The organism is Pseudomonas piscis, assembly GCF_009380155.1.
In the GTDB taxonomy this organism is placed as follows: Bacteria; Pseudomonadota; Gammaproteobacteria; order Pseudomonadales; family Pseudomonadaceae; genus Aquipseudomonas; species Aquipseudomonas piscis.
In genome coordinates, this window is the sequence record NZ_WHUV01000005.1 from 397281 (window position 1) to 454363 (window position 57083).

Genomic DNA, 57083 nt, shown 5'->3' on the forward strand with positions numbered 1-57083 from the left:
TCCCGCAGGTTGACGTTGACCACCGTCGACAGGCCGACCCGCAGCGGATGCTTGGCCAGTTCCTCGGCATTGATGTGGATCCGCACCGGCACCCTCTGGACGATCTTGATCCAGTTACCGGTGGCGTTCTGCGCCGGCAGCAGGGCGAAGGCGCTGCCGGTACCGGCGCCGAGGCTGTCCACGGTGCCGCTGTACTTCACATCGCTGCCATAGATGTCGGCCTCGATGTCCACCGGCTGGCCGATGCGCATGTCGCGCAGTTGGGTTTCCTTGAAGTTGGCATCGATCCACAGCTGGTCCAGGGGAATCACCGCCATCAGCGCCGTGCCCGGCTGCACACGCTGGCCCAGTTGCACGGTGCGCTTGGCCACATAGCCGGTGACCGGGGCGATCAAGGTGCTGCGCGCGTTGTTCAGGTAGGCCTGGCGCAGTTGCGCGGCCGCCGACTGCACGTCCGGATGGTTGGAAACCACGGTGTCGTCCACCAGGGCGTTGGTGGTGTTGAGCTGCTGCTGGGCGTTGGCCAGGGCATTCTGCGCGCTGGTCAGGTCATCCCGGGCGTGGGACAGCTCTTCCTGGGAAATCGCCCCGCTGGCCGCGAGGTTCTTGCGGCGGTTGTAGTTGTCCTGGGCTTTCTGCACCTCGGCCTTCTGCGCGGCCACCTGGGCCCGCATGCCGTCCACATTGCTGTACAGGCCGCGCACCTGGCGCACGGTCCGCGCCAGGTTGGCCTCGGCGCTCTGCAGGCCGACCTGGGCATCGTTGGGGTCGAAGTTGATCAGCACCTGGCCTTCATGCACCAGGTCGCCATCGTCGGCGCCGATACTGACCACCGTGCCGGTGACCAGCGGGGTGATCTCCACCACGTTGCCGTTGACGTAGGCGTCGTCGGTATTTTCATTCCAGCGGCCATAGAGCTCATGCCAGGCGTAGACGCCCAGGCCGCCCAGTACGACGATGGCCGCCAGCCCCAGCAGCATGACCTTGCGCTTGCGTGGGTTGGCGTTGTCCGGAGTGCTTGGAGTGTTTTGAGTGTCGGCGGTAGCCATGACAAATACCTCGAATTATTTGGTCTGCGGGGCGGGGCTGGGATTGGCCGAAGCCAGGTTCTGGGTGTCGAAACCGCCCCCCAGGGCCTGCATCAGTTGGATCGACAGGTCGATCTGTTGCGCGTTGAGCGTGGCCAGTTGGCGCTGGGTCTGCAGCAATTGCTGCTCGATGCTCAGCACGTCCAGGTAGTTGCCGATACCCGAGCCGTAGCGCTGGACCACCGTGTCATAGGACTCCTGGGCGATGTCGGTGGCATGTTGCTGGGCAGCGATCTGCCGGCCGATATCGCGCAACTGGGTGACGCTGTCACTGACGTCGCCGAGGGCCGTCACCAGGGTCTTGTTGTACTGGGCCACCGCCAGGTCGTAGTCGGCGTCCCGGGCGTCGAGGCTAGCCCGCAGCCGCCCACCATCGAAGATCGGCAGCGAGACGGTCGGGGCTATGTTGAAGAAACGGCTGGCGGAGCCGAACATCGCGTCCCCCAGCACCGACTCGGCACCGGCGCTGGCGCTCAGGTTGAGGTTGGGATAGAAGCGGGTCTTGCTGGCGTCGATGTTCTTGCTCGCCGCCTCCACCCGCCAGCGGGCCGCCACCAGATCAGGGCGACGCCCCAGCAGTTCCGCCGGCAACACCGACGGCAGCGCCACGGCACTGGCCTGCAGGACCTTGGGCCGACGGATTTCGTCGGAGCGCTCCGGTCCCTTGCCCAGCAACACCGCAAGGGCGATCTTGGCGCTCTGCAATTGCTTCTCGGCATCGATCTGGCTGGCCTGGGAGCTGGCCTCCAGGCTCTCGGTCTGCTGGTACTGGTACTGGCTGTCGATCCCGGCGCTCAAGCGCCGCTGGCTCAGATCGAGCATCTGCCGGGTCCGCTTGAGGTCCTCGGTGGCCAGGTCATGGACGATATAGGCACGCCCCAGGTCGCTATAGGCCCGGGCGACGTCGGCGGCCAGGCTCAAGCTGGCGGCCTGGCGATCGACCTCGGCGGCCCGGGCCTGGCCCAGGGCCGCTTCCCAGGCTGCGCGCTGACCGCCCCAGAGATCGAAGTTGTAGTTGAAGCTGGCGCCCAGGTTGCGCACCGTGGAATAGGCTCCGCCCTGCCCTCGGGGATCCTGGTCGCGGGCCAGGCGCGAACGGCTGACACCGGCGCTGGCGTCCAAGGTCGGCATCCGCTCGGCATCGGCGGCATAGGCCGCGGCACTGGCCTGATGCGCGCGAGCGCTGGCGATCTGCATGTCCGGGCTGTCGCGCAGGGCCTCCTGGATCAGGCCGTCGAGCTGGCTGTCGCCCAGGCTCTTCCACCAGTCGGCACGGGGCCAGGCTGCCGGCGACAGGCTGACGCCATTGAGCGCCTGGCCGGTGGCCAGGCTCTGGGCCGAGAGGCTCACGCCCTCGGTGTCCAGGCCACTGTAATTGGCGCAACCGGCCAGGCTCATGGCCATCAGCACCAGGCTGGCGCGGGTACGCAAGGTTCTACTGCTCATTTGGCACCTACTCGCTGGATGGTGATCGGGTCACCGGCTGCCAGCAGCATTTTCTTGAGGATCTGTTCCAGGGTGGCCAACTCCTCGGGAGTGATGGCGCCGGTCAATTCGTTCATCGCCTCGGCACCGATGAAGGGCAAGCGGTCGGTGAGCTTGCGGCCTTCCTCGGTGAGCACCAGCTGCACCTGGCGGCGATCGCCTTCGGAACGCCTGCGCACCAGGAAATCCTTCTGTTCCAGACGATCGAGCATGCGGGTCATGGAACCGCTATCCAGGGACAAGTGGCGGCACAGTTCGGCCGGGGTATCGACACCGAACTGGGCCATGATGATCAGCACCTTGAACTGCGCGGCGGTGATGCCGTGGGGCTCCATGTGGGTGTCGATGATCCGGTCCTTGAGCAAGGCGGCGCGCCCCAGCAGCAGGCCAAGATGGCAATTGTGAAAATCGTCCGGTTGGAAATGCTTCATCTGCTCACCAATTAGCTGCCTAGGCAGGGAGTGTGTGACGAGATGTTACTGCCTAGGCAGCGAATGTCAATGTAATAATTAGCATGCTCTTTACCTGGCTTATAAGCAGGACAGGTGATGACGCGCCAAGGCCGCGGGAGGCAATGAACGAAGGAAAGACCTGCCCCGGCCACCGGCGCGCCAAGCGCCAGTGGCCGAGGCCGGCAAGCGCTAGAAGTCGCGCTTGTAGAAGATGTCCAGGGAGCTGGCGAAGCCGCTGGCGGCCTCCAGGTAGACCTTCTTGCTCAGCTTGTAGCGCAAGGCGATGGTGCTGGCCGGCTCGAAGACCCCTACCCCGTAGCGCAGGCTGAGTCGTTCGGAGATGTTGCCGCTGGCCACTACGCTGGTGGCATTGCCGCTGCCTTGGGTATCGAGCTGGAAATCCTGGATCCCCAGGTTCTTGGCGATACCTCCGGTGAGCTCCGAACTACCCATCAAGCCCAGGCCGAGGGCGGCCTGGGCAAGCATGTTGTTGTCTTCGCCGCCGGAGCTCAGCGGCCGTCCCAGCACCAGGTAGGACAGGGCCTGCTCCTGGCTCATGGCCGGCTCGGAAAAGATCTTGGTCGTCGGCTGCTCGGCGCTGCCGCTCAAACGAATGCCGGCGATCACGTTGTCGGTCTGGCGCACCGCTTCGATATCCAGGTAGGGCTGGTCGATGGGGCCGGCGAACAGCAGCCGCGCCCGGCGTACCGTCAGGCGCTGGCCATAGGCACGGTAGCGACCATCGTTGAGCCACAGCTCGCCACGGGTGTCCATGTTGTCGCCGATGTGCACATGGCCCTGCAGGTTGGCCGTCAGGCCGAAGCCGCTGAAGGCCAGCTTGTCCTGGCCCACTTCCACGTCGATGTTCATCGCCATGGCCATGGGCGCCTTGCCCTCGACGGTCTGCTGGCCAACGATCACCGTGTCGTCGGAAACCTTGACCGTCGATGGCGGCAGCTCGCGCACGGTGATCTGGCCCTTGGGAATCGCCACCTTGCCGCTGATCGCCAGCCGGTTGTCCTGCAGGGCGATCTTCAGGTCGGGCGCCACCTCAAGCGCCGCATAGGGCTCGACCGTCACCGGCAGTTGCGAACCCTTGAGGTTGAGGTCCACCAGCAGTTCCCGGCCCCAGGCGAGGTTGCCGTCGAGGCTGCCCTGGCCGCTCTTGCCGCCCTTCCAGGTGCCGTCGAGGCGCACGTTCTCACCCATGATCTGCGCGCTCAGCTGCAGGTCCTCGATGCTAGTGGGCAGTTCGGAACCGGATACCTGGCCACCGCTGAGCTGCAAGCTGCCGTTGACCTGGGGCGCCAGCAGGCCACCGGACAGCCGGCCGCTGCCGTTCAAGTTGCCATTGAGCTTTTCCACCATGGGCACGAACGGCCGCGCCACGGAGAGGTCCAGGCCACTGAGACGGAACTCCCCGGACAGCGGCTTGTTCTTGGGCAGCGGGTTGATCTGCGCCTGGACCATCAACTGCCCGAGCTTGCCGCCATCGAACTGCAATTGGCTGTCGATGCGCCGTGGCCCCAGGCGCGAGTCGAGCTTCAGGGCCTGGTAGGGAAAGTCCAGCCACTGCTCCTTGTCCTTGACCCGCAGGGTGCCGCCACTGGCATCCACGACGATCTGGCCTTTGGGGCCGCTGGCCGGCAGGTCCAACTGGACATCGGCATTGAGCATGCCCTTCCAGGCGAAATCCTTGGGCAGCCACTGGGCCAGGCTGTCGATGGGGAAGCGCTTGAGGTGGTAGCGCAGCTTCGGTTCGGGCATCAGCCGCTGGTCTTCGCCGCACAGGCTGGCGTCGCCGCTGACCCAGCAATGGGCGGCGAAGTTGACCGTGCCATTGGCCAGGCGCTCGAGCCGCGCCGGGTTCTGCAGCTTCCAGTCCTGGCCACCGCTCTGGACCTCACCGCTGGCCAGCCGTCCGCGCCAGGCGCCCTGGTCCAGGGTGCCATCCAGGCCCAGGGCCAGCTTCAACAGCGGGCCTTGCAGGTCCAGTTGCAGCTGCTGCTTGCGGATGTCGCCCTGGCCAGCCAGGGTCAGGCTACCGAGCTGGGTATCGCCGGCCTGGATGCCGCTGCCCTTGAGTTCGATGCGAGCCTTCTGCGCCCCATCGAGGCTGGCATCGAGCTTGAGGCTTTGCAGGCGGTTGTCGGCAAAGGCCAACTGCTGCCCGTTCAGCTCCGCCTTGCCCTGGGGCGCCGCGAGCGTCCCGGCCAGGTCCACCCGGCCACTGAGCTGGCCGCGCAACTGCGGCCAGAGCTGGCCCAGGCGCGGCAGGCGGATGTCCAACTGACCGCTGACCTTCTGTTGCAGGCTGCCTGCACCATTGATCCGGTTATCCCCCAGGCGAATGTCCAGGGTATTGAGGCGCCACTGCTCGCCGGCGCCGTCGGCCTTGGCCTGCAGCAGCGCGGGCTGGCCGCGCAGGCGGCCCTTGAGATCCAGGTCGGCGGCGAGCTTGAGCTGCTGGTTCTTCAGCTCCCCCTGGCTACGCAAGGGTCCGGCCAGGGTTCCGGGCAATTCAGCCAGCCAGTAGGCCGGGTTGATGGCCGACAGGTCCAGGGCGGTATCCCAGGCCAGGCCATCGGCGAACTGCAGGTTCAAGTGCCCCTGGGCCTTGCCCTGGCCGGCGGTCAGTTGCAATTGCGGCAGGTGCACCTGGCCCAGGTCGCCACTGAACGGACTGCCGAGGCTGAAGGCCCCTGCCGGACCATCCAGGTCCCCCTGGAAGTTGCCCAGGTAGTTGCCATCGCGGTACGCCACTTCGGCGTTGAACTTGCGCAGGGCCACGGCCGGCTCGTCGATTTGTGGGTAGAGGCGATGCCAGGGAAAATCCAGCCAGGCGAGCCGGGCCTCGGCGACAAAGCCCTGGCTCCAGTCCAGCTGGCCCTCGAGCTTGAGGCTCTGGTGGTCGCTGGCCTGCAGTTCCAGGGTGGTGATCTGGGCGCCCTTGGCATCGACCTTACCCTGCAACGACAAGGCAACCGGCCCTTGCTCGGCCGGCAGGCTGGCCTGGCCGACGAGCTGGTAGCCGCGTTTCAGGTCGCCCTTGCCGGTGAGCTGCAGCTGGTCCAATTGCAGGGTATCCGGCAGGTCGGCGCTGGCCTTGAAGCCATCCGCGGTGATCCGTACCTGGGCCGGCAGGTCCTGGGCCAGCGGTTGCAGTTCACCGCTCAGGCGCCCTTGCAGGTAACCACTGCTGTCGGCCTGCAACTTGAGGGTCTTGAGCAGGTCGCCCTCGACCTGCAGCGCCAGTTTCCAGGGGCCGTCGCCGGGAGCCGGCAGGCCAAGGCTGCCCTGGGCAGTCAGGGGCCAGTCGCCCGTGGGTTGCAGCAAGCCGGTCAACTCCAGGGCCAGGTCGTCGCGTTGCAGTTGCAACGCATCGATGCGCAGCCCTTGGGTAGTCCAGTGGGCCGCCAGTTGCAGGCTCTTGAGTTGCTCGCTGCCGTCGAGCAGCAGGCTGCCGAGCCGTACCCGACCCAGCTCGATGGCCAGCGGCAGGTGCAACTCCGGCAGGCTGATGGGCCCCGGGCTCTCCTGGCCACCGGCCGGAAACTGCAGGCTGACCTGATCGGCCTCCAGTTGCTCGATGCATAGCGTCATGCGCAGCAGGCAAGCAGGCGACCAGGAAAACTGCACGCCGCGCAGTTCGATCCGCGTGCCGTCCTGCTGCCAAAGCAGGTGCCCGGCGCTCCACTGCCCCCCGAGGCGACCGTCGAATTGCTCCAGACTCAAGCCCGGTACCTGGCGCAAGGCCCAGCGGCTGCCGGCCTGGGTCCCGAGGACCGCGGCCAGCGCGAGGATGACCAGGACCACCAGCGCCAGGATCGCCAGCAGCGTTATCTTCAAACCACGCATCACAGCTCTGGCCCCATGGAAAAGTGCAAACGTACACCGCCGTCATCATTCATGGCGTGGGCCAGGTCGACCCGGATCGGGCCCACCGGCGAGACCCAGCGAACCCCAAGCCCGACCCCGGTCTTGAGATTCGGCAGTTCCAGCTTATTGAAGGAGTTGCCCTGGTCGATAAAAGTCGCGATCCGCCATTTTTCGGCGATCGAGTATTGATATTCGACGCTGCCGGCGACCATGTAGCGCCCACCGATGCGATCGCCCTTGGAGTTCTTCGGCGACAGGCTCTGGTAGTCGTAGCCACGCACGCTCTGGTCGCCACCGGCGAAGAAACGCAGGGACGGCGGCACCGACTTGTAGCCGTTGGTGGCGCTCCCGCCGAACTGCACCCGGCCCAGCAGGCGATGGTTATCCCAGACCGTGGTCAGGCCCTTGAGCAACACCGTGCCGTACAACAGGTTGTTGTCCGAACCCAGGCCTTCCTTGGCCACCTTGGTATCGAACTGGATGCGATAACCGTTGTGCGGATCGATACGGTTGTCACTGCGCAGATAGGAATACGTCAGGCCAGGCAGCAGCAGGTTGCTCAGGCCCGAATCGTCACCGAGCCGATACTCTTCGCGCTGGTACTTGAGCGAGACCACCCGCTGCCAGCCACTGGGCAGCTTGCTGTGCCACTCGGGGCCCAGGGTCAACAGCTTGCTCAGGGTATCGGTGCCGGAGATTTCTTCGTTCTGGTAGCCGCCGGCGAACCGCAGCTTGTCGGTCAGGGGCGGGTCCAGGGGAATGTCGTACCACAGCCCGACGTTCTGCCGTGGCGCCGAGACTTCAGCCTCCCAGCCATAGCTGTGGCCCTGGGGGTTGACCCAATGCCGGGTCCAGTTGGCCTTGACCCGTGGACCGACGTCGGTGGAGTAGCCCAGGCCCAGGCCCATGGTGCGGGGCTTGCGGGTGTCGAGCTGGACCGCCACCGGAATCACTTCATGCTCGGCAGCGGTAGGCGTGGCATCCACCCGCACGGATTCGAAGTAGCCACTGGACTGCAGGGCCTGGTTGAGTTCGGCGATCAATTCGGAGTCGTAGGCGGTACCGGCCTTGAACGGCACCATGCGTCGCAGCAGGTCCTCATCGAACAGCGAGTCGCCGCTGAAGCCGACCTTGCCCAGGGCATAGCGCGGACCGCTGTCGTAGACCAGCTCGATATCCGCCACACCGGCCAGCGGGTCCACCCGCAGTTGCTGCCGGGTAAAGCGCCCGCTGAAGAAGCCATAGCGCGAGGCCTGGTTCTGGATCAGGCGCTTGGCGTCTTCGTAACGCCCGTGGTTGAGCACCGCGCCAGGCTTGAGCTGGTCGCTGTCAGGGGTACGAAAGGACTTGAGGGAGGCGGCCGGGCCTTCAACCCGGATGGTCACCTCGCGCAAGTGCACCGGCTCGCCGGGATCGATGCGCAACAGCAGGCGCGGCTTGTCGCCGCCCCGTACTTCGCTGGAGATCAATGGCTGGTAGTAGCCCAGGGCCTGGGCAGCTTTCTTGGCCTGCTCCTCGGCGCCCCTGCTGAACCTCAGCAGGGCTTCTTCATCTCGATCGCCAAGATCGCCGATATAACCTTCGATGTTGGCTTTCAACTCGTCGTTGGCAGGTTTGATCCTGACAGCCAATTCGCTTTGCGCCAGCGCCGCACAGCTGGTGAACAGCAGCAATAAACCGCTGGTGAATCTTCCGGAAAACTTCATAGGCGCGGATGCTATCACGAGCTTGGGAGGGCGATAGAGCGCTCGAGGGCGGGGAAAGTTCGATTCAGCCTGTTGCGCTTTGTAAGCGCTGCGGATTGGGATGGAAGAACACATGCTCGCGGACCGGCCCTACCGCCACCTCACCGATCTCTGCATAACCCTGGCGCTGGTAGAACGCGAGATAGCGCGGGTTGCCGGTGTCGAGCACCACGCCCTGGGAGTTGGCGTCCACCGCGCACCAGTTGTGCACCGCCTCCAGCAACTGTTCGCCAAAATGCTGACCCTGGAACTGCGGATGCACGCCCAGCAGCGGCAATACATGCAGCGCATCGTTGGGCAAGCAGGCTTGCACCGCGTCATGGTATTCCAGGTAGCGCCGGGTACAGCGAAAGCCCGTGCTCAACACCATGCGCAGCCGCCAGGCCCAACTCTCGGTGATGCCCAGCCGGCGCCGGGGCGGTGCGATCAGGGCGATACCGATCAGCCGGTCATTGACCAGCAAGCCGATGGCTGGCAGTTCCTGCAAGAAGTGTTGCTTGACCAGCTCGCGCACCGTGGCCCGCACCCGTTGCTCGTAGCCGGGGCGCTCGGACTCGAAGATGAAACCGAAGGTCGGTTCGTGGCGATAGGCCTGGTACAACAGCGACCGCGCTTCGCGGGAATACCCGCTGTCGAGCATGTGGATATCGGCGATGGCATTGCTGGCCTCGGGCATGACGGTCACTCCTCCCTGGCGCGGCTCGAAAGGTCGCGCTCTTGTATTACGAGCCTTGCGCGCCGCTGAACGTTCCCGCGCCCAAGGACATTAGCAGCGCATCGGCGGCGCCGCCACGCTGGTCGACCCGGGCGTTGTCAGCTAGCATCGCTGTTTTGCCAGGACCGCCGACCATGAAGATCGTCTCGTTCAACATCAACGGGCTGCGCGCCCGCCCCCATCAGCTGGCGGCGCTGATCGACAAGCACCAGCCGGACGTGATCGGCCTGCAGGAAACCAAGGTCGCCGACGAGCAGTTTCCCCTCGCCGAGGTCCAGGCCCTGGGGTATCACGTGCATTACCACGGCCAGAAGGGCCACTACGGCGTCGCCCTGCTCTCGCGCCAGGCGCCACTGGCCCTGCACAAGGGCTTCGACAGCGATGACGAAGACGCCCAGCGCCGCTTCATCTGGGGCACTTTCGCCGACGCCGATGGCACGCCGGTGACCATCATGAACGGCTATTTCCCCCAGGGCGAAAGCCGCGACCACCCCACCAAGTTCCCGGCCAAGGAGCGCTTCTACAGCGACCTGCAACAGTTGCTGGAAAGCCGCTTCAGCAACGACCAGCCCCTGGTGGTCATGGGTGATGTGAACATTTCCCCGGAAGACTGCGACATCGGCATCGGCGCCGACAACGCCAAGCGCTGGCTCAAGACCGGCAAGTGCAGCTTCCTCCCGGAAGAGCGCGAGTGGATGGCACGCCTGAAGAACTGGGGCCTGGTGGACAGCTTCCGCCACCTCAACCCCGAGGTGAACGACCGCTTCAGCTGGTTCGACTACCGCAGCCGTGGCTTCGAAGACGAACCCAAGCGTGGCTTGCGCATCGACCTGATCATGGCGTCCCGTGGCCTGCTGCCGCGGGTCAAGGCTGCCGGGGTCGACTATGAACTGCGGGGCATGGAGAAACCTTCGGACCATGCGCCGATCTGGCTCGAATTGAGCTGATCGCCAGGCACAAAAAAGCCCATCTGTTGATGGGCTTTTTTCTGCCGGTTAGAGCTGGACCCGCTGGACGCGGTCCGTGGTGCCGGCGCTGGCAATCTCGCCGATGGCTCTCTCCAGGGCCTCTTGCGAATCATACAAGTGGCTGACGAGGATCACCTCATTGCCAGACTTGAGCTTGAAATAGGGCTTGCCACCCGACGAAATTTTCTTGACGTAGCGCTCGGGAGAGGCGCAGTGTGCGCGGAACAGGCCGAGGGCTGCCTCGGCACTGTCCCGGCAAGGGTAGCGGTCGCTTTGAAGCATGGTCTGCGCCTCCTCTGTCTTGAGCAAGAATCTGCACGCACCACTGCCATACTGCTTCAGTTCAAACCAGGCACTCATTTGCAACTCCTTTGAAAGTCACGAGAACTGGCAGCTCCACGCTGCCGGGGCATCTGCGGGGATGACGCGTTGGCAGTCGCCCCAATCCCCTACAGACAAAGTTGTCCAATCTACGTAGTCTCCAAAGGCTGGTCTTTAGGAGAAATCTCAAAAAATCTAGAGAAAACAGCTATTTATGGCGTAGGACTTTCGCCATTTATCGATGACACCCGTCCTTCGTCACATGTCTGTCACCTCCCTGACTTAATCTCGCCGGCACTTACCTATTCCTCTATATAGAAGGCCAGTGCCCCATGCCCCGCGTTTTCTCCGCCAGTGAACGAGACATCTGGTGCCGGACCATCAGCCTGTTCCTGATCGGTTTCATTTGTTATTCCCTGCCCTGGTCGGCGTTCGCCGCCCTGCCCCTGGCGGCGGACGACACGGCGGTGCTGCGTATCCAGGGTTCCAACACCATCGGCGCCCGGTTGGGCCCGGCGCTGGTCAAGGGGCTCATGGAACAACAGGGCCTGCATGGCATCAGGATCGAGGCCAGCGGCAAGGACAACGAGCAACGGGTCGTCGGCCAGACCGCCCAGGGCGGCCAGGTCCGGGCGGAGGTGGCGGCCCATGGCTCGAGCACCGGCTTTGCCGCGCTGAACAGTGCCCGAGCCGACCTGGCCGCCGCCTCACGGCCGATCAAGGACGGTGAACTGGTGGAGCTGGAGAACCTCGGTGACCTGAAAAGCCCCGACGCCGAGCAAGTCATCGCCATCGACGGCCTAGCGATCATCCTCCATCCACGCAACCCGCTGACCCGCTTGAGCACCGAGCAACTGGCGCGACTGTTCAGCGGCGAGACCAAGACCTGGGAAGACCTGGGCGGGATCGGCGGCCCGGTGCACCTGTATGCCCGGGATGACCAATCGGGTACCTACGACACCTTCAGGGAGTTGGTCCTTGGCCGGCGCGGCAAGGCCCTGAGTCCCGGCGCCAAGCGTTTCGAATCCAGCGAGCAACTGTCCGACGCGGTCAGCCAGGATCCCCAGGGCATAGGCTTCATCGGCCTGCCCTATGTGCGCCAGGCCAAGGCGGTGGCCATCGTCGACGGCGATTCGCAACCGATGCTGCCACTCAACAGCCTGATCGCCACCGAGGACTATCCGCTGTCGCGCCGCCTGTACCTGTACCTGCCGCCCGACAGCCAGAACCCCTGGGCCAAGGCCTTGGTGAGCTTCGCCCAGAGCGCCAAAGGCCAGGCCATCGTCGCCGCCAACGGCTTCGTCGCCCAGACCGTGCAAGCCATGAGCGTGACGCCCAACCCGCAGATGCCCGAGGCCTACCAGGCCCTGGCCCGGGAAGCCCAGCGCCTGAGCGTGAACTTTCGCTTCGAGGAAGGCAGCGCCAACCTGGACAACAAGGCCCGCCAGGACCTGAGCCGGGTCCTGGACTACCTGCGCCAGCACGGCAAGATGACTCGCCAGGTAACCCTGGCCGGCTTCGGCGATGCCAAGAACGACCCTGGCCGCGCCGCCCTGCTGTCCAAACTGCGGGCCATGGCGGTACGTAGGGAACTGGTGAAGAGTGGCGTGGTGTTGCGCGAGATCCGCGGTTTCGGCGCGCAGTTGCCGGTGGCCACCAACGATCTCGACGAGGGCCGGATCAAGAACCGGCGCGTGGAGGTCTGGGTCTACTGAACCCATGCGCAGCCTGCCGATGCCGCCACCGGCAGGCTCAGGGAGCAGCTATCAGTGCCCGCCGCTGCGCATCAGTTCCCGGGGCACGTACTTGCCGATCTCGTACTTGCCGATTGCCGCCCGGTGCACTTCATCCGGGCCGTCGGCCAGGCGCAGGGTGCGCTGCATCGCATACATGTAGGCCAGCGGGAAGTCATTGGAAACACCGGCCCCACCATGGATCTGGATCGCCCGGTCGATCACGCGCAAGGCGACATTCGGCGCCACCACCTTGATCTGGGCGATCTCGCTCTTGGCCACCTTGTTACCGGCGGTATCCATCATGTAGGCGGCCTTGAGGGTCAGCAGGCGCGCCATGTCGATCTCCATCCGCGAGTCGGCGATCTTGTCGATGTTGCCCCCCAGCCGCGCCAGTGGCTTGCCGAACGCGGTACGGTTCACTGAACGCTTGCACATCAATTCCAGGGCGCGCTCGGCCATGCCGATCGAGCGCATGCAGTGGTGGATGCGGCCCGGGCCCAGGCGCCCCTGGGCGATCTCGAAGCCCCGGCCCTCGCCCAGCAGCACGTTTTCATAGGGCACGCGGACGTTGTCGAACACCACCTCGGCGTGACCGTGGGGAGCGTCGTCGTAACCGAACACCGGCAGCGGGCGGATGATCTTCACCCCGGGGGTGTCCACCGGCACCAGGATCATCGAGTGCTGCTGGTGGCGCGGCGCATCCGGGTTGCTCAGGCCCATGAAGATCAGGATCTTGCAGCGCGGATCGCATGCGCCCGAGGTCCACCATTTCTTGCCGTTGATCACCCACTCGTCGCCATCGCGCACCGCCCGGGCCGCCATGTTGGTGGCGTCGGACGATGCCACGTCCGGCTCGGTCATGGCGAAGGCCGAACGGATCTCGCCACGCAACAACGGCTGCAACCAGCGCTGCTTCTGCTCCTGGTTGGCATACCGCACCAGCACTTCCATGTTGCCGGTGTCGGGGGCCGAGCAGTTGAACGGCTCTGGCCCGAGCATCGAGCGCCCCATGATTTCCGCCAGTGGCGCGTATTCCAGGTTGGTCAGCCCGGCCCCCAGCTCGGACTCGGGCAGGAACAGGTTCCACAACCCTTCGGCCTGGGCCTTGAGCTTGAGCTCTTCCATGATGGCGGTCGGCTGCCAGCGGTCGCCTTCGGCAACCTGGCGCTCGAAGACCGCTTCAGCCGGATAAACATAGGCATCCATGAACGCGGTGACGCGCTCACGCAGTTCCTGGACCTTGGGGGAATAGGCGAATTCCATGGGCAGCTCTACCTCTATGAAAACGGGTGTGGAGGGACTGAAATCGATGCTAGTTCAGCTACGAAAATTTACCTAGCCTATTCTCGGCGTGTATTAACATTCATCACCGATATATGATCGGCTGATTCTGCAGGCTCCCAAGCCGCCCCCTCACGTGCCCCAACGGCCCCTCGCCGAGGCCAACAATAAGAGTGCAGCGCCATGAATCTGAACAAGGTCGACCTCAACCTCTTCATCGTTTTCGACGCGATCTACACCGAAGCCAACCTGACCCGCGCCGGCCAGATCGTCGGCATCACCCAGCCGGCGGTGTCCAACGCCCTGGCCCGCCTGCGCGAAACCTTCAATGACCCGCTGTTCGTCCGGACCGCCCAGGGCATGGTGCCGACCCCCATGGCGCAGAACATCATCGGGCCGGTGCGCAACGCCCTGTCGCTGCTGCGGGTCTCGGTCCAGGAGAGCCGGATCTTCAACCCCCTGCAGGCGGTGAAGACCTACCGCATCAGCATGACCGACCTGACCGAGGCGGTGATCCTGCCGCCGCTGTTCCAGCGCTTGCGGCGCCTGGCACCGACGGTGGCGATCGAGAGCTTCCTCTCCAAGCGCCGGGAAACCACCAAGGAACTGGCGGCCGGACGCCTGGATTTCGCCGTGGATGCGCCGCTCAACACCGACCCTCAGGTGCGTCACGTCAAGCTCATGGAAGACCGTTATGTCTGCGCCATGCGCAAGGGCCATCCGCTGGCGGGCAAGGAAAAGTTCACCCTGGACGACTACCTGTCCCTGACCCATATCCATATTTCCAGCCGTCGCAGCGGCCTCGGCCATGTGGACCTGGCCCTGGGCAAGATGGGCATCCAGCGCAAGATCGCCCTGCGCTCCCAGCATTACTTGATGGCCTCCCTGGTCTTGCAACAGACCGACATGGTCATGACCGTGCCGGCGCGTTTTGCAAGACGCCACGACTTGCAGGCCTTCAACCTGCCGGTCAACGACGTGCCGCCAGTGGAAACCCATCTCTACTGGCACGAAAGCACCGACCAGGACCCGGCGAACCGCTGGATGCGCGAGCAGATGATCGAGCTGTGCCAGCAGGTCGCCGCCCACGAGAAAAAACTCGACCAGCAAGCGGTCTGAACGCGAACCGCCGGCGGATCCGCTTCCGGGCCGGGCCGCCAGGAGCGGACCGGCGATGCAAGGGCATTGCTTGACGTATACGTCAACCTGCCTTTAGCTTAGCGCCAAGTCCTACCTTGAGCGCCTCCATGAGCAGCCAGACCTACAGCATCTCCGATCTCGCGCGCGAGCTCGACATCACCACCCGGGCCATTCGCTTCTATGAGGAGCAAGGCCTGCTGGCCCCCGAGCGCCGGGGCCAGGAGCGCATCTATTCGCCACGGGACAAGGTCAGCCTGAAACTGATCCTGCGGGGCAAGCGCATCGGTTTCTCCCTGGCCGAATGTCGCGAACTGATCGAGCTCTACGACCCTTCCAGCGGCAACCTAAAGCAACTGCACAGCATGCTGGCCAAGATCGCCGAGCGCCGCGAACAGCTCGAACAGCAACTACTGGACATCGAACAGATGAAACTGGAACTGGATACCGCCGAGGAGCGCTGCACCCAGGCGCTGCAACAGACCCTCCAGAGTCAGAACCACACCGCCCAATGACGCCCGCGACCACTCGGTGCGCAGTGCTCCCCGTCATCACTTGAGAGAAGGTGAACCCCATGTCCCTCCCCAGCCACGTACGCCTGGTCGAAGTCGGCCCCCGCGACGGCCTGCAGAACGAAGCCCAGCCCATCAGCGTCGACGACAAGGTGCGCCTGGTGGACGCCCTGACCGAGGCCGGCCTGGGCTATATAGAAGTCGGCAGTTTCGTCTCGCCCAAGTGGGTGCCGCAGATGGCCGGCTCGGCCGAAGTGTTCGCCCGCATCCAGCGCAAGCCGGGGGTGGTCTACGGCGCCCTGGCACCGAACCTGCGGGGTTTTGAGGATGCCCTGGCGGCCGGGGTCAAGGAAGTCGCGGTGTTCGCCGCCGCCTCGGAAGCCTTCTCCCAGCGCAACATCAATTGCTCCATCAGCGAGAGCCTGGAACGCTTCGCGCCGATCATGGAGGCCGCCCGGCAGCACGGCATCAGCGTGCGCGGCTATGTGTCCTGCGTGCTGGGCTGTCCGTATGAAGGATCGATCGCCCCCGAACAAGTGGCCCTGGTGGCCCGCGAGCTGTACGCCATGGGCTGCTACGAAGTGTCCCTGGGCGACACCATAGGTACCGGCACCGCCGGCGCTACCCGGCGGATGTTCGAGGCAGTGGCCGCGAATGTCCCACGGGACAAGCTGGCCGGGCACTTCCACGACACCTATGGCCAGGCCCTGGCCAATATCTACGCCAGCCTGCAAGAAGGCATCGCGGTGTTCGACAGCTCCGTGGCCGGGCTGGGCGGCTGTCCCTATGCCAAGGGCGCCAGCGGTAACGTCGCCACCGAGGACGTGCTTTACCTGCTCGACGGCCTGGGGATCCACACCGGTATCGACATGGACCGTCTGATCGCCGCCGGTAACCGCATCAGCGAAGTGCTCGGCCGGGCCACCGGCTCGCGGGTGGCCAAGGCGCGCAGTGCCACCTGAGCAGAGTGTGCGGCCGGTGTGTTACCGGCCGCTCTGGAATGGGGCGGGAACGAGTAACACGGAAACAGTTTGTTGATTTTTTTGCGGAACAGATTGTCCTACAAAATTATCAAGCCATTGATTTTAAAGAGATTTAAAAAGTTGGCACGGCTTCTGCTATCTCTATGGCATAACAAGAATAAAAAGCTGCAAACCTAATAAAAATAAGACGAAACGACTCTGACATAACAAAAACAACACGGCAGAGACGCAGCTAACAGATTTTTTTGGAGAAGGTGCACTGTGCGGGACGGCTTGCAAAAGCTATTCGCAATCGGTCAGAGAACAATAAAACTACCCTCGAGGTAGCTCCCGAACCGGTTGGATCGCCTTGGCGACACATTGGATCAGCGCTCAAAAAAATACGTTTGCTCTTGATCCCGGATGGGGATCGCCCAAAACAGCGGTAAAGGGCCACGGTCGACAAAAACAACAACAGGCCGCCCCTCAATAATAAAAAAAGAGCACGCAACGACAAATTAAAGGGGAGCCTCGGCTCCCCTTTGTGCTTCCTGCCTTTCGTGTTTTGCACCCTGCCCGCTCCAGCTGCGTGCACCGGGACCGATGCACGCACCCAAGACGATCAGCCCCTGCCCAGATGCTCGCGCAGTTCCTCGGCGCTGATTTCCCGCATGCGGAACTTCTGGATCTTGCCGGTGACGGTCATCGGGAACTCCTCGACGAACTTGAAGTAACGCGGCGTCTTGAAGTGCGCGATGCGCTCCTTGCACCAGGCCTGCAACTCCAGTTCGTTGGCCGCGTGTCCGGGATGGAACTTGATCCAGGCCACGATCTCCTCGCCGTAACGGGCGCACGGCACCCCCACCACCTGTACATCGGCCACCGCCGGATGGGTGAAAAAGAACTCCTCCAGCTCCCGCGGATAGATGTTCTCGCCACCGCGGATGATCATGTCCTTGTTACGCCCGGCAATGCACACGTAACCCTGCGGGTTCATGGTGGCCAGGTCGCCGGTGTGCATCCAGCCGGCCGGGTCGATGGACTCCCGGGTACCTTCGGGATTGTTCCAGTAGCCGAGCATCACGCTGTAGCCCCGAGTACAGAGCTCGCCGATGGTGCCCCGCGGCACCACGTTGCCGGCCTCGTCGATGATCTTGCTTTCCAGGTGCGGCTGGGTCCGGCCCACGGTGGTCACCCGCAGTTCCAGCTCGTCGGCAGGTCCGGTCTGCAGCGACACCGGGCTGGTCTCGGTCATGCCGTAGGCGATCTGCACCTGGCTCATGTGCATCTCGCTGATCACCCGGCGCATCACTTCGATCGGACAGGTGGCGCCAGCCATGATCCCGGTGCGCAGGCTCGCCAGGTCGAACTCGTGGCGCCGGGGCTGGTCGAGCATGGCGATGAACATGGTAGGCACGCCATACAGCGCGGTGGCCCGCTCCTCGGCCACGGCCCCCAGGGTCAGCAGCGGGTCGAAGGCATCGTTGGGATAGATCATGGTGCTGCCATGGGTGATGCAACCCAGGTTGCCCATGACCATGCCGAAGCAGTGATACAACGGCACCGGGATCACCAGCCGATCGGCGGCGGTGAGGCCCAGGCTCTCACCGACCATGTAGCCGTTGTTGAGGATGTTGTAGTGGCTCAGGGTCGCGCCCTTGGGGAAGCCGGTGGTGCCGGAGGTGTACTGGATATTCACTGGCTGGTCGAAATCCAGGCTGTCCTGGCGGGCCTGCAACTGCTCGGCGCTGGCGCCGGCGGCCAGGTCGCTGAGCTGCGACCACGGCAGGAAGCCCGACGGTGGCCGGGCGTCCAGGCTGATCACCCCACGCAACTCTGGTAGCAGTTGGCTGTGCAACTGGCCAATGGACTGTTCGGCCAGTTCCGGCAGCAACCCCTGGAGCATGCCGTGGTAATCGGAAGTCTTGAAGGCCCCGGCGCAGATCAGCCATTGGCAGCCGGACTGCTTGAGCACGTACTCCAGTTCGGCGGCGCGATAGGCCGGATTGATGTTCACCAGGATGACGCCGATCTTGGCGCTGGCGAACTGGGCAATGCACCACTGGGCACAATTGGGGGCCCAGATCCCCAAGCGGTCGCCGGTCTTGAGCCCCAGGGCCAGCATGGCCCGGGCATGCAGATCGACCGTCTCGCGCAGTTGCTGCCAGGTGTAGCGCAACTGCTGGTGGCGGACCACCAGCGCCTCGCCCTGGGGATGGGCGGCAACGGTGTTGTCGAAGGCCTGGCCAATGGTCTGCGCCAGCAAGGCGCGGTCTTGCGTACCACGGGTATAGCTGCGATCCGGCTGGGAACCCGAGTGTTCCATGACGCCCCCTATTGTCTTTATTAGTGGGTGTTCAGGAGCCAGGCCGATGGCGCGAACAAGCCGGGCTCCAAGCGAAAGCCCGGTTACTCTGGCGCAAGTTGACGTTTACGTAAAGGGTGATTGACAGCCATCCGAGGCAGGTTTACGTTAACGTAAAGGTGAGAGCCTGGCAGCGCTGCTCTCCGCGTCTCGTTCCCTCGACAAAAACAAATTTTGAAGGTGCCCCGCCATGAGTTACCCGACCCTGAACTTCGCCCTCGGTGAAACCATCGACATGCTGCGTCAACAAGTCCAGGCCTTCGTCAAGGCGGAACTGGCGCCCCGGGCGGCACAGATCGACGCCGACAACCTGTTCCCCGCCGACATGTGGCGCAAGTTCGGCGACATGGGCCTGCTGGGCATCACCGTGCCGGAAGAATACGGCGGTGCCGGCCTGGGTTACCTGGCCCATGTGGTGGCCATGGAGGAAATCAGCCGCGGCTCGGCCTCGGTGGCCCTGTCCTACGGCGCCCACTCCAACCTGTGCGTCAACCAGATCAACCGCAACGGCAACCACGAGCAAAAGAGCAAGTACCTGCCCAAGCTGATCAGCGGCGAGCACATCGGCGCCCTGGCCATGAGCGAACCCAACGCCGGCTCCGACGTGGTGTCGATGAAGCTGCGCGCAGACAAGCGCGGCGACCGCTTCGTACTCAACGGCAGCAAGACCTGGATCACCAACGGCCCCGACGCCAACACCTATGTGATCTACGCCAAGACCGACCTGGAAAAGGGTCCCCACGGCATCACCGCGTTCATCGTCGAGCGTGACTGGAAAGGCTTCAGCCGCAGCAACAAGTTCGACAAGCTGGGCATGCGCGGTTCCAACACCTGCGAGCTGTTCTTCGATGACGTCGAAGTGCCGGAAGAGAACGTGCTGGGCGCAGTCAACGGCGGCGTGCGGGTCCTGATGAGCGGCCTGGACTACGAGCGCGTGGTGCTCTCCGGCGGCCCGACCGGGATCATGCAGTCCTGCATGGACCTGGTGGTGCCCTACATCCACGACCGCAAGCAATTCGGCCAGAGCATCGGCGAGTTCCAGCTGATCCAGGGCAAGATCGCCGACATGTACACCCAGCTCAACGCCAGCCGCGCCTACCTGTACGCCGTGGCCCAGGCTTGCGAGCGTGGCGAGACCACCCGCAAGGATGCCGCCGGGGTGATCCTCTACTCCGCCGAACGTGCGACCCAGATGGCCCTGGATGCGATCCAGATCCTGGGTGGCAACGGCTACATCAACGAATTCCCGGCCGGCCGCCTGCTACGCGACGCCAAGCTCTACGAGATCGGTGCCGGCACCAGCGAAATCCGCCGCATGCTGATCGGCCGCGAACTGTTCAACGAAACCCGCTGAAGCAGCTTCAAGCAGAAAGCTACAAGCAGCAAGACAAACAGCGATGCGCGCTTGCAGCCACAACACTGAACATTCTTGCAGCTTGAAGCTTGAGGCTTGATTCTGCGTGAGGAGTCATGATGATCCTGAAGTCACAGTTGAACACTAAATCACCAGAGTTCGCGCAGAACTGGAGCGCCATGGCGGCCCAGGTCGACGCCCTGCATACCCTGCTGGCCCAGGTCCAGCAAGGCGGCGGCGCCAAGGCCCAGGAACGCCATACCTCACGCGGCAAGCTGCTGCCCCGCGAGCGGATCAACCGCCTGCTCGACCCCGGTTCGCCGTTCCTGGAGGTCAGCCCGCTGGCGGCCTACGAGGTCTATGGCGAGGACGTGCCCGCTGCCGGGGTGATCGCCGGCATCGGCCGGGTAGAAGGCGTGGAATGCATGATCGTGGCCAACGATGCCACGGTCAAAGGCGGCTCCTACTACCCGCTGACCGTGAAAAAACACCTGCGCGCGCAGACCATCGCCCTGCAGAACCGCCTGCCATGCATCTACCTGGTGGACTCCGGCGGCGCCAACCTGCCCCGCCAGGACGAAGTGTTCCCGGATCGCGAGCACTTCGGGCGGATCTTCTTCAACCAGGCCAACATGAGCGCCCAGGGCATCCCGCAGATCGCCGTGGTCATGGGCTCCTGCACCGCCGGCGGTGCCTACGTACCGGCCATGGCCGACGAAGCGATCATGGTCCGCGAGCAAGCCACTATCTTCCTCGCCGGCCCGCCGCTGGTGAAGGCCGCCACCGGCGAGGTGGTGAGCGCCGAAGACCTGGGCGGTGCCGACGTGCACTGCAAGGTTTCCGGCGTGGCCGACCACTATGCCGAGAGCGATGAGCACGCCCTGGCCCTGGCGCGCCGTAGCGTGGCCAACCTCAACTGGCACAAGCAGGGCCAGTTGCAGCAACGCACGCCGATCGCCCCGCTGTATGCCCGGGATGAGCTGTATGGCGTGGTGCCGGCCGATCCCAAGCAGCCGTTCGACGTGCGCGAAGTCATCGCGCGCCTGGTGGACGGTTCGTTGTTCGATGAATTCAAGGCGCTGTTCGGCACCACCCTGGTGTGCGGCTTCGCCCACCTGCACGGCTACCCGGTGGCGATCCTGGCCAACAACGGCATCCTGTTCGCCGAGGCCGCGCAAAAAGGCGCGCACTTCATCGAACTGGCGTGCCAGCGCGGCATCCCGCTGTTGTTCCTGCAGAACATCACCGGCTTCATGGTGGGGCAGAAATACGAGGCCGGCGGCATCGCCAAGCATGGCGCCAAGCTGGTGACGGCGGTGGCCTGCGCCCAGGTGCCGAAATTCACCGTGATCATCGGTGGCAGCTTCGGTGCCGGTAACTACGGCATGTGCGGCCGCGCCTACGATCCACGCTTCTTGTGGATGTGGCCCAACGCGCGGATCGGCGTGATGGGTGCCGAGCAGGCTGCCGGCGTGCTGGTACAGGTCAAGCGCGAGCAGGCGGAACGTAGCGGACAGGGGTTCGACGCGACCCAGGAAGCCCAGATCAAGCAACCGATCCTCGACCAGTACGAGCACCAGGGGCACCCCTACTACTCCAGCGCCCGGCTGTGGGACGACGGCGTCATCGACCCGGCGCAGACCCGCGAGGTGCTGGCCCTGGCGTTGTCCGCGTCCCTCAACGCCCCTATCGAACAGAGCCGTTTCGGCGTGTTCCGCATGTAATCCTGCGCGAGAAGATCATGAGCGATTTCAATACCCTGGAACTGCTGCGCGACCCTCGTGGCTTCGCCACCTTGTGGCTCAGCCGTGAAGAAAAGAACAACGCCTTCAACGCCGAGATGATCCGCGAGCTGATCCTGGCCCTGGACCAGGTGCAAGGCGATCCCAACCTGCGCTTCCTGCTGCTGCGCGGCCGTGGCCGGCATTTCAGCGCCGGCGCCGACCTGGCCTGGATGCAGCAGTCGGCCGAGCTGGACTACAACACCAACCTCGACGACGCCCGGGAACTGGCGGAGTTGATGTACAACCTGGCCAAGCTGAAGATCCCGACCCTGGCCGTGGTGCAAGGTGCGGCCTTCGGCGGCGCCCTGGGCCTGATCAGCTGCTGCGACATGGCCATCGCCAGCGACGACGCACAATTCTGTTTGTCGGAAGTGCGCATCGGCCTGGCCCCGGCGGTGATCAGCCCGTTCGTGGTCCAGGCCATCGGCGAACGCGCTGCCCGGCGCTATGCCTTGACCGCCGAGCGCTTCGACGGCCCGCGTGCGCGGGACATCGGCCTGCTGGCCGAGAGCTACCCGGCGGCAGATCTGGAACAGCACGTCAGCCGCTGGATCGACAACCTGCTGCTCAACAGCCCCCAGGCCATGCGTGCCAGCAAGGACCTGTTGCGCGAAGTGGGCAACGGCGCCCTGACCACCGCCCTGCGACGCTATTGCGAGAACGCCATCGCGCGGATCCGCGTCAGCCCCGAAGGACAGGAAGGCCTGCGGGCGTTCCTGGAGAAACGCCCGCCCAGCTGGCAGACCGAGACCATGACCAAGGAGTCCCGCTGATGAGCGCGCCGATCCTAGATACCCTGCTGGTGGCCAACCGCGGCGAGATCGCCTGCCGCGTGATGCGCACCGCCAAGGCCCTGGGCCTGACCACCGTGGCCGTGCACAGCGCCACCGACCGCGATGCCCGCCACAGCCGTGAAGCGGACATCCGCGTGGACCTGGGCGGCAGCAAGGCCAGCGAAAGCTACCTGCAGATCGACAAGCTGATCGCCGCCGCCAAGGCCAGCGGCGCCCAGGCCATCCACCCCGGTTATGGCTTTCTTTCCGAGAACGCCGGTTTCGCCCGGGCCATCGAGGCTGCCGGGCTGATCTTCCTCGGCCCACCGGCATCGGCCATCGACGCCATGGGCAGCAAGTCGGCGGCCAAGGCCCTGATGGAAACCGCCGGTGTACCGCTGGTGCCGGGCTACCACGGCGAGGCCCAGGACCTGGAAACCTTCCGCAGCGCCGCCGAGCGCATCGGCTATCCGGTGCTGCTCAAGGCCACCGCCGGTGGCGGCGGCAAAGGCATGAAGGTGGTGGAAGACGTCAGCCAGCTGGCCGAAGCCCTGGCCTCGGCCCAGCGTGAAGCACAGTCGTCGTTCGGCGATTCGCGGATGCTGGTGGAAAAATACCTGCTAAAGCCCCGGCACGTGGAGATCCAGGTCTTTGCCGACCAGCACGGCAACTGCCTGTACCTCAACGAGCGCGACTGCTCGATCCAGCGTCGCCACCAGAAAGTGGTGGAAGAAGCCCCGGCCCCCGGCTTGAGCGCCGAGCTGCGTAAGGCCATGGGCGAGGCTGCGGTACGCGCGGCCCAGGCTATCGGCTACGTCGGCGCCGGCACCGTGGAATTCCTGCTCGACGCCCGCGGCGAATTCTTCTTCATGGAGATGAACACCCGCCTGCAGGTGGAACACCCGGTCACCGAAGCCATCACCGGCCTGGACCTGGTGGCCTGGCAGATCCGCGTGGCCCGTGGCGAAACCCTGCCCATGACCCAGGACCAGGTACCACTGCTGGGCCATGCCATCGAAGTGCGCCTGTACGCCGAGGACCCGGGCAACGACTTCCTGCCGGCCACCGGCCGCCTGGAGCTGTATCGTGAATCCGCCAATGGCCCTGGCCGGCGCGTGGACAGCGGCGTCGAGGAAGGCGACAGCGTATCGCCGTTCTACGACCCGATGCTGGGCAAGCTGATCGCCTGGGGCGAGGACCGCGAACAGGCTCGCCTGCGCCTGCTGAGCATGCTCGACGAGTTCGCCATCGGCGGCCTGAAGACCAACCTGGCGTTCCTGCGCCGGATCATCGCCCACCCGGCCTTCGCCGAGGCCCAACTGGATACCGGCTTCATTCCGCGTTACCAGGAGCAACTGCTGCCGGCGGCCCGCGAGCTGGACCAGGACTTCTGGCAGGCTGCGGGCCAGGCCTACAGCCAGAGCCTGGCGCGGCGCGAGCGCCAGGACGATCCGCATTCGCCCTGGGCGGCGGTCGATGGCTGGCGCAGCGGCTTGCCGGCGCAGGTCGCCCTGCACCTATGCGCCGACGGCCAGGACCGGGCCATCAACCTGCAGACCCTTGGCGCCGACTACCGCCTGCAGGGTGAACGCCTGCTGGTGGAGCACCAAGGCGTGCGCCGCGAGCACCGGGCCATCCGTCGCGGCGACACCCTCTACCTGCACTGGCAGGGCGAGATGCGCAGCATCACGACCTACGACCCGATCGCCGCGGCCGACGCCAGCCACAGCCAGCACGGCGGCCTCACCGCCCCCATGAACGGCAGCATTGTCCGGGTCCTGGTGCAAGCCGGGCAAAGCGTCGAAGCCGGCGCGCAACTGGTGGTGCTCGAGGCCATGAAGATGGAACACAGCATCCGCGCGCCCCACGCCGGTATCGTCAAGGCGCTGTATTGCCAGGAAGGCGAGATGGTCAGCGAAGGCAGTGCGCTGGTGGAACTGGAACAGCCAGCCTGATGGGCAAGGCCCGCCGCCAGGCGGTCTGCGTGAACGCTGCGGCCCACACCGCAGCCATGGACTAGCCCCGAATGCAAAAAGCCCCTTCCTGAAACCAGGAAGGGGCTTTTTCGACTGAGGGCGCCTGCGTCTTCAGAACTTCGCGGTCGCTTGCACCACCACGCCGATGATCCGGCACTCATCGCTGTAGAGCATCTTCGGGTACGTCGGGTTGAGCGGCGCCAGGTACCGCTGGCCGCCCTCCTGCACCAACTTGCGAAAGAGCGCCTCGGCGCTGCCGGGACACTGCACGACCACCAGCTTGCCAGGCTCGGCCGCGATGGCCGGGTCCACCAGGATCAGCATGCCCTGGCTGATGCTCATGCCGCTGGGAGCGATCATCGCGTCCCCCACCACCATCAGCCAGAACGCCGCGCCCTGGGCCTGGTAGTCGGACAATTCGTAGCGCTCCGGCACATAGCTCGGCTGGCCATCCTCACGGACTTCGCCGGCGCTGCGCCAATCACTGACCGGATAACGGAAGTACGGGTTGTACCTATCCACCAGCGAAGGTTCCTGCTCCAGGGGCTCGCCATCGTCATTGACCAAGGGTTTTTCGCGGACCACCAGCACCACTTCGAGAAAGCCCATGCCGATCTCTTCCAGCACCCGGTTCATGTCTTCGATCTTGGGCTGGCGCCGCTTGCTCAACCAATGGCCAATGCCGCCCTGGGACATGCCCAGGCGCTCGGCGAGCTTCTCCTGCGTGACCTTGCGGCCTTTCATGTTGGCCTTGACCAACTCGATCCATTTATCCATGGGCGGAACAATACGTTGTGTATTTTCCGCCTCAACACACAAGTTGTAGTATTTGAAATGGCGTCACAATTACAATAAGTATTAATCTGTGCCTGCCCCCTCTTTTCATTTTCTCAAGACAAGGCAGAACCCATGAACACAAGCAGCAAGAACGTGCCGGAACTCGATACAGAGGCCACATTCAGCTCACTTGCAGGCAAGCATGCAATGCGACGAGCAATGGACCACCCTACGGAGCCGCCCCACGGCAGCATCAACAAGGAGGAGAAATTCTTCGAGATAAGAAGCAGCCTCAGCAGCGAGGAAGCCATGATCCATGCATCCGACCTGCTGCGCTGCGCGGCCGCCACCGCCTACGACGCGGCCGACAACCTGCATGGGCCCAATCGGGACCTGGCGTTCTCGGTGGTGCATATGATCGATCTGGCCAAGGCCCTGGTGGACAAGTCCCTGGAAGGCCAACGGCATGAAATCGCTTGAAATGCAGACACCCCGCCAGCCCGAAACGGGTGCAGGGCAATCCAGGATGAAAAAAAATTCGAGCAGGCAGGGAAAAACGTTTGACTTGCAAATGATAATGATTATTATTGCAGGCAACTGATCGCGAGATCGGTCGATGATCCAAAGGACCTTAGGTCGGACCTCTGGATTATCTCCTCATCAGGCTAATCACGGTTTTTGACCCGGCTTTTTCGCCGGGTCTTTTTTTTGCCAGTCATGCTGGCTTGGCTTCAGGCTAATGAAGACGTGGGTGACGCAAAAATAATGGCGGCGATCATAGCAAAAGAATGTCCTTTTGCAAGCAAAGGGCCGTGCTGGAAGCCGCACAATTCCTAAAGTAGCGCTTGAGAATCAATCGCATACACACTAAGCTTCATCGGCGTCAAGGACGACGCCCCCCTTCTTTTACCCCCTCCGATGTGTAGAGTAGCGGTCACAACAATCCTGTTCAGGAACCGACCATGACCGTGGGCAATCACTCTTCTTTTCACATCAGCGCCGACTTCGACAGCGGTAACATCAACGTGCTGGACACCAGCAACCCGCTCCAGGTAGAGCTGGCCATTCGCCCTGATACCCAGAGCCCGCACTTCCAGTGGTTTCACTTCAAGGTCAGCGGCCTGCATGTCGGCCAGGAACACTGGTTCCGCCTGACCAATGCCAGCCAGTCTTCCTACAACAAGGCCTGGACCGGCTACCACGCCGTGGCCTCCTACGACCACGTGAACTGGTTTCGCGTCCCGACGATCTTCGAAGGCGACGCCCTGCGCTTCAATCTCGAAGCCACCCAGACCCACGCCTGGTTCGCCTACTTCGAACCCTACAGCCGTGGCCGTCACGACTGGCTGATCGACCAGGCCCTGACCAAGGCCGGCACCGAGTTGCTGGCCGTGGGCAAGAGCGTCGAAGGCCGTGACATCCAGTTGCTGCGCAAGGGCAGCGGCGCCCCCGGCCAGCGCAAGCTGTGGATCATCGCCCAGCAGCACCCCGGCGAGCACATGGCCGAGTGGTTCATGGAGGGCGTGATCGAACGCTTGCAACGCCACGACGATGCCGAGCTCAACGCCTTGCTGGCCAAGGCCGACCTGTACCTGGTACCGAACATGAACCCGGACGGCGCCTTCCACGGCCACTTGCGTACCAACGCCAAGGGCCAGGACCTGAACCGCGCCTGGCAGAACGCCAGCCAGGAGCTCAGCCCGGAAGTGTTGTTCGTCCAGCAGCAGATGGAACAGTACGGGGTCGACCTGTTCCTCGACGTCCATGGCGACGAGGAAATTCCCCATGTATTCACCGCCGGCTGTGAAGGCAACCCGGGCTACACACCGCGCCTGGCCAAGCTCGAAGAACATTTTCGCAGCCACCTGAAGCACAAGACCCGGGACTTCCAGACCACCCACGGCTATACCCGCGACAATCCCGGCCAGGCCAACATGACCCTGGCCTGCAATGCCGTCGGGGAAAAATACGATTGCCTGGCGCTGACCCTGGAAATGCCGTTCAAGGACCACAACGACGCGCCCAACCCGCTCACCGGCTGGTCCGGCAAGCGCTCCATGCAACTGGGCAAGGATGTGCTGAGCACCCTGGCCGACCTGGTGGACAGCCTGCGCTGAACGAAACCCACGACTGCGCGAGCCACTCGCGCAGTCGTCGCGGTCTCAAGCCACCGGTATCCGCAGGCAGTCCTCCGGCCCCAGCAGCCGACCGTCGGCAGAACGCAGTTCCAGCGCCCGCAGCGGTTGCCGGGTCTGACGGTCCACCAGTTGCGAATGCGCCTCCCCTTCCTCGTAGAAAAACGCCTCGCCCCATTGGCGCAAGCCGATGATCAGCGGAAACAGGCCCTTGCCCTTATCCGTCAGCACGTACTCCTGGTAGGCGCTGCCGTCGGAAGCCGGCACCACATCCAGCACCCCGTGCTCCACCAAGGTCCGCAGGCGCGCGGCGAGGATGTTCTTGGCCATGCCGAGGTTGCGCTGGAACTCGCCGAAACGGCGGATACCGTCGAAGGCATCGCGCACGATCAGCAACGACCACCAATCGCCGATGGCGTCGAGTGAGCGCGCCACCGGGCATTCAGCGTCTTGCAGGCGGGTGCGTTTGACCATGGTTGGGAAACTCCGATAAGCCCGGGAAACTGGTTGCAATATAAAACCAAGATTATTACCGTACAACTGGTTTCATAAAGCAACCAAAAACGGAGCCTGCCATGCCTGCCGATTCGCCCACCATCGCCGCCTCGACGCTCTCATCCAAAGTGGTGCTGCTATTCGCCACCGCCTGCGGCCTGGCGGTCGGCAACGTCTACTACGCCCAGCCGCTACTGGACGCCATGGCCCAAAGCTTCGGCCTGGCCCCGGCCACCGTGGGCATCGTCATCACGCTGACCCAGGTGGGCTACGGCCTGGGCCTGCTGTTGCTGGTGCCCCTGGGCGACCTGCTCGACCGCCGCCGGCTCATCGTCACCCAGACCCTGCTCTCGGTGCTGGCGCTGCTGGTCGTGGCCCTGGCGCCGAACGGTACCTGGCTGCTGCTGGGCATGGCGGGCGTCGGCTTGCTGGCGGTGGTGACCCAGGTCCTGGTGGCTTACGCCGCCAACCTGGCGCAACCGGAACAACGCGGGCGGGTAGTCGGCGTGGTCACCAGTGGCGTGGTACTGGGCATCCTGCTGGCCCGTACCGTGGCCGGGGGCATGGCCGACCTGGCGGGCTGGCGTTCGGTGTACCTGCTGTCCGCCGGACTGACCCTGATGGTGGCACTGGCCCTGTGGCGGGTCTTGCCGGCCGTGCAACGACCACCGGCAGCCCAGGACTACCTGCAACTGCTGGGTTCGCTGCTGTGCTTGTTCAAGGAGGAGAAGATCCTGCGTGACCGGGCCGTGCTGGCCATGCTGATCTTCGCCGCGGCCACCACCCTATGGACGCCGCTGGTACTGCCCCTGAGCGCCCCGCCGCTGTCGCTCAGTCACACCCAGATCGGCCTGTTCGGCCTGGCCGGGGCCGCCGGCGCCCTGGGTGCGGCGCGGGCCGGACAGCTGGCCGACCGGGGCCTGGCGCAATGGACCAGCGGCCTGGCCCTGGGCCTGATGCTGCTCTGCTGGATCCCCATCGGCCTGACCCAATGGTCGCTGTGGGCCCTGCTGGTTGGGGTAATCGGCCTCGATCTGGGCCTGCAGGCCGTGCATGTCACCAGCCAGAGCCTGATCTACAGTGTGCGACCCGAGGCCCAGAGCCGCCTGGCGGCCGGCTACATGCTGTTCTACTCCATCGGCAGCGCCGCAGGCTCCATCGCCGCCACCACTACCTACGCCTGGGCCGGCTGGACCGGCGTCTGCCTGCTGGGCGCGGGCATCAACGCGATAGCGCTGGGCTACTGGCTGTGGAGCCTGGGCCCGCAGCGCCCGCGCGCCAGCCAGCCCTGCCCGCTGGAAAGCGCCTGACGCTCAGAAGCCCACGTCCAGCACCACGTTATCCAGGTAGGTACCGGCCGGCGGCGTGCTCTGGTCGGTGTAGATCCTGGCGTTGTAGTTGAACACCTGGCTGCCGGTGCCCAGGCCGTTGCCGGGGTTGACCTCGGCATCGGTACTGGAACGCCGGGCGCTGCCGACGCTGCCCCAGCGGGTGGTCCCGGCGCTCTTGAAGATGTCGTAGGCCAGGAAGTTGCCGCCGGAGACCATGCGCCGCCGACCGCCAACGCTGATCGGGTTCTGGCCGTCGCTCAAGCCCACGGTGTAGGCACTGCCCTTGGTACAGGCCAGGTTGATGGTCTGCCCGCTGACCGTGGCGAAGGCGCTGATCACCGGTGCGCTGCCAAAGCTGATGTCGGGTGCGGTGATCACGCAGTCGTTGGACACCGTCATGTTCACCGTGAGGCTCTGGGTACCGCTGCCCACATCCCGCCCCAGGCAGATACCCAGGGCACCGATCCCCGAGCAATAGTTCCAGCTCCAGAAGATGCTCAGGTTCTCGGTATAGACCCCCGCCGCGACATTGCTGCCGGTGACGGTACCCAGGTAGATCGGCACCGTCTTGGCCACCGTGGGACTGCCCAGCAGGCCCAGCAGGTCGATGATCGAATTGCGCGCGAAGTCGAAGGCCACGCCCCGGGTGATGGGATAGCTGGTGCTGTTGTTGGCATACAGGGTGTAGTTGATGACATCGCCGGTGGGTCCGACCATGCCACTGGTACTGGAGGTGATGGTGGCGTAGAAGTGGTCGGTGGTGACCAGCAGCGACAACAGCGAGCCGGTGCACCGCAGCCCGGCATTGGTGGTGGAGGCCGGTTGCGAGGTGGTGCGCACCAGGATCGAGCTGACGGTGCCGAACGCCGCCGGGGTGGTGCTGACCGTGGAACAGAGCGCCAGGGCCGGCAGGGCCAGCAGCCAGGCCAGCAAGCCCAGGCCCCATCGTCCCCATGCCCGGCCCCGGCCGGCCTTGAATCCATTCATCTGTCGTCCTCCTGTGGTGGCTACGCGACTACTGGCAAGCCAGTGGGCCGATCAGCGGGATCTGCTGTTGCTCCAGGTCGATGTCGAACTGCGCCTGGCAATGGCTGCCATCGGCCAGGCCGACCTCCAGGGTGTTATGCGCCGAGAGATTCTCCAGGTACACCAGGCCATCCCAGCCGACCACCGCCCGCGCCCCGCTCTGCTGGTGGATGACACTACTGCCCAGGGGCAGTTCCTGCTGGCGAGCGTCCACCAGGACGATGCTCGCGGCGATCACCCGGGTCAGCGGGAACTCCAGCAGGTAGCCGCTGCCACGGCGCACCGCGACCCTTTGCTCGACGTTCGGGCTCTGCACGTTGGCCGGCAGGTTCAATGGATCGATCTCGTACTTGCCCCGGTAGTAGGCGCTGCTCCAGGGCACCAGCAGGTGGCCATTCTTGTCGGTCTGGCCCACCAGCTGGTTCTCGTAGCGCACCGGGATGTCCTTGTAGCCACCGGTGCTGACCACCACGAAGGCATCGTCGATACGGTTGGCGGCGAACACCTCGCGGTCCATCCAGACCAGCGAACCGCTGGCATCGGCCCAGCGCGTCTCGGCCTCACGAGTGCCGTAGACCCCGGCTTGCAGGCGCACCGACTGCAAGCGCCAGGTCAGGTCGGCCTGGCGGTAGTCCGGGCCATCGCCGGTGGCGTAGCCGAGGTTGTAGCCCAGCCCGCCCTCCAGCGGCACCGAGCGGCTGAAGTTGACCCGCTGACGGTTTTCCCCGGCCTTGCTGCGCTCGTTGCTCAAGCTCAGGCTGCCATACATGTCGAAGGGCACCACCAACTGGGCCTGCGTCGCCCACTGGCGCTCGCCGATCTCGCGGTTGGCCGACAGGTAGAAACTGCTGTTGCGCCACAGCGGTTTGCTCCAGGTCAGGTTCAGCAGCCGGGTCCGGGTCGAGTCGGCAGCGCGCACGTCGAAGTAACCGGCGCCGAGGCTGCCGAAACGCTCCAGGTTCAGGCTCAGGGTCAATTGCTCGCTGCGCTGGCTGAGGCTGGTGTAGGGGCTATCCACCACCGTCAGGTCGGCGTACCGGTCGCGGCGCTGCACGCGCTGGTAGGACAGGCTGTAGCGCTGGCTGCTGTACTGGTAGCCGAAGCTCAGTTGCTGGCCGCCATTGCCGTCGAAGCGGCTCTGGCTGAAGGCAGTATTGAGGATCCCGAACTGGCCCAGCCGCAGGTTGCCGCCGAGCCCGCCCAGGGCCAGGGACTGCGAGGCCTCGGCATGGCTTTCCAGGGTCAGACTGTCGCTCAGGCCGTGGCGCAGGCTGGCGGAGGTCACACCGGGGCCGTAGCCGAAGTCCCGCAGGGTGTAGTCGCGACGCAAGGTACCGGCGGCCACCGAGAAGTCCGTCAGGCCCTTCTGCAACAGGTTGCTGGTGACATAGAACGGCACGGTGGTGGACACCTGGCGTCCCAGGGCATCGGTGGTGACCACCACCGCCTCACCCGCGCCGTTGATGAAGGGAATGTTGGTCAGGGTGTAGGGCCCAGGTTGCAGTTCGGCGCTGCTGGCCTTGTAGCCATTGATGAACAGGTCCACCGAGCTGGGCACTGCCGCTTCCCCGGCGAACTGCGGCAAGGGATAGGTCACCAGGTCCGGGCGCACGGCGAAGTCCCTGGACAACTGGACCCCACCCAGGCGCACCGAACTGCTCCAGGGCAAGGCGCCGCTGACCAGGTCGCCGGCCTCGTAGGTCAGCATGCGTTCGTCATCGGAGAAGCGCCAAGTGGTGTCGTAGCGCCGATAGCCGTTGTTCAGCGAAGCGCTGCGGACCCCGGACAGGGTCCGCCGGTATTGCCCGCTGTTGGAGAGGGTGCCCCAGCTATCGAACAGCCGCAGCTCGTTCCCCGCCGCCAGGTAGCTGCCGCCGTCGTCGGTATCGTTGAAGTACAGGTCATAGTTGAGCAACGCGCCGAAGCTGCTCAGGGCCGGGGTCCGCGGATAGGCCTGGCGGCTGCCGACCAACTGCTCCGGCAACCAGTCCGGCGGTACGTTCAGCAACAGGCGCTGGCCCGGGCTGTCGTAATCGCTGTGCAGCCCCGGCAAGGCTTCGAGATCGACTTCGCTCTCCAGTTGCTGTGCCAGCTTGATGCCCGTCTCGCGCAAGGCGCTGGCCGATATGAACAGCCGACCTGCACGTTGCTCCACCGCCACCACCTTGCCCGTATCCATCTGGTTGATGACCAACTCCAGGAACAGCTGCGCATCGGCCATCGACTCCAGGCTGCTGGGCGGTGGAGGCACCTCGCCAGCCTGGGCCGGGGCCGCCAGCAACAAGCCCCACAAGCCTGCCAGCAGCCCCTTCCAGTACCAAGAGCGATGAGCCGGATCCTGGCTCATGAGCGGTTCAAGTCCATCTATGGACCTCTCCATCCCTGGGCGCATGCGCTAACGCTCGCGCATCCGTCCTTGCCTCCTCCTTGCCGCCGACATCCGGGCGGCGACCTTCGCGCCGTTCAGCGTGAAGGTGGCAGGTCCTGGACCTGCGGCGCGCCATTGACCCGCAGTTGCAGGTTCGAATCGCCGGCCAGGGTTTCCGAGAGCGGCCAACGCATCACTGCTCCAGGCAACACATAGCCCAACAGGCCCGGCGCCAGGGGGCGGTTCTGCCCGCCCTGCTTGAAGGCGACATCCGTCAGGCGGGCATGCACCGCGCCCTGGTTGCGCATTTCGAGGAAGGTCTTGCCATCGGCGTTCACCTTGCGCCAGCTGAGGTTGGGCACCCCGATGCTCTTGGGGTCCCTGGCCCGGGTGGTGTCTTCCTTGCTCCACAAGCCCGCGCCATAGGCGAACAGCGGCACGGAATAACGCATCTGGAAACGAATCGCGGCCACACTCTTGGCATCGCTCTGGGGGCCTGGAGGGGTAGCGGAAGGGATTTCATCGATGATGATCCGATAGGCCAGCTCCTGGCCCGGCGGGATGTCCCGGGTGCGGGTCAGGCGCACCAGCTGCTTTTGCCCGGGCTCGATCTTCGCCACCGGTGGGCTGCCGATCACATCCCGCTGGTTCTGGTACTGGTCGGCAAAATCGCTCTGGCTCCAGGCGAAGACCCGGATCTGCAGGTTGGCGGTCTCGCTGCCGCGGTTCTCCAGCCACAACGCGCTGGCCTGCTGGTCGGCCTCCAGCACCGGGTCGATGGGCCAGATCAACACCGAACTGGCGGCCCAGGCTCCCGGAGCGCTGGACAACAGCCCGGCCAGTACCAGGTAACCGCAGGCCCGCAGGCCCCGTACAGATAAACGCATACTGCTACTCCTTGTCCGCCTGCCGGCTGGTCGTTGAATCGCCCCATCACCACGACAGCTGCACCTGCAGCACATCGCTGTATGTCCCCCCAGGCTGATTGCCCGGCAATTGCACCTGTCCATAGATCGGCAGGCTGATGTTATTGGCATCGCTGTAGGCCACCGCTACGCTCTGGCCGATCCCCAGGCTCTGGCTGTAGGCCGCATCCCGGAACAACTTGTAGGCCACCCGGGCGGTACCACTGGCAATCTGCATGTTCCGCCCGCCGTTGTTGTATTGGCCGCCGTCCACCGTCATGTTCAAGGTCACCCCCGGGGTGCACTGCAACTGCACGCCACCGGTCAGGGCCACGTTCACCGTGGCGGTGGACAACGCCGACTGCGTACCGAACGCCAGGCTGCCGTAGTTGCTTGCGCCCCCCACCACCAGGCACCCGGCAACGACGGTGGCACTGACCTGGAAACTCTGGCTCAGCGCCGCCCACACCGGCCAGGACAACGCACTGATACCGGCCAGGGCCAAGGCCGCAACGCCATGGCGGGCCATCGCATCAAAAACTCAAAACGACCGAAACGGTATCGGTGTAGGTACCCGCCGGCAGCCCCGCCTTGCCAGTGGCCTTGCCATAGATATTGACGCTCTGCGCAGTCCCGGTGCTGGCACCCAGGTTGATCACGCCATTGATCGCCACGAGCTGGGTATGGGCCGAGTCGGTGTACAGGTCGTAGGGCACGTAGTTGGCCACGCCGTCGTACAGCGCCCGGGTGCCGCCGGTGGACTTGCCGTCGTTGGTCCCGGCGGCAATCTTCAAGGTGGGCGAAGTGCCGCTGGAGCACTGGATCGACAAGGCCCCGCCGCCGCCCTGCAAGACTTGGGCGCCTGCCTCGGTGAACAGGCTGTTGGTGGTGCCGAAGTTCAAGGCCCCGAAGTTCAGGCCGGTACTGCCGCCCACGCCATTGACCAGGCAACTGCTGGTGAGAATCAGCGAAGCGCTGATCTGCCCGGTCACAGTGGTGGCGGCCTGGGCCTGGCTGGCCAGGAACAACCCCAGCACCAGCGCAATCAACCTGGATACGCATGCTTGCATGATGTACGACCTCCGACGTTTTATCCGTCAAACGTGAAGTCCAAACCGACAGGTAGCGTCCTGCCTGCCTTGGGTAGCGGTGTCAGAAGGTCAATTGCACGGACACCGTGTCGGTATAGGTGCCCGCCGGCAGCCCGGCCTTGCCCACTGCCTGGCCATAGATGTTGACCGTCTGGGCCACGCCGGTGCTCGGCGCCAGGGCGATCACCCCATTGATCGCCAGGATCTGCGAATGCCCGGCATCGGTATACAGGTCATAGGGCACGTAGTTGCCCACCCCGTCGTACAAGGCCCGGGTGCCGCCGGTGGACTTGCCGTCGTTGCTGCCGCCCTGCACGGTGATGCTCGGCGTGGTGCCGGCCGAGCAGAGGATCGACAAGGCACCGCCACCGCCACCCAGCACCTGGCCGCTGGCGGTGGTGAACAGGCTGTTGCTGGTGCCGAAGTTCAGGGCGCCGAAGTTCAAGCCGGTGGTGCCGCCCACCCCGTTGACCTGGCAACTGCTGGTGAGGATCAGGGTCGAGGTGATCTGGCCGGTGACCGTGGTCGCTCCATGGGCCGTGGAGGCCATGAGCAGGCCCAGCAATGGCCAGCCGATTCGGGATACAAGCGCGTGCATGATGTACGTCCTCTCGTGGTTTACCAATCCAGCGTGATGGTCAGGGTGTCGGTGTAGACCCCTGCCGGAACCGCGCGGGTATTCGCGACCACCGAGCCGAACACCGGAATGGGGATCCGGTTGCCGCCGCTCACTGCGAAATTGCGCTGCTGGCCGATGCTGTAGCTATCGCTACCCGAGGCATCGACGAACAATCGATAAGGGATGGTCTGGCGGCCGTTGCTCAGGCGCCGGGTCGTGCCGTCGCCGTTGAGGCCGCCGTTGATGCTCACCGTGAAACCGGTGACCGAGGGATTGCAGGCCACCTGCAACTGGCCGTCGGCATCGTTGGTGAGGCTGGCCTTGATGGGGTTGACCCAGGTCGGCCCTTGCTGGCCGAAGTCGAGCATGCCCGGATCCGTGACGGGGTGGGTGGCGGAACCACCGCTACTGACCTGACAACTGGCGGTGATCACCAGGCGCGCCTGGATCTGCCCGCTGATGGCCGCTTGCGCATCCTCGACCACCAGGCACAGCGAACCCAGGGCGATGATCGTCCAGGTTTTGCCTTTCATTGCACCCATCCCGGTTCCATCAGGACTCCCACTTGAGCCGTGCACTTGCAGCAGCTGTTCCTGTTCTGCGCGAGATCCCCCGCGACAGCGTCGATGCCCCTGGCTACCAGGTCAGGGTCACCTTCAACACATCGGAATAACCCCCGGCCCGCGGAATCTCGGCCAAGGGCTCGATACGCCCGTACAAGGGCAGGTCCACCGTGCCGGAATCCGGCACCCGGCCACTGACCGGGACATTGACCGGCAACGGGATACGCCGCGCCGGGTCCTGGTAGAGGCGGTAAGGGATCGGTTTGCCGGCAGAATCAGCACCAGCCAGGTAGCGCACTTCGCCGACGCCGCCGTGCAAGCCGCCATCGATGCGCATCTGGTAGGGGGTATCGGGATTGCACTCCAGGCGTGGCTGGCGGCTGCCACCCAGCGCCGCGCCCAATGGGCCGCGGGCGTCATCCAGGCGTGCGGTGGTGCCGAAGTCCAGGGTGCCGAGCTGGGCCACCCCCGCCTCGCGCTGCTGCCCTACCAACTGGCAACCACGCGCCACATCGACCCGGACCTGCACCTGCAAGTCAGCGGCTCCTGCCGTTACGCCGAGCAATGCGCTCATGACTGCCAAACCCTTACATCCATTCAAGGCCTCGATTCCCTGATGAGAAGCATTAGCTGCCATGAGGTTAGCAACCCGGGCCAAAACCGCCAGTTTGCGTATTAATTTGCCCCAGGGCCCGCCCCAGGCACTTGCGCAACCACAGCCATGCCTTTTCGAGATTGCCGGACGACTGGATTTCCATTGGTCAATTGGCTGCGGTGCTTTTAAGGTGGGCGCCCCGGAACCACCAGAGTCATCACCATTGGCCGCTTTACCGCCAACACCTGCATCGATCCCATGGCGCTGGCGCTGGCGTTCTACCAGGCCCGACCGGCAAACGGCAGCGCGCGCCGGATCGACCCAGCACCACTTTCACCACAAGGCCCGGAACCTGGACTACACCCTGGGCCCTGGCCAGTTGCAGGAAGTCGGCCTCGAACATCCACTCGACCGAGTAGCCCCATGAGATCCATCACCGTTACCGAACTGGTCTGCCTGCACCTGCAGGATGCAACGCTCAAGCATTCATCGCTGTTTGGCCTGGAGCGTTTCTCTGCCGCTGAACTTGCGGCAAAAGGCTATGAACGAGTGGGCGATCCGCGGGACTTCCACCTGTATGAAAAAAACTGCGCGACACGCCATCACCAGCGAACACTGGAGGTGGGGTTCAAGTACTACTTCCTTGACCGTCAGCTGGTCGGCAGTGGCTTCAACCTGTCTCCCGGGGCCCGCCTGACGTCCATGCTCAAGTACAGGAAACGCCTTGCGGCACGGGACAACATTCCCCCTTCGCAACTGGCGTTTTATTTCTCGGGCGACAAGAAAGAAGGCGCCGTGATTCTCGATGACCGGCACGTGATGCGCTTCAACCAGTGGAGCCACCAGGGCGCCTACCTGATAGCGACACTGGAGAGCGACCTCGACCTGAGCAACCCGCTGAGCAGGACCGCCACCAAGGCGGTGAAAATGACCCTTGAACATCACCGCCTGGAATCGATACGGGATGGAGCCAGGAATCCCAGGCATCCCGCGGCATTTCGCCAGCTGGCTAAAGCGCTGCACGATGCAAGCATTTGACGGGGAACAGATCGTCCCACTGGCAGAAGCGCGTTAGCGCGCCATTCAAGATGGCCAGCCGCAGGTGCTATCGGCGTTTGACGTGAGCCTGGCCATTCATGCGCACAGTCTCGCAGAGCTGGACAGCGCTGGAGCAAAGGCCGGGGACCCGCCCCTTGCGCCCGATGACAGGGCCTTCCAGGCGGACCGCAGCGGCCGCAAGATCGACCTCACCCTGACTGCCGATTGCGCCAGCCAACAGGGAGTGAGCCGCTCTGAACTTAAGGCTCCTGAAAACCTAGTACCCCTGGCCCGTCGGCGCAGGGCCGCCCAGGCAGCAAAAACCACCGATCTCCTTTATCCTGCCCGCCCTTCTGCTGCTTTCGAGTGTTGACGCTGTTCATGGATACCCTTGCCCAACTGCGGGCCGGCCAGCTGGCCGGCATCAAGCGCCTGGACCTGTCCTGTGGCCTGACTGAATTCCCCCGGGAGATCTTCGATCTCGCCGACTCCCTGGAGATCCTCAACCTCAGCGGCAACGCCCTGCACAGCCTGCCCGAGGACCTGCACCGCCTCAGCCACCTGCGCATCCTGTTCTGCTCGGACAACCTGTTCAGCGAACTGCCGGAATGCCTGGGCCGTTGTGCACACCTGAGCATGATCGGCTTCAAGGCCAACCGGATCGAGCGGGTACCGGCCGCCGCCCTGCCACCCCAGCTGCGCTGGCTGATCCTCACCGACAACCGCATCACTGAACTGCCGGACGAGTTGGGTCGGCGCCCGCTGCTGCAAAAACTCATGCTGTCCGGCAATCGCCTGACCGCGCTGCCGCAAAGCCTGGAGCAGTGCCAGCGCCTGGAACTGCTGCGGATCGCCGCCAACCACCTGACCGAACTGCCGCCGTTCCTGCTGGCCTTGCCGAGCCTGACCTGGCTGGCCTATGCCGGCAACCCGCTGGAATCCCAGGTCGATGCCGCTGCCCTGGCATCCACGCCCAGTATTCCCTGGGAGCAACTGGTGCTGGCACAGCGCCTGGGCGAAGGCGCCTCCGGGGTGATCCACCAAGCGCAGTGGCAGGCTCCCGGGCAGCCAGCGCGGGCTGTGGCGGTCAAGCTGTACAAGGGCCAGATGACCAGCGACGGCTCACCGCTACATGAAATGCACGCCTGCATCAGCGCCGGCCTGCACCCGAACCTGATCCGGGTCGAGGGCCGCATCGTCGACCATCCCCAGGGCCAGGACGGCCTGGTGATGCAGTTGATCGACCCCAGCTATGCCAATCTCGCCGCGCTGCCGAGCCTGGACTCCTGCTCCCGGGACGTCTATCCGGAGGACGCGAGATTCAGCGCCGCGGTCATCCTGCGCATGGCCCGGGGCATCGCCTCGGTGGCCGGCCACCTGCACGCCCAGGGCATCACCCACGGCGACCTGTATGGCCACAACACCTTGTTCGATGCCCGGGGCGACTGCCTGTTGGGGGACTTTGGCGCAGCGTCGTTCCACGCCCAGGACGACACACCTCAGAGCCAGGCCCTGCAACGCCTGGAAGTACGGGCCTTCGGCATCTTGCTGGAGGAACTGCTCGATCGCCAGGATGGCTCGCTGGCCCCAGCGCAGCACCAGGGCCTGCGGGACCTGGTGCAACGTTGCCAGCAACCGCACGTCCTGGCGCGCCCGGCTTTCGAACAGGTGATCCGCGAGTTGGACAGCCTCTAGAAACGACTTCGCCGGCCAGCAGGCCCCCTTGCAGGAGCCCACTGGCCGGCGAACGGATCGCGCGACGCGGCTTAGCCGGCCAGGCCGACGAACATGTCCTGGACGTCGTCGTGGTTATCCAGGCCTTCAAGGAACGCCTCGACTTCGGCCATCTGCTCATCGCTCAGGCCACTGACCGGGTTCTTCGGCTGGTAGCCCAGCTTGGCCGACAGCACGGTGAAGCCTTGTTCCGGCAGGGCCTTCTGTACGGCGTCCAGGTCCGCAGGCTCAGTCAGGAACAGGGTGGCGCCCTCTTCGCCCGGCTCGAAATCCTGGGCCCCGGCCTCGATGGCCGCCAGTTCCGGATCGGCGTCCGGAGTGTCCGGCGAGGCCTCGATCATGCCCACGTGGTTGAAGTCCCAGGACACCGAACCCGAGGCGCCCAGCTGGCCCTTGCGGAAGGCCACGCGGATTTCCGCCACGGTACGGTTGATATTGTCGGTTACGCACTCGACGATCAGCGGCACCTGGTGCGGGGCGAAACCTTCGTAGGTCACGCGGTGGTACTGCACGGTCTCGCCCAGCTGGCCCGAGCCCTTCTTGATCGCGCGCTCCAGGGTTTCGCGAGGCATCGAGGCCTTTTTCGCCTGCTCGACCACCAGCCGCAGGTGGGCGTTGGTGGCAACATCAGCGCCGTTGCGTGCAGCGATGGTGATTTCCTTCACCAGCTTGCCGAAGATCTTGCCCTTGGCATTGGCTGCTGCTTCTTTGTGTTTAACCTTCCACTGTGCGCCCATTACTCACTCTCTTTGATCTATGGCGTCGAGTTGGAATTGGCCGACGCGAGGCGCAAGTTTATACGTCCTCTGGGCCCTGATCGACCAAAAAGTCAGTGGCCGGCCGAGCTCCGGCCCTTGTCGGACTTGCCGGGAGCGCAGCAGCGGCTCCCGGCGCAAGGACCTCAGGAGCGCACCGGCCTGGCCAGCAGGGGTTCGTTGGAGGCCTGCGCAGGCACCGGTTCGACCCCTCTGGGCCGGCTGTTCCAGAACGGCACCAGCAACGATGCCGCCACCAGGGCGCAGCCGGCGAACAGCAGGAACACCGTCACCGTATCGAAGTAACCCGGCAACAGGCCGCCGAGGATCGCCCCCACCGAACCGCAACCGTTGACGAACCCGGCCGCCGTGGCCCCGGCCCCGGCCGCGCCGAAATCGATGGCCGCCGCGCCGCTGATCATCGAGTCCGGTCCGTACAGGGTCAGGCCCATGACGAACAGCAGCGCCACCACCAGCGCTACGCTGCCGCTATGCAGCGCGCCCATGAACAGTCCCAGGCTCAGGGTCAGGGCCAGCAAACTGAGGACGCAGGCCGGCATGCGCCGAGCGCCGAACAGCTTGTCCGAGGCCAGCCCGATCATGATCGGCCCCAGCAACCCGGCCAGCTCGAAGGCCGTGGGCACGATCGCCGCGCCGACCTTGCCCACCGAGGGCATCTGCTCGTAGACGATCACCGGCCCCCACAACAGGATCGCGTAGCGCGCCGGCTTGAGCAGGAAGTACGCCAGCCCCAGCACCAGCACCGTGCGATTACGCAGGATCGCCCGCAGCGGCGCCCAGACCCCAAGGCGACAACCCTGGGCAGGCTCCTGGGCCGTCACCTCCTCCACCGCCGGCAGGCCCACGTCCTGCGGGGTATTGCGCTGGAAGATGAAGAACAACAACGCGGTCAGGCCCACCACCACTGCACTGGAGATGAACGCTGCATGCCAGGTTCCCACCAGGGTGTAGGCCCACCAGCCGGCGAAGGGCGAGGCCACCAGGCCGCCAAAGGCGTAGCACGAACTCCACAGGCCCAGGACCCGCCCCCGTTGCTCGGCGGGAAAGAAGCTGCCGATGTTCTTGCACAGCCCCGACCAGCCAGTGGATTGCGCCAGCCCCTGGACCAGCATGCAGGTGGCGAATATCGGCAAGGTGGCGAAGCTGCCCATCACCAGCGCCGCGGCAGCGGAAATCAACAGGCCGCCCAGCACCACCACCCGCGGGCCGAAGCGGTCGGCGAACATGCCCCAGGTGAACTGCCCCACGGCGTAGGCCGCCAGGTAGATGGCATCGAGGTTGGCCATGGCCATCTTGTCGAGGGTGAAGTCGGGATCGTCGGCGATTCCCAGCTTGGCGACGGAAAAGGCCTTGCGAGTGAAGTAGAAGGCCGCGTAGGCGATCCAGGTGATGGCGAAAATCTGCACGCGCCAACGTTTGATGGTGCCGATCTGCTTGTTCATCGTGATTCTGACCTCAGGGTGAGTGTGCCGGCAGGATGCAAAGCAAACGCCTGTGTTTTTTGTTGTTGAGCACGGCGGCAGGGCCCTTGTGGCGGGCGCTGCCGGTCAGACGGGGCCTGTTGCGCTCCCGGGCGGGAGGCTGCGATCGCACGCACAGGCCCCAGGACCCGGTGGCGATCGACCGACCGGTCACCGGGCCTTGAAAGATGGAAGCAATTAGCAATTAATAAATAAAATCGATTTATCGTATTTCAAATATAAGCCCAGCTTGTAAGAGGTCGTCGTCATGTCGGTTTCCCATGCGCAGTTGAAAGCCTTCCATGCCGTGGCCGTGCACGGCAGCTTCACCCGGGCCGCCGAGCGCCTGTACCTGACCCAACCGGCCGTCTCGGACCAGGTGCGCAAGCTGGAGGAGCGTTTTGGCGTCCTGCTGTTCCATCGCAACAAGCGCTCGGTGCAGCTCACCGACCTCGGGCAGCGGTTACTGGCCATCACCCAGCGCCTGTTCGTCGCGGAAGCGGAAGCCAAGGAACTGTTGCAGGACTCCCAGGCCCTGCAGACCGGCAGCCTGGTGCTGGCAGTGGATGCGCCAGTGCACGTGCTGGCGCAGGTCGCTCGCTTCTGCCAGTTGTATCCGGGGATCAACGTGCGCATCGAGACCGGCAACACCGACGAATCCCTGCTGCGTCTGTTCAGCTACCAGGCCGACCTGGCCCTGCTGGGACGCGAGGTGGACGACGAACGCCTGTGGTCGCTGACCCTGTGCAATGACCCGATGGTGGCGTTCGTCTCGCGCAATCATCCCTGGGCCGAGCGCCAGTCCATCTGCCTGGCCGATCTCGACGATACGCCCATGGTGCTGCGGGAAACCGGCTCGGTGACGCGCCAGATCGTGGAGGCGGAAATGCACCGTGCCGGGCTGCGAATCCGCCCGGCGATCCAGGTCGAAGGCCGGGAAGCGGCGCGCGAGGCGGTGGTGGCGGGTATCGGCGTGGGCGTGGTGTCGGCGGCGGAGTTCGGTGCCGACTCGCGGATCTGCGCCCTGCCTATCGTCGACTGCCAGCAGCGCATGACCGAGACCCTGGTGTGCCTGCGCGAACAGCGTTCGCGGCGGATCGTCGCCACCTTCCTCGACCTGGTGCTCGACAACCAACAGTCCCACCCGTAGCCGCTGTCGAGCCACGGCGAGGCTGCGCGAAGGTCCGCAGGACCTTGCCCTGGAACCTCCAGCGCCGCGTCTGCTACGCAGCCGTACACAGCCTGCGCCAGCGGCTACCGGGCTTGCGGGGCCAGACCGATGAAGGCCTGGATCAGCCGCAGCTCCCGGCGCCGCTCCAGGCAGCCGATCATGTGCTGGTTGACCAGGCCCGCGCCACGAATCGGTACCACCCGCACCCGTGGGTCGTGGCCCACTTCCTGCGAGCTGACGATCCCGACCCCCAGGTGCGCGGCCACCGCCTCGGTCACCGCCTCACGACTGTCCAGCTCCAGCAGCACCCGGGGCTGCACCTTGGCCAGGGTGCACGCCTCGTCGAAGGTGCGGCGGGTGATGGAGCTGGGCTCGCGCAGCACCATGATCACCTGGTCCAGTTGCTCGATGGCGATGCCTTCGGCCAGCTCCAGCCATTCATGGCCCTGGGGCACCAGGGCGCACATCCGCGACTGCCCGAGGCTCTGCAGGTGCAGGCCCTTGCGCTCCTCGACCTCGGTCAGCACCGCCACGTCGGCATGCTCCGAGAGCAGCGCTGCCAGGGTCTCCTGGGCGTTGCCCAGGCGCAGGTTGACGGTCACCCCCGGATAACGCTCGCGCAGGCTGGCCAGCATCGGCATGACCAGGTGCGGACCGTCCGCCGCTACTTCCAGGCGCCCGGTCAAGAGCTGGCGGTTGGCCTCGAGCATGGCCTGGGCTTCTTCGGCGAGGCCGAACATGGCGCGGGTGATGGCCGCCAGCTTGGTGCCCTCCTCGGTCAGCTCCACCCGTCGGGCAGTACGCCGCAGCAGGGTGATCTGGTAGTGCTCCTCCAGGGCCTTGATGTGCCCGGTGACCGCCGGTTGGCTGATGAACAGGCGTCCGGCAGCCCGAGTGAAGCTGCCTTCACGGGCCACGGCATCGAACGCACGCAGTTGGAACAAATTCATATCTATCGGCCCCACTTATGGCAGGCATAACAACAAACAATTTGATTGATGGCAAGGCAAATTGCAATTTAGTTGCCGTAGCTAGGGTCTGTTGCCATTTCGCCGCGACCGCGCCGGAGCCAGTTTTAGCGCGGGGCTAGGCAAGAGACGCGAGGTTTGGCCGTCCAAATGAGCCGTCGAGTAACGACGCGCCGCGCTAAAACCGGCCCGTCCCTTCGGGTTGCGCGGCAACGCGGTTTGCGTCGAAACGGCAACAGACCCTAACTCCCATCATCTTCGAGGACACAGCATGAGCATCGCCGAGCCAATCCTGCTTACCCCCGGCCCCCTGACCACTTCCGCCCGTACTCGCCGGGCGATGCTGGTGGACTGGGGCTCCTGGGATGAACGGTTCAACCAGCTGACCGCCAGCCTGTGCACGCAATTGCTGGCCATCGTCAACGGCGCCGACAGCCATCATTGCGTACCCCTGCAGGGCAGCGGCACCTTCGCCGTGGAGGCCGCCATCGGCACCCTGGTGCCGCGGGACGGCAAGGTCCTGGTGCTGATCAATGGCGCCTACGGCAAGCGCCTGGCGAAGATCTGCGAAGTGCTCGGCCGTGACTTCAGTACCTTCGAAACCGCTGAGGACGAGCCCACTACCGCCGCCGATGTCGAGCGCCTGCTGCTGGCCGACCCGTCCATCAGCCACGTGGCGCTGATCCACTGCGAGACCAGCACCGGCATCCTCAATCCGCTGCCGGAGATCGCCCAGGTGGTCGCCCGCCACGGCAAGCGCCTGATCATCGACGCCATGAGTTCCTTCGGCGCCTTGCCCATCGATGCCCGCGAGATCGCCTTCGATGCGCTGATCGCCGCGTCCGGCAAGTGCCTGGAAGGCGTGCCTGGCATGGGCTTCGTCTTCGCTCGCAAGGAGTCCCTGGCCCAGGCGGCGGGCAACGCCCATTCCCTGGCCATGGACCTGCACGACCAGCACGCCTACATGGCCAAGACCGGCCAGTGGCGTTTCACCCCGCCGACCCATGTGGTGGCTGCGCTACACGAAGCCTTGCTGCAATACAACGAGGAAGGCGGCCTGCCGGCACGCCTGGCACGCTACAGCGACAACTGCCAGGCCCTGTTGCAAGGCATGGGCGAGTTGGGCCTGCGCAGCTTCCTGCCAGCGGCGATCCAGGCGCCGATCATCGTTACCTTCCACGCCCCACAAGACCCGCGCTACCAGTTCAAGGACTTCTACGAACGGGTCAAGGCCAAGGGTTTCATCCTCTACCCGGGCAAGCTGACCCAGGTCGAGACCTTCCGCGTCGGCTGCATCGGCCACGTCGACCGCGCCGGCATGCAGGCCGCGGTCGCTGCCGTGGCCCAGGTGCTGCGGGAAATGGAAGTACTGGATATCTGATCGCCCCATCACCGTGCCCGCCGGGCACGGCCGTCCTCGCCTCTTGTACAGGTCCTTGAACGATGAACTACACCAACCCCAACCAACTGCAAGCCGCGATCCTCGACTGGGCCGGCACCGTGGTCGATTTCGGCTCCTTCGCTCCGACCCAGATCTTCGTCGAGGCCTTCGCCGAGTTCGATGTCCAGGTCTCCATCGAAGAAGCCCGCGGCCCGATGGGCATGGGCAAGTGGGACCATATCCGCACCCTGTGCGACCTGCCGCAAGTGGCCGAGCGCTACCGCAAGGCTTTCGGCCGCACCCCGACCGACGCCGACGTCACCGCCATCTACGAGCGCTTCATGCCGTTGCAGATCGAGAAGATCGCCGAGCACTCGGCCCTGATCCCCGGGGCTTTGGAGGTCATTGCCAAGCTGCGTGAGCAAGGCATCAAGATCGGTTCCTGCTCCGGTTATCCAAAGCTGGTGATGGACCGGGTGGTGGCCCTGGCCGCGACCAACGGCTATGTCGCCGACCACGTGGTGGCTACCGACGAAGTGCCCAACGGCCGCCCCTGGCCGGCCCAGGCCCTGGCCAACGTGATCGCACTGGGCATCGACGATGTCGCCGCCTGCGTGAAGATCGACGACACCGTGCCGGGGATTCTCGAAGGCCGCCGCGCCGGGATGTGGACCGTGGCCCTGACCTGCTCGGGCAACGCCCTGGGCCTGAGCTACGAGGGCTACCGCGCCTTGGCCAGCGATACCCTGGCCAGCGAGCGCCAGCGTATCCACAAGCTGTTCGAGCCGTCGCGCCCGCACTACATGATCGACACTATTGCCGATCTGCCCCAGGTGATCGCCGATATCAACCAGCGCCTGGCCCGGGGAGAAATGCCCCAGGGACAATAAGCCCATCGATCAAGAACGACAGGACGGCGACTTTCACCAGTCGCCGTTTTTTTTCATCAACGTGAGACCAGAACCACCCCCAAGCGACGAAAGCCCCCGGTGCGCCAGGCAAACCTAAAAAAAGCGGCTTACAGTTAAAGCACTCCGTCGCTCAAGAACGGAGGCTTCAGACCTGATGACCGAGGAAGCCCCCATGCCCTGGAAAAACACCGAGGCGCGCTATAGCACCATGACGATCGCCCTGCACTGGCTGATGCTGGTGCTGCTGGCCGTGGTCTACGCCTGTATCGAATTTCGCGGCATCTTCCCCAAGGGCAGCGGTGGCCGCACCCTGATCACCGAAGCCCACTTCATGCTCGGCCTGACGGTGTTCGTACTGGTCTGGCTGCGGTTGTTCGCCCGGGCCCAGGGCGTGGCGCCAAGGATCCAGCCCACGCCACCACAATGGCAGAGGCTGCTGGCGACGCTGATGCACTGGGCGCTGTACCTGTTCATGATCGCCATGCCGCTGCTGGGCTGGCTGACCACCAGTGCCAAGGGGCACCAGGTGATGTTCTACGGCCTGGACCTGCCGTTGCTGCTGCATGAAGACAAAGCCCTGGCCAAACAGCTCCAGGGCTGGCACGAGTTGCTGGGCACCCTGGGCTACTGGCTGATCGGCCTGCATGCCCTGGCCGGGCTCTACCACCACTATGTGATGCGCGACAACACCCTGCAGCGGATGTGGCGCCAGCGCGGTCAGGCCTGACCTGCGAAGCCGCGGCGCCCTTGCAGGCCGCCGCTGTGGACGAAGATCAACCGACAACCCGGGGCGAAGCGCCCGGCCCGGATCTGCTCGTGCAGGGCCAGCAGGGCCTTGCCGGTGTACAGCGGCTCCAGCGGCAGGCCGCTGGCCTTTTCGGTCTGCTCGATGAACGCCTCCAGCTCCCGATCCACCTTGGCGAAGCCGCCACGGCTGGCGTCCAGCAAGGCATAACCTTCGAGCGCCCTGCCGGCTTCCTCCAGGATACCGGCGACTTGCTGCGGCACTCCGTGGTCCATCGGCACCGCCAGGGCACCATGCACCGGGTGCGTCCCGGCCTCGGCCAGCACCAGCCCGGCCAGCGTGGTGCCAGTGCCAGCGGCCAGCCACCAGCCGTGATAATCGCTCCAGCCCAGGGCCGGCAGTTGCGAGCGCACCTGCTCCAGCAGCGGCATGCAGCCCAATGCACCGGCCAGGCCGCCACCGCCCTCTGATACCGGGTACAGATCGGGGTACTGGGCCTGCCAGGGTGTCCAGAAGCCCGGTTGGTGGCGCGCCCGGTAGCCGCCGTAACCAAGCCAGTGCAGTTGCATGCCGAAGCGCTCCAGGTCGAGCACGGTGGGTGTGTCCTGGCGCTGCCCGCGCAGCAGCCCGACCGTGGCGAAGGCGAAACGCTGGCCAGCGGCGGCCAGGGCATGCAGGTGATTGGAATGAGCGCCGCCTAGGCTGATGATGCCCCGCGCGCCCTGGCGGCGCGCCGCCTGCAGGTGGTGGTTGAGCTTGAACCACTTGTTGCCGCTGATCAGCGGGTCGATCAGGTCCAGGCGCAGTACCGCCACCTCGACCCCGGCCTGGTGCAGCCAATCCAGCTCCAGCCGCTGTAGCGGCGCCTGGGGCAAATGATCGAAGGACTCGGCAAGGGACATCGCTGGCAACTCGGCAGACAGGGGGGCGCGCATTCTAGCAACCCTGGACAAGATCGCCGTGCCCCAGCGACACAAGCTTCGTGTAGCCGCTGCCGAAGGTTGCGCAAAGGACCGCAGGGCCTTCAGGGGCGAGGGGCAGATGTAAGGACCGAGGATCGCCGAGCCCCTACGGGGCGGGTTAGGAATCGCAGTACCTTCAGAGGCCAACGGGAAGGTGCTGGGATGGAAGATTACCGTGCTCCTGCGGGGCAGGCGCAGCCTTCGACAGCGGCGACAGGGCCGCTGTCGAGGCCGGAGGGATCAGAGTTCGGCAGCCAGGCGCGAACCCTGGTTGATGGCGCGCTTGGCATCCAGCTCGGCCGCCACGTCGGCACCACCGATCAGGTGCACGTTCTGCCCAGCGGCCACCAGGCCATCGTGCAGTTCGCGCAGCGGGTCCTGGCCGGCGCAGATCACCACGTTGTCCACCGGCAGCACCTGGGACTCGCCCGCTTCGCCGATGCGGATATGCAGGCCGGCGTCGTCGATCTTCAGGTACTCGACGCTGTTGAGCATCTGCACCTGCTTGTTCTTCAAGCCAGTGCGATGGATCCAGCCCGTGGTCTTGCCCAGGCCATCACCGACCTTGCTCTTCTTGCGCTGCAGCAGGAACACCTGGCGCGCCGGCGCATGGGGTTCGGCCTTGATCCCGGCGATGCCGCCACGAGCCTGCAAGCGGGTATCGATGCCCCACTCCTTCCAGAACGCCTCGCGATCCTGACTGGTAGCCACGCCCTGGTGCACGAGGAACTCGGAGACGTCGAAGCCGATGCCGCCAGCACCGATCACCGCCACCTTCTGCCCCACCGGCTTGCGCTCGAGCAGCACGTCCAGGTAGCTCAGGACCTTGGCGTGTTCCACCCCGGGAATCGCCGGCACCCGTGGCGCGATACCGGTGGCGAGGATGATTTCATCGAACCCGCCGGCCACCAGTTGCTCGACATCCACCCTTGTATCCAGGCACAGCTCGACGTGGCTGGTCTGCAGCTTGCGCTTGAAGTAGCGCAGGGTTTCGTAGAACTCCTCCTTGCCCGGCACGCGCTTGGCGATATTGAACTGGCCACCGATCTCGCTGGCCGAATCGAACAGGGTCACCTGGTGCCCACGCTCGGCGGCCACGGTGGCGGCGGACAGACCGGCCGGGCCGGCACCGACCACGGCGATCCTCTTGATCTGCTGGACCGGCAGGTAGTTCAGCTCGGTTTCGTGGCAGGCACGGGGGTTGACCAGGCAGCTGGTCAGCTTGCCGCCGAAGGTGTGGTCCAGGCAGGCCTGGTTGCAGCCGATGCAGGTATTGATCTCGTCGGCACGGCCGGCGGCGGCCTTGTTGACGAAGTCCGGATCGGCCAGGAACGGCCGGGCCATGGACACCATGTCGGCATCGCCCTCGGCCAGGATCTGCTCCGCCACTTCCGGAGTATTGATGCGGTTGGTGGTGATCAACGGGATGCCCACCGAACCCCGCAGCTTGGCCGTGACCTTGCTGAACGCAGCGCGCGGCACCTTGGTGGCGATGGTCGGGATGCGCGCTTCGTGCCAGCCGATACCGGTGTTGATGATGGTGGCGCCGGCCTTCTCGATGGCCTGGGCCAGCTGCACGATCTCTTCCCAGGTGCTGCCGCCTTCCACCAGGTCGAGCATCGACAGGCGGAAGATGATGATGAAGTTCGGACCTACCGCTTCACGCACCCGACGCACGATCTCCAGCGGCAGGCGCATGCGGTTCTCGTAGCTGCCGCCCCAGCGGTCGGTACGGTGGTTGGTATGGGCGGCAAGGAACTGGTTGATGAAGTAACCCTCGGACCCCATGATCTCGACGCCGTCGTATTCGGCCTTCTGGGCCAGGGTCGAGCAGGTGACGAAGTCGCGGATCTGCTTCTCGATGCCCTCCTCGTCCAGCTCCTTGGGCTTGAACGGGTTGATCGGCGCCTGGATGGCGCTCGGCGCGACCTGCTTGGGGCTGTAGGCGTAACGCCCGGCGTGCAGGATCTGCATGCAGATCTTGCCACCGGCCTCGTGCACCGCGCGGGTCACGATCAGGTGCTTCTGCGCCTCTTCTTCGGTAGTCAGCTTGGCCGCTCCGGAATACACCCCACCTTCATCGTTGGGGCCAATGCCGCCGGTGACCATCAGGCCCACGCCGCCGCGGGCGCGCTCGGCAAAATACGCCGCCATGCGCTCGAAGCCGCCAGGCTTTTCTTCCAGGCCAGTGTGCATGGAGCCCATCAGGGTCCGGTTGCGCAGGGTGGTGAACCCCAGGTCGAGGGGGGCCAGCAAATGCGGGTACGGGGCAGCAGCCATGGCGTCACTCCAGATCGGGCTATCACGGTAGGTGCGGAAGCTCTGCGGCTTCCGTCGGTAGTGCGGCAAAGACTAAAAGCACACCCGCTGTAGGCTCAATGACCGTAACTGACAAGTTATTGATCCAAACGTACAGCGGCCCTTGGCAAGCGCCGGTTGCCGCCCTACCCTAGGCGACGAATCCTGCACACGGTTGTCGACTGTTTTCCCATGCGCAAACTTCTGTACATCATCCTCGCCCTGGCCCTGGTCGCCGCCATCAGCAGCTATGGAGCCTGGACCCGCGACCGCCCGGGGGCGCACTACCTGTCGGACCTGCGCATCACGCTGGCGGTGGACCATGGCGTGCCCGCCGACCACGGCAACCTGCTGGCGATCCAGCCGGAGCTGTTTCCCACTGACTACCAGAGCAGCGCACGCCTGCACCGTAAGCTCGCGGCTTACCTGCAGCAGGCTCGTGAGCGCGGCTTGGTGAATGCCAAGACCATCGTCGTGCTGCCGGAACATATCGGTACCTGGCTGATGGTCAGTGGCGAGAAGAACGAGCTGTACCAGGCCACCACGTTGAAGGAGGCCATGAACTGGCTGGCGGTGAGCAACCCGCTGCTGTTCGTCAAGGCCCTGGCTGCCGCCAAGGGCACCAACCGGCTGGACGACGCCCACCTGCGGATGAAAGCCCAGCAGATGGCCAGGGATTACCAGGAGCTGTTCGGCGGCCTGGCCCGGGAATTCCAGGTGACCCTGGTGGCCGGCTCCATCGTGCTCCCCGACCCCAGCGTCAACCAGGGCAGCCTGCAGGTGGGTACTGGCGCCCTGTACAACAGCGCCCTGGTGTTCGGCAGCGATGGCCAACCCATTGGCCAGCCGCAGCGCCAGATCTATCCCAGCCTCTCCGAGAGCGGTTATATCCAGGGCGATGCCGAGGCAGCGCCGCAGGTCTTCGAAACCCCGGCCGGACGTCTCGGGGTACTGATCGGCAGCGATAGCTGGTATCCGCAGAACTACCGCAAGCTCGACGCACAGCAGGCACAGCTGGTGGCTGTACCGGCCTTCATCATGGGCAAGGACCACTGGGAGCAACCTTGGCGCGGCGACCACAGCGCAGCCCTCGAAGCCCTCGCGCCGAATACCAGCGAGGGCACTGCCTGGCAGCACCTGACCCTCACCAGCCGTACCTCCCGGAGCCTGGCCAGCAGCGGTGCCAGCGTCTTCCTGCGTGGCCAGTTCTGGGACCTGGGCACCAGCGGCCAGAGCTTCCTGAGCAGCGCTGGCCAGACCTTCGCCGACGATGGCAGCCGTGGCGCCCGTCTGCTGAATCTCTGGCTGTAGATCCTTGAGAAGCGCACCGATGCGCCTGGGCGACCTGTCGGTGGGTTTCGTCCATAGCCTGGCGGATGCGGTCCGCAGCCATGGCCAGGACCCTGTTCCCCTGCTGGAGCAGTACGGATTGGATAGCGCGCGCCTGGCCGAAGCCGGGGCGCGCCTGTCGATCCCGCGCTACATGCGCCTGGGCCACGGGGCGATCCAGCTCACCGGCGATCCGGCCCTGGGGCTGCGCATGGGCCGCCTCAGCCGCCTGAGCCAGGCGGGCCTGGCCGGTGTCACCGCCGCCCAGGCGCCCACCGTGCGTGAAGCGGCACGCTGCCTGACGCGCTTCGAAGCCCTGTACGGCTCCAACTATCGCGGTCAATCGAGCTTCCGCGAGGATGCCGACGGTGCCTGGCTGCGCTTCTACTCCATCAGCCCATACAACGCCTACAACCGTTTCGTGGTGGACTCGATCATCTCCGGCTGGTTGCAGCAGCTGTCCAACCTGGCCGGGCAAGCGCTGCATGCGCAACGGATCGACATCGAGTTCCAACAGCCCGACTACCACGAAGCCTATGCCCTGCTCGGCCCTGCTACGGTGCACTTCGGCGCCGAGCGCAACCAACTGCGCCTGGACCAGGCCAGCCTGGCCCTGCGCAACCCCGAGCACTGCCCGAGTACCTGGCGCCACCTGCTGCTGTTGTGCGAAAGGGAACTGGAGCAACTGACCCGCACCCGCAGCCTGCGCGAACGCATCATTCAGCTGCTCGGACCTTTGCTAAACGGTGGCCGGGAGCCGGACCTGGAGGAAGTGGCGGCGCGCCTGAAGCTGCCGACCTGGACCCTGCGCCGCAAGCTGGCCGAGGAAGGTACGCAGTTCCGGGCGATTCTCAACGACACCCGGCGCGACCTGGCCATGACTTACATCCGCGACACCGAACTGGCGTTCGGCGAGATTGCCTATCTGTTGGGGTTCGCCTCAGCCGAGGCATTTCAGCGGGCCTTCAAGCGCTGGAACGGCCAGACTCCGGGGGAGTTTCGTCGCAGCCACCGCCAGTTCGGCTAAAAAAAAGCCACCGGCTTTACAGCTCGGTGGCATCGTCTGCTGGCTCTAGAGGGTCCAGCTCGAAAGCCTGGTACTCCAGCAGTTCCTCTTGATACTCGTCCATGCGGACTCCTTTGCACGTGGGTTGAATGCCCTGGATCACCGTCGGGACCAGCATAAGTTGCCGGTATGACAGAAAAAATACTACCCCCTCGGTCAACTTTTCTGCCATTGAAACGTAACGGCAGGTAAGAAATTTACCGAAAATCCGTACAAGGGTTTCAGGACGAGTGACGGCGTACGCAGTAGCGCGCGACAAGACAGGGAAGCAATAACTCGGAAGGAGTCGCCCAGGCGCGGCCCAGACGACGCCGGGCAACACCTTTGCACTATGACCTCAGCGGCCGCTGCCAGGCAGGGCCTGGATCGGCTCGCTCGGTGGCGGCAGGGTACTGGCTGGTGGCGGGGTGATGGTTTCACCCGCCGGAGCTGGCTCACTGACGGGCGCCGGTACTATGGGCGCCGCCTCCACCGGCGGCGCCAGCGGCTGGGAAGCCGCCGGCTCGACAGCCGGGGCTGCCGGTGGTGCCAGTGCCGGTGCCGCCGCGGCAGGCTGCGGAGCGGTTTCCGGCTTGGCTTCTGGCTTGGAATCGGCTGGGTTGTCCGGCCTGCTCTCCGGAACCCCCAGGTCGGCCTTGGGTTTTTCCTCGATGTGCGCTGCGGTCTTGGCCTCCTGGGGCAGGAACAGCTCCAGCAAGGCGAAGTAGCGCTCATAGAACTTGGCGGACGACACGGTCTCGCTGGCCACCTTGACCATCGAGTCGTCAGTGGAGCCGATGGGCATCGACACCGAGCCCAGCACCCCTACCCCGAGGCTCGCCGAGTTGTTCAGCTTCTTCAGGGCGTAGCGGTCCTGCAGGGCATTGGCGAATACCGTCGAGCGATGCCCAGCGGTACCGTCCTTGGCGCAAACCACGTTGAAGCTGATTTCCAGATGGGTCTCGCCGGTCTGCTGGAAACTCTTGTGGCCACTGACCAGCTTCGGATCATTGCTGGTGATGATGTAGCCCTGGCTGAGCAACGCACGCCGCGCGGCTTCGCAGGAGGCGGCATCGCTGACGGGGTAATTACGCGAGAAGGTGCCGGAATCGTCGAAGCTTTCATGCTCGTAGATGGCGGTCTTGTTCGATGAACAACCGGCGACTGCGGACAACAGCAACACTCCGGCTGCAACGCGCAGGTGAAATGATCTAAACATCGAAAATCCTGAGGAAAACGCTCCGGGGCGTATTGTGCAACAGATCAACGTCCTACAGCGCGGCTAATTGATGTCTTAACTGTCATGCAAGGCTAATGACCGCTGTTTGCCGATAAAAGTCGTACTCCCGGCATTCCGTCGGTCTGCGGGGCATGACTATCGTGGCGCTGCCTGGGACGTGACAGAGACAATCACGGCCCAAGCCCGTGTGTCGTATCCACCCGGGCTTCGATGGTCCTGCTGCTTCGCCCGGTTGCCAACGACACGGGTTCTGCCAGGCGAAAAAAAAGCCCCGGTCTTGCGACCGGGGCTTGTTCAACACTGCGAGTCGAACATCAGTAGCGCTTGATGTCCGCCTGGCTTTCCAGTTGCTTGCGGTAGGCCGCGAAGTCTTGCTGCCCTTGGCGCGAAGCCAGGAAGCGGCGGTACTGGGCCTTCTCTTCCTCGGTCGGCGCCGTGGCTTCGTTGACCGCGTTGAGCTGCAGCACCAACAGGTTGCCGTTAGGCAGGGTCACGCTGGTGAAGCTCGGCTTGTCCTTGGACTCAGGCTTGCTCATGCGGAACAGTGCCTGCAGCACGGTCGGATCGATACCTTCCTGGCCACGGGTAACGGCTTTCGCCACTTTCCAGTCCTGGCCGTCCACCGGCTTGCTCAGCGCAACCTTGCCATCACGCAGGCTGGCGATCAGTTCTTCAGCCTTGGTCTTGGCCGCAGCACTGGCGTGCTCCTTGGCCAATTGCGTGCGAATGGAACTGGCTACGCTGTCCAGAGGCAGTTGCTCGGGCTTGCGGTGCTCCTTGGCACGCAGTACCACGACGGTTTCCGGATCCAATTCGATGGCACCGCTGTTGGCACCCTCGTCGAGGACTTCGGTACTGAAAGCCGCCTGGATCACCGCGCGGTTGGCCGCGATACCATCACCACCCTCACGACCGAACGGCGCGGAGGTATGCACGGTGAGCTTCAAGTCCTGGGCCGGCTGGGCCAGGTCGGAGGCTTCGAACGACGAGTCTTCCAGCTGCTTGGTGGCATCCACGAAACGCTGTTCGACCTGTTGCGCTTTCAGCTCGCGGGTCAACTTGTCCTTGAGGCTGGCGAAGCTTGGCACTTCAGGTGCTTCGACACCGAGCAGCTTGATCAGGTGGAAACCGAAATCACTGCGTACCGGGGCGGAGACCTGGTCCTTGCTCAGCGCGTACAGCGCTTTCTCGAAGGCTGGATCGTAGACACCGGGGCCTGCGTAACCCAGGTCACCGCCGTTGTTGGCCGAACCAGGATCCTGGGAGAACTCCTTGGCCAGCGCCTCGAACTTCTCACCCTTGGCCAGGCGAGCCTGAATGTCTTCGATCTTGGCCTTGGCCTGGGCTTCATCGACCTTGTCGTTGACTTCGATCAGGATGTGCGCGGCACGGCGCTGCTCGGCCAGGTTGCCGATCTCTTTCTGATAGAGCGCCTGCAGGTCTTCGTCCTTGACGCTGACCTGGTCGAAGAACGCGGCTTTCTTCAGCTCGATGTAGTCGATCACCACTTGGTCAGGAGTCATGAACTCCTTGGCGTGCTGGTCGTAATAGGCCTTGACCTCGTCATCGGTCAGCTTGATGGCTGCCGGATCTGCCTTGACGGTCAGGGAAGCGAAGTCGCGGGTCTGCTTCTCCAGACGGGCGAAAGCCAGCACCTGGGCGTCGGTGACGAAACCGCTGCCAGCCAGGCCGGCGCGGATCTGGCCAATGAGCATTTCCTGGCTGAGCATCTGCCGGAACTGCATGCGGCTGTAGCCCAACTGGCGAATGACCTGGTCGAAACGCTCGGGGCTGAACTTGCCTTCAACCTGGAATTCCGGCGTTTGCAGGATCACCTGGTCCAGGGCACCTTCGGAGAAGGCGAACTTGGAGTCCTGGGCACCTTGCAGCAGCAACTTGCGGTCGATCAACCCTTTCAGGGCCGCTTCACGCAGCATCTTCTCGTCGAGCAGGGAGGCATCGAAGTCCTTGCCCAATTGCTGCATCAGCTGGCGGCGTTGCATGTCGACGGCCTGGCTCAACTCGTTCTGAGTGATCTCCTCGCCGTTGACCTTGGCCGCATCCTGTTTATGGCTAGTCGCGTTGAAAATGGCATCGAAACCGGTCAACGCCATCAACGCGACGATGACCCCGATGATGGTTTTGGCAATCCAGCCTTGTGAATTGTCCCTGATATTCTGCAGCATGCGTCCCCCAGAAACGGCTGTACTTCTGTTCAAGCAACCGTGGAGCGTGGGTAGAGTCCGGATAGAAGAAAGGCGCATCCGAGGATGCGCCTTCTCGTAACTGGCGGAGCGGACAAGAGCTGGACCTGCGACTCTCGACGTGAACCGGTAGCACCGGTCGACTGGCGCCCCGCTGCCAGATCAGGCATGACCCCGACCCGGATGGGCAAAGGCCCTGAAGAAACTTAGTTGACCGCTTCTTTCAGAGCTTTACCGGCTTTGAAACCTGGCTTTTTAGCAGCAGCGATTTCCAGAGTCTTGCCGGTCTGTGGGTTACGACCAACACGAGCTGGACGATCAGTTACCGAGAAAGTACCGAAACCAACCAGCACAACAGAGTCACCGGCCTTCAGAGCGCCAGTAACGGATTCGATCACTGCATCCAGCGCACGGCCAGCAGCAGCTTTCGGGAGATCAGCAGATGCAGCGATAGCATCAATCAGTTCCGACTTGTTCACTCTAAGTCCCCTTATATATCTATGAGTATGATTCTAAGTTTTTTGGTGAAAGCAAAAACGAGTGCTGAATGGCCTACAGGCATTTAAGAGCCGCTTTATAACAAGGGCTCTAAAAAGCTGTCAAGGAAGCCCCCCAGGCTAATGCGTACTAATGCGTGCTAATTCTTTCCTTAGAGTCAGACTCGCGTTTTTCGTCCTTTGCAACTATCTCGGGAGCCACATCCGGCAAGGGCTCCGGCGCGTATTGCAGCGCAATTTGCAGGACTTCGTCAATCCATTTAACTGGTTTGATCTGCAGATCCTGCTTGATATTGTCAGGAATTTCTTTCAAATCGCGAACGTTCTCTTCAGGAATGATCACGGTCTTGATTCCGCCCCGATGAGCCGCCAGTAGTTTCTCTTTCAAACCACCGATAGCCAATACCTGACCACGCAGAGTGATCTCACCGGTCATCGCTACATCGGCTCGTACCGGAATGCCGGTCAGGGCCGAAACCAGTGCCGTGCACATGCCGATGCCCGCGCTTGGACCGTCTTTCGGGGTTGCGCCTTCGGGCATGTGGATATGGGTGTCACGCTTCTCGTGGAAATCCAGCGGAATGCCCAGGCTCTTGGCGCGGCTGCGCACTACGGTCTGCGCTGCAGTGATCGATTCGACCATGACATCGCCCAGGGAACCGGTCTTGATCAGTTGCCCCTTGCCTGGCACCACCGCCGCCTCGATGGTCAACAGCTCACCACCCACCTGGGTCCATGCCAGACCGGTCACCTGGCCGATCTGGTCCTGCTGTTCGGCCAGGCCATAGCGGAATTTGCGCACGCCGAGGAAATGCTCCAGCAGGTCGGAAGTGACCTTCACCGAGAAGCGTTTTTCCATCGCATGTTCCTTCACCGCCTTGCGGCA

At 64.4% G+C, this 57083-nt stretch carries 48 protein-coding genes (2 of these 48 cut by a window edge); 20 read left to right on the forward strand and 28 right to left on the reverse strand.

Annotated features, from left to right (window positions below):
• From GDH07_RS26595 to GDH07_RS26620, 6 genes are all read right to left on the reverse strand, one after another.
• Window positions 1-1049, reverse strand: the 5' portion of a protein-coding gene (locus GDH07_RS26595) for an HlyD/EmrA/EmrK family protein (RefSeq protein ID WP_053136648.1). Its footprint begins 151 nt before the window's first position; 1049 of the gene's 1200 nt are visible here — the first part of the coding sequence; it begins with the start codon at window positions 1047-1049; its stop codon lies off the left edge, out of view.
• Window positions 1050-1064: 15 nt separating this feature from the next.
• The gene (locus GDH07_RS26600; RefSeq protein WP_053136651.1) at window positions 1065-2534 is read right to left on the reverse strand and encodes an efflux transporter outer membrane subunit; all 1470 of its coding nucleotides are present in this window, start codon (window positions 2532-2534) and stop codon (window positions 1065-1067) included.
• Complete coding sequence (locus GDH07_RS26605) at window positions 2531-3004, reverse strand: MarR family winged helix-turn-helix transcriptional regulator (RefSeq protein ID WP_022639666.1); 474 nt, start codon at window positions 3002-3004, stop codon at window positions 2531-2533. The genes GDH07_RS26600 and GDH07_RS26605 overlap by 4 nt, the downstream gene beginning before the upstream one ends.
• A 210-nt stretch (window positions 3005-3214) precedes the next feature.
• Window positions 3215-6886, reverse strand: a complete 3672-nt coding sequence (locus GDH07_RS26610) for a translocation/assembly module TamB domain-containing protein (protein ID WP_343038344.1) — start codon at window positions 6884-6886, stop codon at window positions 3215-3217.
• A complete protein-coding gene (locus GDH07_RS26615; RefSeq protein WP_152899397.1) occupies window positions 6883-8610 on the reverse strand; it encodes an autotransporter assembly complex protein TamA in 1728 nt (575 codons plus the stop codon). The genes GDH07_RS26610 and GDH07_RS26615 overlap by 4 nt, the downstream gene beginning before the upstream one ends.
• 64 nt (window positions 8611-8674) lie before the next feature.
• Window positions 8675-9325, reverse strand: a complete 651-nt coding sequence (locus GDH07_RS26620; protein ID WP_022639670.1) for a GNAT family N-acetyltransferase — start codon at window positions 9323-9325, stop codon at window positions 8675-8677.
• A gap of 173 nt (window positions 9326-9498) precedes the next feature.
• Between GDH07_RS26620 and xthA the strand changes: the two genes are divergently transcribed.
• Window positions 9499-10311, forward strand: coding sequence for an exodeoxyribonuclease III (xthA, locus tag GDH07_RS26625; RefSeq protein ID WP_152899398.1), 813 nt, complete (start codon window positions 9499-9501; stop codon window positions 10309-10311).
• Between the two features lie 48 nt (window positions 10312-10359).
• Here the strand turns inward: xthA and GDH07_RS26630 are convergent, their stop codons facing one another.
• On the reverse strand, window positions 10360-10692 hold the full coding sequence (locus GDH07_RS26630; RefSeq protein WP_022639673.1) for a DUF1508 domain-containing protein: 333 nt from the start codon (window positions 10690-10692) through the stop codon (window positions 10360-10362).
• 293 nt (window positions 10693-10985) lie between these two features.
• Between GDH07_RS26630 and GDH07_RS26635 the strand changes: the two genes are divergently transcribed.
• Entirely contained in the window at window positions 10986-12368 is a 1383-nt protein-coding gene (locus GDH07_RS26635; RefSeq protein WP_022639674.1) for a substrate-binding domain-containing protein, read from the forward strand.
• A gap of 51 nt (window positions 12369-12419) precedes the next feature.
• On the opposite strand, the gene GDH07_RS26640 is transcribed toward GDH07_RS26635, so the two are convergent.
• Entirely contained in the window at window positions 12420-13652 is a 1233-nt protein-coding gene (locus GDH07_RS26640) for an acyl-CoA dehydrogenase (protein ID WP_053136665.1), read from the reverse strand.
• 201 nt (window positions 13653-13853) lie between these two features.
• Here GDH07_RS26640 and GDH07_RS26645 point away from each other — a divergent pair, with 201 nt between their 5' ends.
• The 3 genes from GDH07_RS26645 (at window position 13854) to GDH07_RS26655 (ending at window position 16281) form a co-directional block, all read left to right on the forward strand.
• Window positions 13854-14789 (forward strand): LysR family transcriptional regulator, encoded by a 936-nt coding sequence (locus GDH07_RS26645; RefSeq protein WP_022639676.1) that lies wholly within the window; start codon window positions 13854-13856, stop codon window positions 14787-14789.
• 128 nt (window positions 14790-14917) lie between these two features.
• A complete protein-coding gene (locus tag GDH07_RS26650) occupies window positions 14918-15322 on the forward strand; it encodes a MerR family transcriptional regulator (protein WP_152899399.1) in 405 nt (134 codons plus the stop codon).
• A 59-nt stretch (window positions 15323-15381) separates the two neighbouring features.
• Complete coding sequence (locus GDH07_RS26655; RefSeq protein ID WP_022639678.1) at window positions 15382-16281, forward strand: hydroxymethylglutaryl-CoA lyase; 900 nt, start codon at window positions 15382-15384, stop codon at window positions 16279-16281.
• A 622-nt stretch (window positions 16282-16903) separates the two neighbouring features.
• On the opposite strand, the gene GDH07_RS26660 is transcribed toward GDH07_RS26655, so the two are convergent.
• The gene (locus GDH07_RS26660) at window positions 16904-18607 is read right to left on the reverse strand and encodes an AMP-binding protein (RefSeq protein ID WP_022639679.1); all 1704 of its coding nucleotides are present in this window, start codon (window positions 18605-18607) and stop codon (window positions 16904-16906) included.
• A gap of 229 nt (window positions 18608-18836) precedes the next feature.
• On the opposite strand from GDH07_RS26660, the gene GDH07_RS26665 reads away from it, so the two are divergent.
• The 4 genes from GDH07_RS26665 (at window position 18837) to GDH07_RS26680 (ending at window position 24512) form a co-directional block, all read left to right on the forward strand.
• Window positions 18837-20000 carry an isovaleryl-CoA dehydrogenase gene (locus GDH07_RS26665; RefSeq protein WP_152899400.1) on the forward strand — a complete coding sequence of 388 codons (1164 nt, stop codon included), beginning with the start codon at window positions 18837-18839 and terminating at the stop codon, window positions 19998-20000.
• 116 nt (window positions 20001-20116) lie between these two features.
• The gene (locus tag GDH07_RS26670; RefSeq protein ID WP_053136674.1) at window positions 20117-21724 is read left to right on the forward strand and encodes a carboxyl transferase domain-containing protein; all 1608 of its coding nucleotides are present in this window, start codon (window positions 20117-20119) and stop codon (window positions 21722-21724) included.
• A gap of 17 nt (window positions 21725-21741) precedes the next feature.
• The gene (locus GDH07_RS26675; RefSeq protein WP_152899401.1) at window positions 21742-22557 is read left to right on the forward strand and encodes a gamma-carboxygeranoyl-CoA hydratase; all 816 of its coding nucleotides are present in this window, start codon (window positions 21742-21744) and stop codon (window positions 22555-22557) included.
• A complete protein-coding gene (locus GDH07_RS26680) occupies window positions 22557-24512 on the forward strand; it encodes an acetyl/propionyl/methylcrotonyl-CoA carboxylase subunit alpha (RefSeq protein WP_152899402.1) in 1956 nt (651 codons plus the stop codon). Before GDH07_RS26675 ends, GDH07_RS26680 begins: the two co-directional genes overlap by 1 nt.
• Before the next feature lie 132 nt (window positions 24513-24644).
• On the opposite strand, the gene GDH07_RS26685 is transcribed toward GDH07_RS26680, so the two are convergent.
• Window positions 24645-25310, reverse strand: coding sequence for a LexA family protein (locus GDH07_RS26685; protein ID WP_022639684.1), 666 nt, complete (start codon window positions 25308-25310; stop codon window positions 24645-24647).
• Between the two features lie 132 nt (window positions 25311-25442).
• Here GDH07_RS26685 and GDH07_RS26690 point away from each other — a divergent pair, with 132 nt between their 5' ends.
• Window positions 25443-25790, forward strand: a complete 348-nt coding sequence (locus tag GDH07_RS26690; protein ID WP_152899403.1) for a DUF6124 family protein — start codon at window positions 25443-25445, stop codon at window positions 25788-25790.
• 482 nt (window positions 25791-26272) lie between these two features.
• Window positions 26273-27427 carry a M14 family metallopeptidase gene (locus tag GDH07_RS26695; RefSeq protein WP_053136680.1) on the forward strand — a complete coding sequence of 385 codons (1155 nt, stop codon included), beginning with the start codon at window positions 26273-26275 and terminating at the stop codon, window positions 27425-27427.
• A 45-nt stretch (window positions 27428-27472) separates the two neighbouring features.
• On the opposite strand, the gene GDH07_RS26700 is transcribed toward GDH07_RS26695, so the two are convergent.
• Window positions 27473-27919 (reverse strand): winged helix-turn-helix transcriptional regulator, encoded by a 447-nt coding sequence (locus GDH07_RS26700; RefSeq protein WP_053136683.1) that lies wholly within the window; start codon window positions 27917-27919, stop codon window positions 27473-27475.
• Window positions 27920-28020: 101 nt separating this feature from the next.
• Between GDH07_RS26700 and GDH07_RS26705 the strand changes: the two genes are divergently transcribed.
• Window positions 28021-29250, forward strand: coding sequence for an MFS transporter (locus GDH07_RS26705; RefSeq protein ID WP_152899404.1), 1230 nt, complete (start codon window positions 28021-28023; stop codon window positions 29248-29250).
• A gap of 3 nt (window positions 29251-29253) precedes the next feature.
• On the opposite strand, the gene GDH07_RS26710 is transcribed toward GDH07_RS26705, so the two are convergent.
• From GDH07_RS26710 to GDH07_RS26745, 8 genes are all read right to left on the reverse strand, one after another.
• Window positions 29254-30258, reverse strand: coding sequence for a Csu type fimbrial protein (locus tag GDH07_RS26710; protein WP_152899405.1), 1005 nt, complete (start codon window positions 30256-30258; stop codon window positions 29254-29256).
• A 28-nt stretch (window positions 30259-30286) separates the two neighbouring features.
• Window positions 30287-32644, reverse strand: coding sequence for a fimbria/pilus outer membrane usher protein (locus tag GDH07_RS26715; protein WP_152899406.1), 2358 nt, complete (start codon window positions 32642-32644; stop codon window positions 30287-30289).
• A gap of 116 nt (window positions 32645-32760) precedes the next feature.
• Entirely contained in the window at window positions 32761-33552 is a 792-nt protein-coding gene (locus GDH07_RS26720) for a fimbrial biogenesis chaperone (RefSeq protein WP_053136696.1), read from the reverse strand.
• Window positions 33553-33598: 46 nt separating this feature from the next.
• The gene (locus GDH07_RS26725) at window positions 33599-34099 is read right to left on the reverse strand and encodes a Csu type fimbrial protein (RefSeq protein WP_152899407.1); all 501 of its coding nucleotides are present in this window, start codon (window positions 34097-34099) and stop codon (window positions 33599-33601) included.
• 4 nt (window positions 34100-34103) lie between these two features.
• Window positions 34104-34640: a Csu type fimbrial protein gene (locus GDH07_RS26730; protein ID WP_152899408.1), complete on the reverse strand. Its 537-nt coding sequence runs from the start codon at window positions 34638-34640 to the stop codon at window positions 34104-34106.
• 82 nt (window positions 34641-34722) lie between these two features.
• The gene (locus GDH07_RS26735) at window positions 34723-35259 is read right to left on the reverse strand and encodes a Csu type fimbrial protein (protein WP_022639691.1); all 537 of its coding nucleotides are present in this window, start codon (window positions 35257-35259) and stop codon (window positions 34723-34725) included.
• A gap of 20 nt (window positions 35260-35279) precedes the next feature.
• Window positions 35280-35813, reverse strand: a complete 534-nt coding sequence (locus GDH07_RS26740; protein WP_152899409.1) for a Csu type fimbrial protein — start codon at window positions 35811-35813, stop codon at window positions 35280-35282.
• A gap of 103 nt (window positions 35814-35916) precedes the next feature.
• Window positions 35917-36417, reverse strand: coding sequence for a Csu type fimbrial protein (locus GDH07_RS26745; protein WP_167334585.1), 501 nt, complete (start codon window positions 36415-36417; stop codon window positions 35917-35919).
• Between the two features lie 444 nt (window positions 36418-36861).
• Here GDH07_RS26745 and GDH07_RS26750 point away from each other — a divergent pair, with 444 nt between their 5' ends.
• Window positions 36862-37476, forward strand: coding sequence for a hypothetical protein (locus tag GDH07_RS26750; protein ID WP_152899410.1), 615 nt, complete (start codon window positions 36862-36864; stop codon window positions 37474-37476).
• 381 nt (window positions 37477-37857) lie between these two features.
• Complete coding sequence (locus GDH07_RS26755; protein ID WP_152899411.1) at window positions 37858-39171, forward strand: leucine-rich repeat-containing protein kinase family protein; 1314 nt, start codon at window positions 37858-37860, stop codon at window positions 39169-39171.
• A gap of 71 nt (window positions 39172-39242) precedes the next feature.
• Here GDH07_RS26755 and GDH07_RS26760 read toward each other — a convergent pair whose 3' ends face one another.
• Both GDH07_RS26760 and GDH07_RS26765 read right to left on the reverse strand, forming a co-directional pair.
• Window positions 39243-39947, reverse strand: a complete 705-nt coding sequence (locus GDH07_RS26760; protein ID WP_022639696.1) for a YebC/PmpR family DNA-binding transcriptional regulator — start codon at window positions 39945-39947, stop codon at window positions 39243-39245.
• A gap of 164 nt (window positions 39948-40111) precedes the next feature.
• Entirely contained in the window at window positions 40112-41428 is a 1317-nt protein-coding gene (locus GDH07_RS26765) for an MFS transporter (RefSeq protein WP_152899412.1), read from the reverse strand.
• 286 nt (window positions 41429-41714) lie between these two features.
• Between GDH07_RS26765 and GDH07_RS26770 the strand changes: the two genes are divergently transcribed.
• Window positions 41715-42596 carry a LysR substrate-binding domain-containing protein gene (locus tag GDH07_RS26770; RefSeq protein ID WP_085598467.1) on the forward strand — a complete coding sequence of 294 codons (882 nt, stop codon included), beginning with the start codon at window positions 41715-41717 and terminating at the stop codon, window positions 42594-42596.
• A 104-nt stretch (window positions 42597-42700) separates the two neighbouring features.
• Here the strand turns inward: GDH07_RS26770 and GDH07_RS26775 are convergent, their stop codons facing one another.
• Window positions 42701-43567, reverse strand: coding sequence for a LysR substrate-binding domain-containing protein (locus GDH07_RS26775; RefSeq protein ID WP_152899413.1), 867 nt, complete (start codon window positions 43565-43567; stop codon window positions 42701-42703).
• A 289-nt stretch (window positions 43568-43856) separates the two neighbouring features.
• Between GDH07_RS26775 and GDH07_RS26780 the strand changes: the two genes are divergently transcribed.
• The 3 genes from GDH07_RS26780 (at window position 43857) to GDH07_RS26790 (ending at window position 46604) form a co-directional block, all read left to right on the forward strand.
• Window positions 43857-44966, forward strand: a complete 1110-nt coding sequence (locus GDH07_RS26780) for a 2-aminoethylphosphonate--pyruvate transaminase (RefSeq protein WP_085598463.1) — start codon at window positions 43857-43859, stop codon at window positions 44964-44966.
• A 62-nt stretch (window positions 44967-45028) separates the two neighbouring features.
• Window positions 45029-45856, forward strand: a complete 828-nt coding sequence (phnX, locus tag GDH07_RS26785; RefSeq protein WP_053136721.1) for a phosphonoacetaldehyde hydrolase — start codon at window positions 45029-45031, stop codon at window positions 45854-45856.
• A gap of 193 nt (window positions 45857-46049) precedes the next feature.
• The gene (locus GDH07_RS26790) at window positions 46050-46604 is read left to right on the forward strand and encodes a cytochrome b (protein ID WP_085598635.1); all 555 of its coding nucleotides are present in this window, start codon (window positions 46050-46052) and stop codon (window positions 46602-46604) included.
• Here the strand turns inward: GDH07_RS26790 and GDH07_RS26795 are convergent.
• Window positions 46595-47524: a 1-aminocyclopropane-1-carboxylate deaminase/D-cysteine desulfhydrase gene (locus GDH07_RS26795; protein ID WP_152899495.1), complete on the reverse strand. Its 930-nt coding sequence runs from the start codon at window positions 47522-47524 to the stop codon at window positions 46595-46597. The two genes, GDH07_RS26790 and GDH07_RS26795, sit on opposite strands and share 10 nt — an antisense overlap.
• A gap of 300 nt (window positions 47525-47824) precedes the next feature.
• Window positions 47825-49864, reverse strand: coding sequence for an oxidoreductase (locus tag GDH07_RS26800; protein ID WP_152899414.1), 2040 nt, complete (start codon window positions 49862-49864; stop codon window positions 47825-47827).
• Between the two features lie 210 nt (window positions 49865-50074).
• Here GDH07_RS26800 and GDH07_RS26805 point away from each other — a divergent pair, with 210 nt between their 5' ends.
• Together GDH07_RS26805 and GDH07_RS26810 are read left to right on the forward strand one after the other, a co-directional pair.
• Window positions 50075-51193, forward strand: coding sequence for a carbon-nitrogen hydrolase family protein (locus GDH07_RS26805; RefSeq protein WP_152899415.1), 1119 nt, complete (start codon window positions 50075-50077; stop codon window positions 51191-51193).
• Between the two features lie 4 nt (window positions 51194-51197).
• Complete coding sequence (locus tag GDH07_RS26810; protein ID WP_152899416.1) at window positions 51198-52238, forward strand: AraC family transcriptional regulator; 1041 nt, start codon at window positions 51198-51200, stop codon at window positions 52236-52238.
• A 376-nt stretch (window positions 52239-52614) separates the two neighbouring features.
• Here the strand turns inward: GDH07_RS26810 and GDH07_RS26815 are convergent, their stop codons facing one another.
• From GDH07_RS26815 to lon, 4 genes are all read right to left on the reverse strand, one after another.
• Complete coding sequence (locus tag GDH07_RS26815; RefSeq protein ID WP_152899417.1) at window positions 52615-53475, reverse strand: DUF2242 domain-containing protein; 861 nt, start codon at window positions 53473-53475, stop codon at window positions 52615-52617.
• 335 nt (window positions 53476-53810) lie between these two features.
• Window positions 53811-55682: a SurA N-terminal domain-containing protein gene (locus GDH07_RS26820; protein ID WP_152899418.1), complete on the reverse strand. Its 1872-nt coding sequence runs from the start codon at window positions 55680-55682 to the stop codon at window positions 53811-53813.
• Between the two features lie 224 nt (window positions 55683-55906).
• Window positions 55907-56179 (reverse strand): HU family DNA-binding protein, encoded by a 273-nt coding sequence (locus GDH07_RS26825; RefSeq protein ID WP_022639715.1) that lies wholly within the window; start codon window positions 56177-56179, stop codon window positions 55907-55909.
• Window positions 56180-56327: 148 nt separating this feature from the next.
• Window positions 56328-57083, reverse strand: the 3' end of a protein-coding gene (gene lon, locus GDH07_RS26830) for an endopeptidase La (protein WP_053136738.1). 1641 nt of this gene lie beyond the right edge of the window; the window shows 756 of its 2397 coding nt (coding positions 1642-2397); its start codon lies beyond the right edge, outside the window; its stop codon occupies window positions 56328-56330.

What these genes read in the sequence shown, in the direction of transcription:
- GDH07_RS26600 (WP_053136651.1), bottom strand. Translation starts at nt 2,534, where the DNA reads ATGAGCAGTAGAACCTTGCGTACCCGCGCCAGCCTGGTGCTGATGGCC.
- GDH07_RS26605 (WP_022639666.1), bottom strand. Translation starts at nt 3,004, where the DNA reads ATGAAGCATTTCCAACCGGACGATTTTCACAATTGCCATCTTGGCCTG.
- GDH07_RS26615 (WP_152899397.1), bottom strand. Translation starts at nt 8,610, where the DNA reads ATGAAGTTTTCCGGAAGATTCACCAGCGGTTTATTGCTGCTGTTCACC.
- GDH07_RS26620 (WP_022639670.1), bottom strand. Translation starts at nt 9,325, where the DNA reads ATGCCCGAGGCCAGCAATGCCATCGCCGATATCCACATGCTCGACAGC.
- xthA (WP_152899398.1), top strand. Translation starts at nt 9,499, where the DNA reads ATGAAGATCGTCTCGTTCAACATCAACGGGCTGCGCGCCCGCCCCCAT.
- GDH07_RS26630 (WP_022639673.1), bottom strand. Translation starts at nt 10,692, where the DNA reads ATGAGTGCCTGGTTTGAACTGAAGCAGTATGGCAGTGGTGCGTGCAGA.
- GDH07_RS26635 (WP_022639674.1), top strand. Translation starts at nt 10,986, where the DNA reads ATGCCCCGCGTTTTCTCCGCCAGTGAACGAGACATCTGGTGCCGGACC.
- GDH07_RS26640 (WP_053136665.1), bottom strand. Translation starts at nt 13,652, where the DNA reads ATGGAATTCGCCTATTCCCCCAAGGTCCAGGAACTGCGTGAGCGCGTC.
- GDH07_RS26645 (WP_022639676.1), top strand. Translation starts at nt 13,854, where the DNA reads ATGAATCTGAACAAGGTCGACCTCAACCTCTTCATCGTTTTCGACGCG.
- GDH07_RS26650 (WP_152899399.1), top strand. Translation starts at nt 14,918, where the DNA reads ATGAGCAGCCAGACCTACAGCATCTCCGATCTCGCGCGCGAGCTCGAC.
- GDH07_RS26655 (WP_022639678.1), top strand. Translation starts at nt 15,382, where the DNA reads ATGTCCCTCCCCAGCCACGTACGCCTGGTCGAAGTCGGCCCCCGCGAC.
- GDH07_RS26660 (WP_022639679.1), bottom strand. Translation starts at nt 18,607, where the DNA reads ATGGAACACTCGGGTTCCCAGCCGGATCGCAGCTATACCCGTGGTACG.
- GDH07_RS26665 (WP_152899400.1), top strand. Translation starts at nt 18,837, where the DNA reads ATGAGTTACCCGACCCTGAACTTCGCCCTCGGTGAAACCATCGACATG.
- GDH07_RS26670 (WP_053136674.1), top strand. Translation starts at nt 20,117, where the DNA reads ATGATGATCCTGAAGTCACAGTTGAACACTAAATCACCAGAGTTCGCG.
- GDH07_RS26675 (WP_152899401.1), top strand. Translation starts at nt 21,742, where the DNA reads ATGAGCGATTTCAATACCCTGGAACTGCTGCGCGACCCTCGTGGCTTC.
- GDH07_RS26680 (WP_152899402.1), top strand. Translation starts at nt 22,557, where the DNA reads ATGAGCGCGCCGATCCTAGATACCCTGCTGGTGGCCAACCGCGGCGAG.
- GDH07_RS26685 (WP_022639684.1), bottom strand. Translation starts at nt 25,310, where the DNA reads ATGGATAAATGGATCGAGTTGGTCAAGGCCAACATGAAAGGCCGCAAG.
- GDH07_RS26690 (WP_152899403.1), top strand. Translation starts at nt 25,443, where the DNA reads ATGAACACAAGCAGCAAGAACGTGCCGGAACTCGATACAGAGGCCACA.
- GDH07_RS26695 (WP_053136680.1), top strand. Translation starts at nt 26,273, where the DNA reads ATGACCGTGGGCAATCACTCTTCTTTTCACATCAGCGCCGACTTCGAC.
- GDH07_RS26700 (WP_053136683.1), bottom strand. Translation starts at nt 27,919, where the DNA reads ATGGTCAAACGCACCCGCCTGCAAGACGCTGAATGCCCGGTGGCGCGC.
- GDH07_RS26705 (WP_152899404.1), top strand. Translation starts at nt 28,021, where the DNA reads ATGCCTGCCGATTCGCCCACCATCGCCGCCTCGACGCTCTCATCCAAA.
- GDH07_RS26710 (WP_152899405.1), bottom strand. Translation starts at nt 30,258, where the DNA reads ATGAATGGATTCAAGGCCGGCCGGGGCCGGGCATGGGGACGATGGGGC.
- GDH07_RS26715 (WP_152899406.1), bottom strand. Translation starts at nt 32,644, where the DNA reads ATGAGCCAGGATCCGGCTCATCGCTCTTGGTACTGGAAGGGGCTGCTG.
- GDH07_RS26720 (WP_053136696.1), bottom strand. Translation starts at nt 33,552, where the DNA reads ATGCGTTTATCTGTACGGGGCCTGCGGGCCTGCGGTTACCTGGTACTG.
- GDH07_RS26725 (WP_152899407.1), bottom strand. Translation starts at nt 34,099, where the DNA reads ATGGCCCGCCATGGCGTTGCGGCCTTGGCCCTGGCCGGTATCAGTGCG.
- GDH07_RS26730 (WP_152899408.1), bottom strand. Translation starts at nt 34,640, where the DNA reads ATGCAAGCATGCGTATCCAGGTTGATTGCGCTGGTGCTGGGGTTGTTC.
- GDH07_RS26735 (WP_022639691.1), bottom strand. Translation starts at nt 35,259, where the DNA reads ATGCACGCGCTTGTATCCCGAATCGGCTGGCCATTGCTGGGCCTGCTC.
- GDH07_RS26740 (WP_152899409.1), bottom strand. Translation starts at nt 35,813, where the DNA reads ATGAAAGGCAAAACCTGGACGATCATCGCCCTGGGTTCGCTGTGCCTG.
- GDH07_RS26745 (WP_167334585.1), bottom strand. Translation starts at nt 36,417, where the DNA reads ATGAGCGCATTGCTCGGCGTAACGGCAGGAGCCGCTGACTTGCAGGTG.
- GDH07_RS26750 (WP_152899410.1), top strand. Translation starts at nt 36,862, where the DNA reads ATGAGATCCATCACCGTTACCGAACTGGTCTGCCTGCACCTGCAGGAT.
- GDH07_RS26755 (WP_152899411.1), top strand. Translation starts at nt 37,858, where the DNA reads ATGGATACCCTTGCCCAACTGCGGGCCGGCCAGCTGGCCGGCATCAAG.
- GDH07_RS26760 (WP_022639696.1), bottom strand. Translation starts at nt 39,947, where the DNA reads ATGGGCGCACAGTGGAAGGTTAAACACAAAGAAGCAGCAGCCAATGCC.
- GDH07_RS26765 (WP_152899412.1), bottom strand. Translation starts at nt 41,428, where the DNA reads ATGAACAAGCAGATCGGCACCATCAAACGTTGGCGCGTGCAGATTTTC.
- GDH07_RS26770 (WP_085598467.1), top strand. Translation starts at nt 41,715, where the DNA reads ATGTCGGTTTCCCATGCGCAGTTGAAAGCCTTCCATGCCGTGGCCGTG.
- GDH07_RS26775 (WP_152899413.1), bottom strand. Translation starts at nt 43,567, where the DNA reads ATGAATTTGTTCCAACTGCGTGCGTTCGATGCCGTGGCCCGTGAAGGC.
- GDH07_RS26780 (WP_085598463.1), top strand. Translation starts at nt 43,857, where the DNA reads ATGAGCATCGCCGAGCCAATCCTGCTTACCCCCGGCCCCCTGACCACT.
- phnX (WP_053136721.1), top strand. Translation starts at nt 45,029, where the DNA reads ATGAACTACACCAACCCCAACCAACTGCAAGCCGCGATCCTCGACTGG.
- GDH07_RS26790 (WP_085598635.1), top strand. Translation starts at nt 46,050, where the DNA reads ATGCCCTGGAAAAACACCGAGGCGCGCTATAGCACCATGACGATCGCC.
- GDH07_RS26795 (WP_152899495.1), bottom strand. Translation starts at nt 47,524, where the DNA reads ATGTCCCTTGCCGAGTCCTTCGATCATTTGCCCCAGGCGCCGCTACAG.
- GDH07_RS26800 (WP_152899414.1), bottom strand. Translation starts at nt 49,864, where the DNA reads ATGGCTGCTGCCCCGTACCCGCATTTGCTGGCCCCCCTCGACCTGGGG.
- GDH07_RS26805 (WP_152899415.1), top strand. Translation starts at nt 50,075, where the DNA reads ATGCGCAAACTTCTGTACATCATCCTCGCCCTGGCCCTGGTCGCCGCC.
- GDH07_RS26815 (WP_152899417.1), bottom strand. Translation starts at nt 53,475, where the DNA reads ATGTTTAGATCATTTCACCTGCGCGTTGCAGCCGGAGTGTTGCTGTTG.
- GDH07_RS26820 (WP_152899418.1), bottom strand. Translation starts at nt 55,682, where the DNA reads ATGCTGCAGAATATCAGGGACAATTCACAAGGCTGGATTGCCAAAACC.